A 56708-nucleotide genomic window follows, 5' to 3' on the forward strand; every position below is an offset into this window, starting at 1 on the left:
CGACGCGGCGTTCCCCGCCTGGCGCGCCAAAACCGCCAAGGAACGTTCTGAAATCCTGTACCGCTGGTACGGCCTGATTATGGAGAACCAGGCGTATCTGGCGCGGCTGATGACGGCGGAACAGGGAAAACCGGTTAAGGAAGCGCAGGGCGAAGTCGCCTATGCCGCAAGCTTTATCCAATGGTTCGCCGAGCAGGCCAAGCGCGTTAACGGCGAGATCATCCCACCGGCCAAAGCGCATTCCCGGATTTTCGCCACCCGCGAACCGGTGGGCGTGGTGGCGGCCATTACGCCGTGGAACTTTCCGCTGGCCATGCTGACGCGCAAGCTTGGGCCGGCGCTGGCGGCGGGCTGTACCGCGCTGATAAAACCGGCCAACAATACGCCGCTGTCCGCCTTCGCCCTGCTGGCGCTGGCGCAGCAGGCCGGCGTGCCGCCAGGGGTGGTTAACGGCGTGGCGGGGGACACCCACGCCATCAGCGACGCCATTATGGCGAGCGACCGCGTGCGCAAGGTGACCTTTACCGGTTCCACCGCGGTGGGCAAGACGCTGATGCGCAACGCCGCCGACACTATGAAAAAGATCTCCATGGAACTGGGCGGCAACGCGCCGTATATTGTGTTTGACGATGCGGATATCGACGCCGCGGTAAAGGGCGCCATCGCCAATAAATTCCGCAACGCCGGCCAGGTATGCGTCAGCGTGAACCGTTTTTATATCCAGTCCGGCGTCTACGACGAATTTGTTTCCCGCCTGGCGCGCGAGGTGGAGCGGTTAAAGGTGGGTAACGGCATGGAGCAGGACGTGGTGGTCGGGCCGTTGATTAACCGCGCCGGCCTGGAAAAAGCGCAGGAGCACGTCGCCGACGCGTTGGCCAAAGGCGGACGGGCGGTTACCGGCGGCAAGCCGCATCAGCTCGGGGGTAATTTTTTCCAGCCTACGGTTATCAGGGACGCCAGTGAGGAGATGAAGCTGGCGCATGAGGAAACCTTCGGTCCCGTGGCGGCGTGTTTCCGCTTTGACACCGAGGAGGAAGTGATCGAACGCGCCAATAATACGCCGTTCGGTCTGGCGGCCTATTTCTATACGCAAAACCTGCAGCGCGTATTCCGCGTGTCCGCCCGGCTGGAAAGCGGCATGGTGGGCGTAAATGAATGCGCGGTATCGACCGAGGTGGCGCCGTTTGGCGGCGTCAAGGAATCCGGACTGGGCCGGGAAGGTTCCGTGCTTGGCATGGACGATTACCTGGAAGTGAAAACGCTGCATCTTGGCGGCTTATGATTAATTTTTTGCGCCGCCACTTTTACACCATGACCGGTAATCGTTGTGTGGCATACTGACGGAGCGATGGGCAACATAAAATTAACAACCTGCAGTGCGGAGAAAGCTTGATGGGGAAAGTATCCTTTGATTTTAACCAGATACCCGATCTGCCGGCCTTTTACCGTGATTTTGGCCGTCAGTTCTCCCTGAGCGAGCCGTGCGCCGCCAATCTGGATGATTTATGGCAAACCGTTACCAGCCGGCTGCCGCTGCCGGTGGAAATAGAGTTCGTGCATCTTAATGCTTCAAAAAAACGCCGTTTCGGCGCGTTGATCCTCTTGTTTGACGAGGCGGAAGAGGAGCTGGACGGCCGGCTGCGCTTTAACCTGCGCTGACGCCGGCTTATTTATCGCCGGCGACGGTACGCAGGTATTGGAAAATCTGGCGGGAGGTCTTGGCGGGTTTGTTGGCCGCTTTCTCCTTTTGCGCATTACGCACCAGCGAACGCAACTGCTGCCTGTCCGCCTCGGGATACAGCGCCATCACTTCCTCCACCACGTCGTCGCCCTGATCTATCAGGCGGTCGCGCAGGTTTTCCAGCTTATGGAACAGGGTGATTTGCTGGTTGTGACGGTTTTTCAGCTTATCCAGCGCCTGCTGGATGGGCTCGGGATCGCGTGCGCGCAGCATCTTGCCAATCAGCTGGATCTGGCGGCGGAGCCCCTCTTTTTTGATGCGCTGCGCCAGTTCTATGGCGGCGAGCAGGTCATCGTCCAGCGGGATTTTTTCCAATGCGTTCTTGCCAAGATCGACCAGTTCGACGCCAAGTTCCTTCAGGGCTTCGGCATCGCGTTTGATTTCGCTTTTGCTGACCCAGATAATCTCGTCGTCGTCTTCTTCGGCGGGCTGCGCCGCGGGCTGTTCGTCTTGCCAGTCTTCCGGTAATTTACTCATGATACGGTTCCTCAAAAAGAGGCTAATCCTAACAGGTTGCGCGTGAGGATCCACGCCCTTATTTTACCGCACCTTCGGTGATGCCATGAATAAATCTGCGTTGAAACAGTAAAAATACCGCCACCAGGGGCAATATGGCGATGGTGGCGCCCGCCATCAGCACCGGAATATTGATGGTATTGCGATTCTGGAAAAACATCATGCCGATAGGCAAGGTGCGCAGCTCTTCTTTATTCACCAGGATCAGGGGAATGAGGAACTCGTTCCAGGTCCAGATAAACAGTAGCAGGGCCAGGGTGGACAAGGTGGGCACAATGGCCGGGACCAGCAGGCCGCACAAGATTTTCCAGCGGCTCGCCCCGTCCATTACCGCCGCTTCCAGTAACTCTTTCGGCACCTGTGAAAAGGCGCTGGCCACCATCAGGGTGGTAAAAGGAATCGACATCGCCACCTGCGGCAGTATTAACGCCAGATAATTATTATTCAGCCCGATCCAGTGGATCTCATGATACAGCGGGATAATATAGGCTTCCGACGGCAGCACCATGCCGATGGCCAGCAGGAATGCGATAAATTTTTTCGCCGGCAGCCGCAAAAATGCGAAGGCGAAACCGGAGGGAATACCCGCCAGCAGGCTGATGATAATCACCGGGAATACCACCAGCACGGAATTGGTAAAATAAATCTGGAAATGACCGTCGCGCCAGGCGGAAATGTAGTTGGCAAAACTGAGGCCGGAGGGCAGGGTAAATACCCCCTGGAACAGTTCCGTTTGTGTTTTGAACGAGGTTAACAACGCCAGGGCGAACGGCAGGATGGTAATGAGGGCAAACAGCCACAACAAGCCTCGCGTATACAATGGAATACCGCGCATTAGCGTCGCTCCCGAATAGCAAAGTGAATCAATCCGTTGATAATAAAAACCAGTCCCATACCGACAATCGCCACCGCCGAGGCATAACCGAAATGGCGTAAATCAAACCCCTGCTGGAACATATAAATATTGGTCACCAGGGTAGAGGTGCCGGGACCGCCGCGCGTCATTACATACACCAGATCGAAGGCCTTGATGCCGGCAATCACCGTCAGCAGCAGCGCGACGCGAATTTCCGGCAGTAATGACGGCAGGGTGATGCGCATGAATTTTTGCCGATGGGACGATCCTTCCAGCTCGGCGGCTTCCAGCAACGACGGGTCCATACGCTGGATGCCTGCCATAAACAGCACCAGGCAGAAACCAAAGAAATACCAGGTGGCCACCATGCCCACCGCCGCCAGCGCCCAGTCGAAATCGCCCAGCCAGGCGCGGGCCAGGCGCGGCAGCCCGATGGCGCGCAACAGCTGATCGATCGGGCCGAACGCCGGGTTATACAGCCAGCGCCAAACGACGCCGAGCACCGCCATCGGCATGATATACGGCAGGAAAAACAGGATGCGCAGCAAACTGCGCTCGGCTGGACGGGCGTCGCTTAGGAAACTGCATAATGCCAGGCCGATGATAACCGGAAATAACGTGTAAAACAGCAGCAGCAGGGCGTTATTGCCGATGGAGATCCAGAACACGGGGTCGAGCAGCATGCGGATATAATTGCCAAGGCCGATGAAGACCGGCCATGAGGTGCCGTCCCATTCGGTCAGGCTGGCCCAAAAGGTGATCAGCAGGGGTATCAATAAAAACACTGAGTAGATAAGCAGCGAGGGCAAAATGTACAGCATATTTTGCAAACTGGACTTATTAAACATTGATACGCCTCTTGATGCGAAATAAAAGGAGCCGCCGTCCCGGCCCGCGTTATGCCCGCGCACCGGAGCGGCGTCCTGGGGTTAATGCGTTAGCGTCTTGATGTATTGCTGATAGTTCTCATCGAGTTTGTCGGTTAACTGCTGCGGGCTCTCCTTGCCCGCCAGCAACAGCTGCACATGCTCTTGCAGCGCGTTGATCATGGTGGGGGTGGCCCAGTCGATATAATGGCCCAGGCCGTCATAGTCGCTGACCTTGATCCAGACTCGGTAGATCTCGGCCAATAACGGGTTATCAGCCGGAATTTTGGCGTTTTTATCGGCGCTGGCCGGCAGGAAACCCGCCTTCAGCCAGGCCTCGGCCATGTGGTCGGAGACCAGGTAATTGATGAATTTGGCCGCGATATCACGCTGCTGCTGGGTCTTGGCGGTGGAGGTAATAGAGAACGGCAAATCGGTGCCGCCCACCATCAGCGGTGATGTCACGCCGGGAAACGGCGGCAGGTCGGCGAAGTGGATATCTTTGTTTTCCTGGAGCTGCCCCATGTACCAGGTGCCGCTGATAAAAAAGGCCGCCTGGCCGTTTTGGAACAGCGTGGCGGCGTCATCGTTGCCGATGCCCTGGTAGCCGGGGAAGAAATACCCCTTGTCCGCCCAGGTTTTCATTAACGTGGCGGCCTTTAACAGTTTCGCATCATGGAACGTGCCGCCTTTGCCATAGATCAGATCGTCAAGGGGTTTTCGATCCTTGCTGTCGATTTGATCCTGCCAGAGCATCATCAGCAAATGGGGCCCGCCGTTGCTGTCAAGCAATCCCATCATCATGGGCGCGATGCCTTGCTGCTGTAGTTTTGGCAGGGCCGCCTCAAACTCGTCCATATTTTTCGGCACCGCGACGCCCGCCTGATCAAGCAATTTCTTGTTGTAATACAAGCCGACCATTTCCCCGAGGCTGGCCACCCCATACAGATGCCCTTCGCCGAAGTCATTATGATCCGACCACCGGTTGCGTTTTAGAATGGAGGCGGGGAAGCGCTGCTCCCAATGATAGGTTTTGGCGTAATCATCCAGTGAATAGAGCAGTTTTTCATGTACCAACGCGCCCATATCGCCGCCGCCCTGATTAACCTGCGCCACCTGCGGGCCTTCGCCGGAGGTCAGCGACAGCTTCAGCGGGATGCGCGTATCGGCGGAGGCATGGACGGAACGATCGAGCTTAAGACCGGGATTTTGCTGCTCAAACTGCGTAACGGTTTGTTTCATCAACGCATCCTGGGCGGGGTAGTTCCATACATCCCAGGTGGTGAGGGTTTGCGCCTGCGCGCCGCTGAGAGCGCAGAGACCGAGCAGGCTTCCCGCCAGCGCCAGCTTGATGCGATGGAGGAAAAGTCCGTCTGCGCGGTAAGAAGACCGGCGGTAAGTAGTGACTAAATAGGACATGGTGGTTTTGACCTCCATCACAGGATAATAAGCCCATTGCGCCGGGGAGAAAACGACATGGATTCACCGGCGGAAAACGGCTGACAGGTTCTCCTTTAATACTTACTTTATGGTAAAAATAAAGTCAATGTTCTTTTGTTTATCGCCGGTCCGGCGCGGATACAGGATAAAAGAACTGGCTAAAGAATGAATTCAAGGACAATCGAGAGATAAAACAATCAGGAGACAGCATAACGGATCTCTATACCGAAAAGTAAAGGGTTCATTTTTTTGTTTTGTATTTCATTAAGTTATTTATCGCTCTATCATTTTATCTTATAGTTTAGCGCCCTGATGGCGCGGTATTTTCAGCGGTAAAATCCTAAACCGATGATTATGCATCATTAAAGATATTCACCCAGCAAGCGGTCATCACTTTTCTGTCTGGTGGCGTTGATATTGCGATTGCCGTCATTTTTTTGAACCATATAATATAATTATTATAACTTGCGAACTAAGTATGTTTTCCTTAGTGTATTAATCCTTATTCCTGGGAACGCAATGGAGACCGGTTGTTATGTCCTCTTCCCCATTTTTGATCAGGCAGGCCGCGGAGCGCGATCGCGCCGCGCTGTCTGAGATCTGCCTGAAAACCGCGAATGCCGGCACGGACGCCAGTGCGCTTTACAGCGATCCGGCTTATCCCGGGCTGCGTTTCGTGATGCCGTACGCCATTTTTGAACCGGAACTGGCGTTTGTTCTGGAGGAAAACGGCCATATCCTCGGGTATGTCGTCGCCGCGCGCGATACCGCGGCGTTCGAGCAGCGGCTGCAGCGCGACTGGTGGCCGGGGCTTAGGGAAAAACTGGCCGATCGCCGGGCGCTGTTGCCGCTCGATGAAGGCGTGCTGGATTTTATTCGCCAGCCGCAGAGCAAGGAAGCCGGCCTGCTCGAGCAGTATCCGGCGCACCTGCATATCAATATCCTGCCGCAGGCCCAGGGCGGCGGCCAGGGACGGCGGATGATTGAAACGGAGCTGGAGGCGCTGCGGCGCGCCGGCGTTTCAGGCGTTCACCTCGGCGTGAGCCTGAAGAATGAACCCGTCTGCGCGTTTTATGAACGGCTCGGGTTCCGGTTGTTGCACCGGAGCCAGGCCATCTATATGGGACAAATACTGTAAACGGGGACATAGATGGCCAACGTAGAGCTTCGGGGGATAAAAAAATCCTATGACAAAATCAATGTTATCCACGGCATCGATCTGCAGATCCACAGCGGCGAATTTGTGGTATTTGTCGGTCCCTCCGGCTGCGGTAAATCGACCCTGCTGCGGATGATTGCCGGTCTGGAGGAAATATCAGGCGGAACCCTGAGCGTCGATGGCCAGGATATTACCCACAGCGCGCCGACCGATCGCGGCATCGCCATGGTATTCCAGTCTTATGCGTTGTATCCCAATATGACGGTTCGCGGTAACCTGCGCTATCCGCTGGAGGTGGCGAAATACAGTAAACGGGATATTGAACAGCAAGTGAACAGCACCGCCGCGGTGCTGCATCTTACCGAGTTCCTCGATCGTTTACCCCGCGCCCTGTCCGGCGGCCAGCGCCAGCGGGTGGCCATCGGCCGGGCGATTATCCGTAAGCCGCGCATCTTCCTGTTTGACGAGCCGCTATCGAACCTTGACGCCGAGCTGCGCCTGAAAATGCGTATCGAAATTGCCCGCCTGCATGAAAAGCTGGGCAATACAATGATTTATGTTACGCACGATCAGCTGGAAGCGATGACGCTGGCCGATCGTATCGTCGTGCTGCGCCAGGGCCGCATTGAACAGGTGGGCGCCCCCCTCGAGTTGTATCATGATCCGGATAATATCTTTGTCGCCGGATTTATCGGCTCGCCGAAAATCAATTTTCTACCGGCCACGGTGGTGGGCAGTGAACCGGGCTGGGCGCGCCTGGCGGTCCCCGAGCTAGGGTTGGATCACCTGGTGGTACGGGTGAGCGGCGCGCTGGCCCGGGATCGTCCGGTTACCTTGGGCATCAGGCCGGAGCATTTCCTGGCCGCTGAAGGGGCGGAGGTGCGGTTTAGCGGCGTGCTGGATTTTGCCGAGCGGCTGGGCCATACCAATTACCTGTATTTGCATACCGGGCGGGACGAAGCGTTGGTGATTGAACAGCGGGCGCTGACCGCTATTAGCAACGGGGAAACACTGACCCTGGGCATCGATGCGGCAAAATGTCTTCTGTTCAGCGAATCCGGTGAGCGGATCCGCTAAACAGGCTAGGCATCCTCGTCCGCGGACGAGGCTATCGCATCGATCAGCCCGTTGACCGCAAATCCCGCCGCCCCCAGCGCCCACATGCGGCTGGAGTCCGTCAGGTAGCGCAGCGGGATCACCTGCGGCGTGAGTTTGAGCCGGTATTGCTGAAAATGCGTCATGATTTGATCAAGCAGGATGCGCGAGGCCATCTGCGGCTCCATCGCCAGGTACACCACGTCCGGATCGAACGCGATCGACAGGTTGGCCAGCGAAATGCCGATGTGCCGTCCGGCGGCGGTGAGGATATCTACCACCTGGTGCGACGGCCAGCCGTCCACCTCCTGCAGGCTGCGCGGCGGGCCATTTTCCGGCAACGTGGCGGCGATACTGTTTAATATCGCTCTGGAGGATGCCACTTCCTCAAGAAGCGCCGCCGACCCGTCGCCGACCAGCGCGTTGCCAATTTCACCGGCGTTGCCGTGCCGGCCGCGATAAAGCTGGCGTTCGAGAATAATGCCGGCGCCGATCCCTTTACCATAAGTGGCGATGATGGCCGATTGCGCGTCGCCCAGCTGACCAAACACCAGGGAAGCCAGCGCCATGGCGTTGGCGTCATTTTCGATATAAACCGGTATGGCGAAACGCTCGGATAACAGGCCGGCGATGGGGACATGGTTCCAGTCCAGTACCTTGGAACGAATGCACACCCCGCTGAGGGGGTCCACTATCCCGGAGATGGCCAGGCCGATCGCGCCCACTTTGCTGGTTTCCACCGATTTAAGGAATTTCGCCAGCGCGTCGCCGAGCTGTTTCGGCGTTAGCGCGCCGGTCGGCATCTGCTGTTCGCCGATCAGCTTGCCGACTAAATCAGTCATGACGATCACATTGCGCTCGGCGTTGAGCTGTACGCCCACCACCGAGGCATAGGCGGGATCGATACCCAGCAAGATCTTGGGCCGCCCCATGGATTCCCGGCGCAGTCCGAGTTCATGGATAATCCCTTTCGATAATAACCGATTGGTCGCCTGTGAAACCGTGGACATGCTCAGGCCGCTGCGAACCTTCAGGTCGGATTGACTGATAGGCGAGTGTTCGACGATCAGGCGTAAAATGCGTGGCGATACGGTCGGCGCGCTCATAGCTGGGCTGTTTTATCCTTGTGACGACGATAACGGGTGCGCCGGCCGGGCCTGGACGTAAGGTCCGGCGCCGCCGGCCAGGCGCAGCGCGCCGTCCAGGGCGTCCGCGCAGGGTGCGACAATATGCTGGCGCCAGCGGGGGTGCAACCAGGGCAATACCGGCTGTGAAATACCGCCCATCAGGGCAATCCGCGGCGAGCCGGCGTCCACCAGACAGGCTAGCATCAGATCGATCTCCAGTGCCAGTTGGCGCACCAAATGAACGCCGTTCGGATCGCCGCACCGGGCGGAATCAAAGATGCGCGGGGCAAACGCCGCCCAGTCATGGGGGCCGGCGGACTGGGCCCAGTGCAACATGACCTCGGGCGAATGATCGAAATCCGCCATCAGGGCCTGCGTTAATGCGGACGCCGGCAGGATGCCCTCATGGGCCTGCAATGTGCGGCGCAGCGCGTGACGTCCCAGGATGGCGCCCGAGCCCTGGTCTCCCAGGCTAAAGCCCCAGCCGCCGATAGAATGGAACCGGCTGCCGTCATACGCCGTGGCCTGGCTGCCGGTGCCGGTAATCAGCACCGCGCCGGGGCGGCCCTGATGAGCGCCAAGACAGGCGATTTCCACGTCGGAGGCAATATGCCGGGCCGCGAACGGCATTGGCCAGCTTTCCGCCAGTTCCCTGACGCGCTGCACATTGGCGCCGGCAAAACCGAACCCCGCCCGCGCGCCGGCCTGTTCCGCCAACGGCAGGCCGGCAAGGCGAAAGGCCTCGGCCACCAGCGCCAGCGACGTGGCCAGGGCTTGCGCCGGAGCGCTGAAAATATTGGCCGCCCCGCCCCGGCACTCCGCCAGCAGGCGGCCCTGACTATCGATCAGGCGCACGCGGCACGCCGTGCCGCCGCCATCTACGCCCACATAAAAATTTGCTTGCAACGTTCCCCTCCTTTTGGCTCTTGATGACATGAATTGCCGCCAGGGACGCTGTGGAACTGACGTGTCGAGCGGAAAAGATAGGGTAAAAAAACATAAATCGCAATAATGAAAAAAATATCACATTCTTTTATTTTAATAAATTATTAAATTTCAATGCAATATCCATGGTCATCATTTTTACGTATTGGTTAATAATTGACATTACTTTTGTAATCGTAATAAGTTCAAGGTTCAGAAACGTGGGTTCATCATGGGCGGCAGGGGCAACCAACATGAAAGCAGGCATTGTCGGACTGGGTTTTCGCATGGCGAACGTGGCCAGGGAATTTAAACAAGCCGATGCGGATTTTACCATAACCGGATACGCCGACCCGGCGCCGGCCGGGCTGGAGACGCTCACGCAATTCGGCATCGATGCCGGACGGGGATTCGGCACGCTTGGCGAACTGCTGGCCGCGGGCGGCTTTGACCTACTGATGGTGGGTTCGCCGAATTACCTGCATCTGGAGCATATCCGCGCCGGGCTGGAAGCCGGGCTTATCGTCTTTACCGAAAAACCGGTGGTGATAAACGAAGAGCAGACCATGGCGCTGGCGGAGCTGGTGCGGCAGTACGGCAGCGATCGCATCATTGTGGGCCTGGTGCTGCGTTATTCGCCGCTGTATGTGGATTTACTCCGCGCCCAGGCGCAAAACCAATTGGGCGAAATCACCTCCATCGAGGCCTGTGAGCATATTCCGCCCTGGCATGGCGCTTTTTTCATGCGCGACTGGCGGCGCTTCGAACGCTTCGCCGGGGCGTATATGCTGGAAAAATGCTGCCACGACCTGGACCTGTACCAGGGGCTGGTCGGCGCGCGCGCCACCAGCGTGGCGAGCTTTGGCGGGCGCAAATCCTTTACCGCGGCGCATGAACCGCACGGGCCGGTGACCGCTGCGTCTGACGTGTATCACCGCAAGCCCAGCGGCTGGCATAGCACCGATAACGTGTTTACCAGCGATGCGGATATTATCGACTACCAGACCGCTATCGTTGAATACGCCACCGGCGCAACGCTTTCTTTCCATGCCAATCTGAATGTGCCGGATTATTTTCGCCGTTTTTGCGTTATCGGCAGCGACGGCATGGCGGAAGGGGATTTTGTCCGCAACTATTTTCGCGTCCATGATGCCCGCAGCGGCGATAAGCTGGAGGATAAAACCTATGAAGGCTACGGCGACGCCGGTCATTACGGCGCGGATACGCAAATGGCGCAGGGCGTGGTCGACCATTTGCTGCACGGCGAACCGTTAAAGGTCTCTATTATCGATGCCATGGAGGCCGGCCTGACCGCGATTAAAATAGACGAAGCGCGTAAAAAGAAATGCCTTATCGACCTGACGGAATGCTGGCGGCGCTTTGACCGCAAGCTTGGACGCGGTGCCTGACCCCGCCGGCGCTATCCCTGGCGCGCAGCCGTTATATTCCCAGCGCGGGGGACGGCGGCGCGCCTGTGCCGTTCATTGATTTTTGTCGCCTGCCGCCCAGCCTTTTCACCATCCCGCCCTGATACCGTGCGAAACAGCCTGTGGACTGATAGAATTGATACATCATCCTGCGGCGGATAACCCTCACAATTATGGCGGCCCAATGAAATTAGTCACTCAAGTTGCAGAACAGCGTAAGTTATTGGAAAACGCGGTAGCCCAGGCATTGGAACTGGCCGGCGCCGGCTCCGACGCGGCGGAAGTAGCGGTGACCAAAACCACCGGTATCGGCGTCAGCACCCGTTATGGCGAAGTGGAAAACGTTGAATTCAACAGCGACGGCGCGTTGGGCATCACCGTTTTTTACCAGCAGCGCAAAGGCAGCGCCTCGTCGACCGATCTCAGTCCGGACGCGATTGCCCGTACCGTGGGCGCCGCGCTGGATATCGCCCGTTATACCTCACCCGACCCGTTCGCCGGCCTGGCGGATAAAGAACTGCTGGCTTTCGACGCGCCGGAACTGGACCTGTTCCATCCGGCGGAGCTGGACGCGGAGCGCGGAGCCGATCTGGCCGCCCGTGCCGAACAGGCGGCGCTCAACGCCGATAAGCGCATCACCAATACCGAAGGCGGTAGTTTCAACAGCCATTACAGTACCAAGGTCTACGGCAACAGCCATGGCATGCTGGCAAGCTACAACAGCAGCCGCCATTCCCTCTCCAGCAGCGTTATCGCCGAAAGCGGCGGTAATATGGAACGTAACTACGCCTACACCATCGGCAGGGCATTTGACGACCTGCGCACGCCGGAATGGGTTGGCGAGGAGTGCGCAAGGCGCACGCTGGCGCACCTGAACCCGCGCAAGATTGCCACCCAGCAGGCGCCGGTGCTGTTCGCCGCCGAAGCGGCAACCGGTTTGTTCGGCCATCTGGTCGGCGCTATCAGCGGCGGCAGCGTGTATCGCAAATCCACATTCCTGCTTGATTACCTGGGCAAGGCGATTTTGCCGGACTGGCTGTCCATAGAAGAGCATCCGCACTTGCTTAAGGGCTTGGCATCGTCACCCTTTGACAGCGAAGGCGTGCGTACCCAGGATCGGGCCATCATCAAAGACGGCGTACTCCAGACCTGGCTGTTAAGCAGCTACTCGGCGCGTAAGCTGGGTCTGAAAAGCACCGGCCATGCAGGCGGCATTCATAACTGGCGCATCGCGGGCCAGGGCCTTGATTTTGCGGCATTGATCAAAAAAATGGACAGGGGACTGGTAGTCACCGAACTGATGGGGCAAGGTGTGAGTGCCATCACCGGGGATTATTCACGCGGGGCTGCGGGTTTCTGGGTGGAACACGGTGAAATTCAGTATCCGGTCAGCGAGATCACTATTGCCGGCAACCTGAAGGATATGTGGCGTAATATTGTTTCGGTCGGCGACGATATCGAAACCCGCAGCAATATCCAATGCGGATCGGTGTTATTACCGCAGATGAAAATCGCAGGTATTTAACGGGAATTTATAATAATGAGATTCAAAGCAATAGCAATGTTGTCGGCAGCCCTGTTTATCGCCGCTCCCCTGGCGACGCAGGCGCGCGATCTGGGCGAGGATATGGATATCCTTAACGCCAACTATAGTAAAGTGGTCAAAAGCGATAATCTCGATACGCTTAAACCGGCACTGGCCAATATGCATGAAGCGGCGCTGGATGCCCGTAACGGCACGCCGCCCAAGCTCAAGGGGCAACCGGCGGATAGCCCGCAGATGAAGGATTTCCGCCAGGGTATGAGTACTCTGATCGGTCAAATCGAGCAGGCCCAGGCGTTGGCTGATAAAGGCGATCTTAAACAGGCCCAGGCAATGGCAAAGCAATTTCAGCAAACCCGCAACGAAAACCACGCAAAATTCCGCTAGGATGAAGGCTGCGCCAGGCAATAAACCGGTCCCGGCAGGCCGGTTTTTTTATACCCGCGCCGGCGCGGATGTTGCTGGACCGGTCGCATGAAATGCCACGGCGAAAAGCAGGGACATCAGCCACGGATCCTGATGATGGCGAATCTGCGGATGACCATTGTTCATGCCCCGATGCAGATGCGCCAGCAGTTCGCAGAAGAGGTCGGCATTGCGGAAAATCATGGCCATCCGGACCGTGGCCTTCTTGCGAAACAGCTTTCGGGCAAGTTCTCTATCGGTCATGAGCAAATAATTTTTGACCGCGGTGACCTCCGGCAGACTGATCAGGAAATTGACCTCGCCCTCCGTCATCTCGCCTGCCCATAAGCGGTTGATAATGGACTTAAAATTTTCATGTTGATACTGGGCCGCATAATTTCTCCCGGCGTGGGTGCCGTTAATAAGGTTTACCCGGTCGAGAATGGCGATATTCTGCGCTGGGGGCAGCTCGCTGCAACCGTAACGGCAAAAGCGGGCGCGATACCATTGCGATGGACGCGCGCTCTCATTATCTCCATCTCCCGCGCTGACCCATAATCGTTTAAGCGGATCGCCATGGACGGTCATGACTATGGTCTCGGATTGATGAAAGCGCGCTAACCAGATCCGACTGAATTTATCGGCAATATGCTGCTCAATAATATCGAGCATTTTTTCCAATAATTCGTTAAATCGTATGATGTTTTTTGCGCGGAATATATCCTTATCGGGATTTTTAACTCTTATCAACGTATATATAGTATCCATCAAAAACGCTTGCCGTACGCACTCCGAAGTGTTCATCATGTCCATGATGATATGACGGCATGCGCTCATGACATTTTTTAGCCGGGAAGCCAAAACTGTTGCTTCAGGGTGTGTCACTATTTCATGTGGTAACAGACCATAACAAATAATCTCCTTAACGCCGGCATCAAGGATGATGTTGTCAGCCACCATGGCGCTAAAGTATTCTTGTTCGTTAGCACCCCGGTAGCCGCTACGGTAACTTAAAGATATATTGGTGCTTTTGAATTGGTCATTTTCATGCGCCGCCAGCTGGTTGTAGAGCGCCGACAACTTCTGCTCGGGCGTTAAGTAAAGGGTGAATTTTTTTAATTTTCCATCATAGATAATCAATAGATAACAGGCGTCACGATCGCCTAAATAATAATGATTTCTTTCGGCGTCTATTTCAATTTTTATATAATGTATGCCCACTTTTAAATAGCTGTGCCCAAGCGCGTCCTGTGCCAGACCTTGGCTATTAATGGGGGTCAGTGATTTCACCTTTGCGCAGAGGTTATCAATATTTTCCATAATCAAGTCAAACAAACGCACCGAGACAAAAGCGTAATCAGCCATAATGACTTCACTTTCCCCCACCACGTTACTACGGGTGTCCGTCACGCGGCCGAATTGCCAATGCGTTATATTATTGGTGACGAACATATAGACCGGATAACCCGCCTTGCTGATATGATCAATATCGTAAACTTCGAATAATTGTAACCTATTATTAAAGCGTATTGGTAACGCCGCTTTATACATTCGGATGGCGATAATGTCGTCCCTGCGCAGACCGTCCTTGGTCATCAGGCTTAAGGTGAAATGGTTATCCGTGGTTCCATGCTGGTGGGTCTGCAATACCCGCCGGTACCCTAGCGGGTAAACGCTCAGCCTTTTCACCAGGCGTTTCTCGCCGGAGGTGGCCTCAGGCATGGTTTTCCACAGGGCGATATCCGTATGGACGATATGAAAATATTCAGCCAGTGTAAAGTTCAGGCTTAATGCCGGCTGAATTGCGCCTTTTTCATCGTATGGCATTATTTCGCTCAGGACCGACGTGAGTATGGATAACGCTCGTTTCACGGTATCGCCCTGATCGCCGGCATACTGGGCCATGCGCAGGAAGTTTTTTGCGACGCCGTCCGTTTTATTGGTCTGCGCTGCCAGGGGGACGAAGGGGACCAGGGGCATGGCAAACAGGTTTGCGCTAATATCCAGCGCCGTTGCGGCCAGGGTCCACAGGCCCTGGTGGCTCGCGTAGCCAAGTTTTGCGGCGTCGCTTAAGGAGCGCGCCTGCTGCCGGTTGCCCAGCGCCAGATGGCAAGGTTCGCTCAGCGATTCATTCAGCGTCATGATACGGTCAGGGTATGCGCCGGCATGGGCCAGCCAACGGTCGACGCCCCACGAGTAAAAACCGAATAGCGACATGCCATCCACTCTATCCTGCAACGTGAAATGGCTGGCGATGTCAATGCGCTGCGTTTCGTTCCGGCATTGTTCTATTACCCAGTTTCTCAAATCGTTGATGCCATTGAACACCCAAAAATGCCTGACGCCGCGCGGTTGGTAAAGAATGAGCATATTTTCACCGGTCATGCTGAACACCACCATATCCGTGGCCGGATAACCGTTTATATCAAATAGCTTCACCCTCACCCGCAGTTGATCATTTTTCTCCAAACCCAGCGCATGCAGGATGATAGCTACAACGCTATCAGCCAATGATGTCTGCTCGATGCTAAGATGGGTCAATATATTAATGATATTGGCGATGACATGGTAAGGTTTATTCTCACGCCAATAAACGTCCAGTGCCGTTAAATACCGGGAAGCAATATCCATATTATTCAACAGCTCGATAATTTGTGAAGGTTTGATCGCCGCCTGTGAATGATGGCGAAGCATCGGTTCCGGCCGTTCCGTAAAATATATCCCCTGATATTTATCGACGGAATTAAAATCTTGGCATTCTTTACTAAAGAAATTGTTGATAACATATTCGGTTAACGGCATCGATTGTGTGATTACCGCAATTTGGCTGCGGCCGTAAGTGGGCTCCCGGTCGGGATAAGGACGGTCAAAATACAGAACCCAACATTCTTCCGTCTTAATATCAAGTAGATACCTGGTTTTGATCTCTTGATTTAACCAAGCCGTGACTATGCGGGTGATGGTGGGAAATGCCTGCTGCAGATGGCGGTTAATCAGGATATCGCTTTTGTGCGCGGGGGTATCGCGCTCCGGCGCCAGGGCGGTAATAATCTGCTTTGCGGGTGTCGCGTCCAGTATGGGGGCCGCCGCCGTCATCGGCAGCAGAGAGAGGCGGGGCAGTGAAAATCCGGCCAGCCCGCGGCTGAACGACGGTGTTATCGTGAGCAGATGAGGTGCGCGCGTCCCCGGCAAACAGTCCGTTACCTCGCCGGTATCCCGCGCCACGCTTAATCGTGGGCACCGAACGGGGGGAATGCGCGGCCTTGGCTGCGCGTTGATCTCGACACGCGCCCGCGACGCCGCGCTACCGGTCTTGGCGCTGATGCCATAAAACTGCTCGGCCGCCCGCTCCGCGCGCAGCTGGCTGCAATGGCTTTGCCTGGCCCATTGCCGGGCCAGGTTGCGCCCCAACGCCTGTTGTGTTTTTTCCGTTGGGTTTAATAACATCCTGCCACCTTCATCCGTCGGTTGCCGTTGATGAACCCCGGACGCCACGCATAATCCCTGCCAGTACTGGCAAGCCTTATTAAACAGGCGCGCGATGGCTACCGGCAGGTTCAGACAACGCCGCTGCGGCTGTCGTTCATTCACCCCATCGCAATAGTACTTACTGGCCAGCGCCAGGGCGCCAAAAAAAAGATAGCTGTTATGAGTGAGGATATTATCCGCACCGATATCTAATGCGCCGGTCAGCGAGGGCCCGAGCTGTTCTTCAATATAATCCCTTACATAAACGGATACAGAAACTAAAAATTGTGACTGGGATAAAATAGCATTTATGCACAACGGCAACCCGGCTTCCAGGACTGTACTGATACTTTGTCTGGCTGTTATGGCATTATAGAGGCACCAGGCGGTATTGAATACCGCCTGTGGAATATCCAATCCCATATTCATGCTGAACCGACTGGCCTCATGAGAAACCGCTATTTTAAGCAGGTTCGTCAACGCTATTTTTAAATCTTCCGCTAAGGCTGTTTGGGGTTGATTGATTATGTCATCAACGGCGGCATGTTCATCATCATTATGGCCGGGCCATAAGGTGTAAGGCTCGCAATCATAAAAAACATCTTCCGAATTATTTGTATCAATATGGTTATGTTTAATAACTTCATGGTTAATGTACATTAATTTCTCTCTATATATAATCTGTTGCTCGGCGCTAAACCATCTCTTTCAGCTGAGCCATATGAGGGATGAAACATGACCTGGGGGTGGATGCCGCCATGATAAACAGGTAGGCGGCCACTATCGCCATAATGGCGGGTTAATTAGTCTTTGCGGCTGATAAGGTTTAACCGTACCGGGTTTACGCTTCCCAGCCGGTGAACTGACTGAGGCCGGGGCCGGCACATCAGGTGGCAGGGTGCGCATGGTCCATCGTCATTGTTTATCCTTATCCCGACGGCCGCCGGATTAAGGCTTTTTCCAGCGCATAAAGACAGACGGTGGGCGCCAGCCTGCGCGGTATATGGTCTGGGGTTGCCGGGCGTTATCGCCAGGGCCAAATTCACGATAGGTTATTCTTATAGGTCTATAACGACGTAATATCCGTCCTTCCATGCCCGTCGCCGGGCAATTGGACTCTGATATCCCATATATACAGTGAAATGATGCGGTTTGTAGCCATTATGCGAATGAGATCGCTTGGCCGTGATTTATTTCCACTTCAAAGTGGAAATATAACGGCTACAAACCTGCCGCCGCACCGGCTAGGGTAAATCATCATTAAAGGCGGCAAAAGCAAGACTGCTTTACCGCGCTGAATATTTTTATTATGGATGCCGTAGGAGCACAGAGTGGTCGATAAAGCCGTATCAGCGGGCGGAGAAACGGAACGTGATGCATTGGCCGCCGCATTGACCGAAAAGGTTCTGCTGGAAATCATGCAGATGCTGACGGAGCGCAATATCCGGATCAATCACGTGCAGGATCAAATGCTGCACTCCCATGTGCGCGCCATGGTGATGCGTTCTTTAACCGGCGAGCCGTTACCGGAAGTGGATAAAGAGTTATTTGACGAAATTTCCGCGGATTCGATGGCGATGGCGGAGGCGGTGGTGAATTTGCTGGATAATTTACCGATTGAAGAAGCGTATTTATTATCGGTTCATTTTGAAGTGGCCAAAGACAATAACGCTTAATAACGTGTGGGAGAACCAAATGGCACAGGTAACGGTAGTGATAGGCGATCGGCTGGGTAAGGGGCAGAAAGTGGCCAAGGGCATCGAAGCGGCGGGCGGCAAGGCAATAGTCGTGCCCGGCATGGCGGCGGATATGAAGCTGGGCGATGTGATGAACAGCGAGCAGGCCGACTTCGGCATTTCCTTTTGCGGCAGCGGCGGCGCCGGCGCCATCACCGCGCAGAATAAATACGGTTATAAAGCCAAACACGGCATGCGCTCGATTGAAGAAGGCGTAACGGCTATCCAGGAAGGCAATAAAGTATTGGGTTTTGGTTTTATGGATAAAGAAGAATTGGGGCAAAAATTAGTAGAAACCTGGCTTAAAAAATATGGCAATGCCTGATGAAAGAGCAGTCTGTTTTAACCGTACAGGTGGCGGGAAAAGGTGAAACCAAAGCGGCCGCTTTTGCCGCCGCGTTAAGTCAGGTGCAGCCAGCGGTGATGAAATCCACCGGCTGTGTTTTGCTGCGCATTGAACCGCAGGAAGTCAAAATTATCCAGGCGGAAGAGAAGCGTATTACTGAAAAATTCCTTTTTTTCTTTTTGCCGCGTGAAAAGAAAAGCTACAGCGTCATATTGGATATTACGGTCGGCATCATCATGATCGATACCGAAAAAGTCCCTTTTACCCGCAGTTAACGATGCGGATAAATCATCAAAGGATAATCCGATGTTTCTTATCATTTTAATAAAGTCACTTATTATCGGCGGGCTGGTCGGCGTCGGGGTGGGGGCCGGGGCGGCGCGCATGTTCCATGCGCCGACCGTTCAGGGCATGGGGGCCTTTCGTACCCTGGGTGAACTCAATTCCTGCGAGGGCGATCCCGCGTCGCATTTTTCCTTCGGCCTGGGTTTCTTCTTTAACGCCTGGGCATCGTCGGTGGCCGCCGGTTCGTTTACCCAGGATGTCGACCATCGCATCATTCCCCACTGGGGGGCTGCGGCGCTGATGATTAAAAACCGCCAGCTCAGTGAAACCATGCACGATCCAAAACGCATGGCGTTTGCCTGCGGCATCATCGGCATGCTGGTGGTGGCATTTCTTAACTCCACCGCTTCCGCCGTGCCCGCCGCGCTCCAGGTGACCGCCGTGAAGGTCCTGGTGCCTGCCGCCAATATCCTGGTGAATACCGTCATGCCGGTGATCTTCTGGCTGGCGGCAATCGACGCCGGCAAACGCTCCGGTTTCTGGGCCACCATTTTCGGCGGCCTGGCGCAGCTTATCATGGGCAACGCCGTGCCGGGCCTGGTGCTGGGCATCCTGATCGGCAAGGGCGTGGAAGAGGGCGGCTGGAATAAAATCACCGGCATCATGATGGCGGCGATTATCGCCCTGTTTGTCCTCAGCGGTTTCTTCCGTGGTTTTGATATGAAAATGCTGCAGTCCTTTAGCCTGGGCGTGCCCGGTTGGCTGAACGGCATCCATAACGCCTTAAGCGGTAAATAAATTTTACAGGGGTTAAGAAAATGGAAGAAACAAAACGCGGTTTTTGGTATGCCGACTGGTCGTTCCCGATTTTTGTCGGACTGCTTTCAGCCGGGATTTTTGCCGGGACCCATATGTACTATCTGTACGGCATCGGCGCCTTTAACGAGGTCGCCTTTGTCGCCATGCTGCGCACCGGTATCGATACCGGCGTTTACGGCGCGGTGGCCGCTTTCGGCGCCAGTTTCCTGTTTGCGCGCATTATCGAAGGATCCCTGGTGGGGATCCTGGATATCGGCGGCGCGCTGCAGACCGGGGTCGGCCTGGGCGTGCCGGCGCTGCTGCTGGGCGCGGGCATCAAATTTCCCCTGGAGAATTTCCTTGCCTCGCTGGCGACCGGCATGGTGCTGGGCCTGGCCATCGGCGGCCTGATTATCCTGGCGCGCAGATTCACCATTAACCAAAGCAACGCCACCTACGGGGCGGATGTCATGATGGGCGCGGGCAACGCATCGGGCCGTTTTCTCGGGCCGCTGATTATCCTGTCGGCCATTACCGCGTCGATCCCCATCGGCCTGGGATCCCTGGCCGGGGCATTGCTGTTTTATCTGTGGAATAAACCCATTACCGGCGGCGCCATCCTCGGCGCGATGCTGCTGGGCGCGTTTTTCCCGGTGGCTATTGCGTAACCTAACGCCCGCCGCCGGGACGCCATCACTGTGTTGATTATCCGGCCGCGCCACGGGGCGGCGGGCGGATAACATAAGGAGGACCCTTGGCACCCTTATATGATCTGATTATCCGGCAGGCCAGGCAGCCGGACGGCACCCTTGCCGATATCGCCGTGCTGGACGGGCGCATCGCCGCCGTAGGCGCCGTGCCGACTTCCGCCCGGCGCGAGATTAACCTGGGCGGGCGCTATTATGCCAGCGCCGGCTGGATTGATTCCCATGTCCATTGCTATCCCGCCTCGCCGATATACCATGACGAGCCGGATAAGGTGGGTATCGCCTGCGGCGTGACCACGGTGGTCGACGCCGGCAGCACCGGCGCCGACGCGGTGGACGATTTTTATCAATTGACCCGGGCGGCCAAAACCCGGGTGTATGCCCTGCTGAATATCGCGCGCACCGGCATCGTCACCCAGGATGAACTGGCGGATATGACGCGCATCGACAAAGCGCTGGCCGGTGAGGCGATTGCCCGTCATCGCGGTTTTATTATCGGTATCAAGGCCAGGATCAGCAGCAGCGTGGTGGGCGCCAACGGCGTCAAGCCCCTGCAGCGCGCCAAGGAAATCCAGCGGGAAAACGGCAACCTGCCGTTAATGGTGCATATCGGCAATAATCCGCCGGATCTCGGGCGCATCGTCGATCTGCTCGGCGCCGGGGATATTGTCACCCATTGTTATAACGGCAAGCCCAACCGCATCCTGACGCCCGCGGGCGAACTGCGCGCCTCGGTGCGCAAGGCGCTGCAACGCGGCGTGCGCCTGGATGTCGGCCATGGCACCGCCAGCTTCAGCTTCGAGGTGGCCCGCCTGGCGATAGCCCAGGGTATCTATCCCTATACCATCAGCTCCGATATCTACTGCCGCAACCGTATTGACGGGCCTGTACATAGCCTGGCGGCGGTGATGGCTAAATTTTTCACCCTCGGCATGACGCTCGCCCAGGTGATTGACTGTGTAACCCTGCATGCGGCCGATGCGCTGCGCCTGACCAAAAAAGGACGGCTTGTACCCGGCTGCGATGCGGATATAACCCTGTTTGACGTTCGCACCGCCCCCTGCGTGTTCACCGACGCCGAGGGACACTCCGTCACCGGGGAGCAGCAGTTGATCCCGCTGGCGGCGGTGGTGGCGGGCGTTTGTTTGTTAACGGACGAAGGAAAAACCTCCCATGTCTTCGATTTATGAAAAATATCAGCTGAAAGAAGTGATCAACGCCTCTGGCCGCATGACCCTGCTGGGCGTGTCCACACCCCGGCAGGATGTGGTCGACGCGGTCAATCTGGGCCTGAACCATTATTTTGAAATGAAGGATCTGGTGGATAAGACCGGCGCCTACCTGGCCGGTTTGCTGGGCGTTGAGAGCGCGGTTATCGTCTCCTGCGCCTCGGCGGGCATCGCCCAGTCGGTGGCGGCGTTTATCGTTAAGGACGACCTGAACCTGCTGGTGAACCTGCATGCCGCACCGCTGGCCGTGCCTCATGAAATAGTGCTGCCCAAGGGGCATAACGTGAATTTTGGCGCGCCGGTGGGCACCATGGTGGCGCTGGGCGGCGGTAAGGTGGTGGAGGCCGGTTATGCCAACGAGTGCTCCCCGGAGCAACTGGCGGCGGCCATCGGTCCGCAAACGGCGGCGGTGTTGTATATTAAATCGCACCATTGTGTGCAAAAGAGCATATTGTCCGTGGCGCAGGCCGCGGAAATCGCCCATAGCCGCCATCTGCCGCTGATTGTCGACGCCGCCGCCGAGGAAGATCTGGCGGTATATTACCGCCAGGGCGCCGACCTGGTGATCTACAGCGGCGCCAAGGCGCTCGAGGGACCGACCAGCGGGCTGGTTATCGGGAAAACGCAGGCGGTGGAGTGGGTCAAGCGGCAGGGCGGCGGTATCGGCCGGGCAATGAAAATCGGCAAGGAAGGCATACTGGGCCTGACCCAGGCCATCGAAAGTTATCTGGCGCGTGAAAAAGAGTCGGGCGGCGAGATGGTGGCCAAAATGACGCCGTTTATCGATCGGCTGAATACCCTGGCCGGCATCAGCGCGCGGGTGGTGTGGGATGGGGCGGGGCGCGACATCGCCCGCGCCGAAATCCATTTTGACGAGACGGTATTGGGCATCGCCACGGCGGATATCGTCTCGGCGTTGAAAATGGGCAATCCGGCGATTTATTTTCGCGGGTATAAGGCTAACGCGGGCATTATCGAGGTGGATGTGCGCAGCGTGACCCCGGCCCAGCTTGATATCATTTGTTCACGCATCAGTGAAATAGGAAAAGGATCCCGTTCATGAAATTAACCCCCAATTATTACCGCGACCGGGTTTGCCTGAACGTTCTGGCCGGCTCCAAAGAAAACGCGCGCGCCATCTACGAGGCGGCGGAAGGCCATGTGCTGGTTGGCGTCCTCTCGAAAAACTATCCCGACGTGCCGTCGGCCGTCGAGGATATGCGCGCCTACGCCGCCCTGATTGACAACGCGCTGTCGGTTGGCCTGGGAGCGGGCGATCCGAACCAGTCGGCGATGGTCGCCGCCATTGCCGGCGTCCTGCAGCCGCAGCACGTCAACCAGGTGTTTACCGGCGTCGGCGCCAGCCGCGCGCTGCTCGGCCAGACCGATACCCTGGTCAATGGCCTGGTGTCGCCCACCGGCCGGCCGGGGCTGGTGAAAATCTCCACCGGTCCGCTCAGCGCCAGGTCGCCCGACGGCATCGTGCCCATTGAAACGGCCATCGCCCTGCTAAAGGACATGGGCGGCAGCTCCATTAAGTTTTTCCCCATGGGCGGGCTGGATCACCTGGATGAATACCGGGCGGTTGCGCTGGCCTGCGCGCGTCATGATTTTTATCTGGAACCGACCGGCGGCATCGATCTGGACAACTTCGCCCCGATCCTGCAGATCGCGCTGGACGCCGGGGTCAAACGCATCATTCCGCATATCTACAGCTCGATTATCGACAAAGAGACCGGCAATACCCGCCCCCAGGACGTGGCGACATTGCTGGCGCTGGTAAAAAAGCAGGTTGCATAAGCCATGGTGAGATTTCCTAACCAGCGACTGGCCAATATGTTCGACGCATTACAGGCGGAATCGCTGCCGCAGGAAGAGCTGGCCAGACGTTTTTCGGTATCGACCCGCACCGTGCGGGCCGATATCCAGGCACTGAACGCCATCCTGTCCGGCCATGGCGCGCAGTTTGTTCTCAACCGCGGCAGCGGCTATCAGTTGAAAATCGACGACGAGCCGCTTTTTGCCTCGCTCTCCCGGCAGACGCCGCGCCAAAATCGCACGCCTCATTCCAGCGCCGAGCGTATCCCGGCGCTGATGGTACGCTTTTTAAGCTCGGCCTATGCCTTTAAGATGGAGGATGTGGCCGACGAATGGTATGTCAGCCGCGGCACGCTGCAAAGCGATATGGGCGAAGTGCGCGAACGGCTGTCGCGCTACGATCTGACCATCGAGACCAAACCCCGCCACGGCATGAAGCTGTTCGGCAAGGAAGCGTCCATCCGGGTGTGCCTGACCGATCTGATGTATTCCCTGTCGCTGGACGAGCATGACAGCTATCTGCTGGCCAGCGGCGAGCTGCCGTTCGATATTCTGCCGCGGCTGAAGCCGGCCTGGCACCAAAGCCTGGTGGCCAGCGGCATCAAGCTTACCGATGAGGGCGAACAATATCTGGCCCTGTACAGCGCGGTGGCGGTCAAACGCATCCGGCAAGGCTACCCCCTGCCGGATTTCCCGATGGAGGAGGTGGACGAGGGGATTAAAACGGCGTCCGCGCAGCTGGTGCGCCTGATCGAACCGTTAACCGGCAAGGGCTTTTCGGCGGCGGAGGAAAATTACCTGCGCATCCATATTGCCGCGCGGCGGATACAGGACATCAATCCCTCGTCCATTAACGCCGACGACGACGAAACGCTGGTGGACTATATCCTCAGCTATATCAACAGCCACTATAACTATAACCTGCAAAACGACAGCCAGCTGCGCGCCGACCTGCTGACCCATATCAAGACCATGATCACCCGGGTGCGCTATCAAATCACCATTCCCAATCCGCTGCTGGCCAACATCAAGCAGCACTATCCCATGGCCTATGACGTGACGCTGGCGGCGGTAACCAGCTGGGGCAAATATACCCCGTATGTCATCAGTGAAAACGAGATAGGCTATCTGGTCCTGCATATCGGCGTCGGCCTGGAACGGCACTACAATATCGGCTACCAGCGCCATCCGCAGGCGCTGCTGGTCTGCGACAGCGGCAACTCGACGGTGCGCATGATCCAGGCGATGCTCAAGCGCAAATATCCGCAGATTGCCGTGACGCAGGTGATTTCATTACGGGAATATGACAAGCTGCCGGCGCTGGAGGAGGATTTTGTCATTTCCACCGTCAGGATCGGTGAAAAAAACAAACCGGTGATGGTGCTGGCGCCGTTCCCCAGCGACTATCAGCTCGAACAGCTGGGCAAACTGGTGCTGGTGGATCGCACCCGCCCTTATATGCTGGAAAAGTTCTTTTCTGAACAGCATTTTATGATTGTCGACCGGCCGCTGACCCAGCAGGCGCTGTTTAAGCAGGTATGCGGCCAGCTGAAGCGGGAAGGGGTTGTGGATAAGGATTTTTATCCCTCGGTGGTGGAGCGCGAGGCTATCGTCAGTACCCTGTTGGGCGACGGCATTGCGCTGCCGCATTCCCTGGGGCTGCTGGCCAGGCAGACGGTGATTTACACCATTCTGGCGCCGCAGGGCATAGCCTGGGGCGATAATGAAACCGCCTACGTGATTTTCCTGCTGGCGATCAATAAGACCGATTATGAAGAGGCGATGGCGATCTATGAGCTGTTCGTGACCTTCGTGCGCGAGCGCTCCATGCCCAGGCTGCGCGACAGTCGCGATTTCGCCGGCTTCAAGGCGGTGGCCATCGATAGCCTGAGCCGCGCGTGATCAGTCTTCGTCGAAACCGGCGTTAAACAGCTCGATCACCGCCGCCAGCGCTTGTATCTCATCCGGGCCGGTGGCCTCCACCTCGATCACCCGGCCTTTGGCCGAGTCCAGCATCAGCAGGGCGATAACGCTGCTGGCTTCCGCTTCGGTGCCGCTATCGTTGCGCAGCAACACCTCCGCGTCAAAGCTTTGCACCAGATCGAATAGCTTCATTGCCGGCCGGGCGTGCATGCCCAGGCGGTTCTTGATTTCCACCGTTTGTTTAACCGTCATGGTTTGCGCTTTTCCAGGGTGCGGTGCCGGGACTGGACGTTTTTACCGCGTGAACGGAAATAGTCCGCCAGCTGCTCGGCCACGTAGACCGAGCGGTGTTTGCCGCCGGTGCAGCCAATGGCCACGGTCAGGTAGCTGCGGTTATTGGTTTCCAGCATCGGCAACCATAACTCCAGGTAACTGCGGGTTTGATAGATAAAATTATGCACTTCGGTATGGCGGTCGAGAAAGGCCGCCACCGGCTTATCCAGCCCGGTCATCGGCCGCAGTTTGGGATCCCAGTGCGGGTTGGGCAGGAAACGCACGTCGAAAACATAATCGGCGTCGATGGGCAGGCCGTGCTTATAGCCGAAAGACTCGAACACGATGGTCAGCTCGCGCTCGCGTTTGCCCAGCAGCCGGGCGCGCAGCATTTCCGCCAGCTCATGCACCGACATTTCCGTGGTATCGATAATCAGATCCGCGCGGGAGCGCAGCGGTTCCAGCAGTTCATTCTCTTCATCAATGGCGCTTTCCAGCGACAGATTCTTGCTGGATAACGGATGCAGGCGCCGGGTATCGCTATACCGCCTGATTAGGGTGCTGCGATCGGCGTCGAGGAACAACAGCTGCGGCGAAAAGCTTTGCGGCAGGTTGTCCATGGCGTGCTCGAAAATCTCCGGCGTCTCGGGCATATTGCGCACATCAATGCTCACCGCGGCGGAGATATTCCGGTCGGCCAGCGTATTGGCCAATTGCGGCAGCAGCACCACCGGCAGGTTATCGACGCAATAAAACCCCATATCTTCCAGCGCGCGCAGCGCGACTGATTTCCCTGAACCGGATCGACCGCTGACAATCATCAGCACCATGACGACTCCCCTCTGGTATTTTTATTGACCCATTGGCCACGCTTGCCGTAATCGCGCCAATGACTCCCCGCTGGTCGGTACAGCGCCGGGCAGGCAATCCGACCCGGCGCGTTAAGACCCGGCTTCCGTTTCCGTCATTATGGCATACAGCTCTTCATCGCTTTGCGCGGCGCGCAGGCGACGGCAGACCGTTTTATCGGCCAGGCGCTTGGCCACCAGGGCCAGGGTGTGCAAATGGGTTTTACACTGCTCGGCCGGCACCAATAGCGCAAACAGCAAATCCACCGGTTGGTTATCTATCGCATCAAAGGCAATGGGCTGCTCCAGGCGGATAAACACACCGACCGCGCGCAGGGTGTCTTCTTCCAGCTTGCCGTGCGGGATGGCGATACCGTTGCCGATACCGGTACTGCCCATGCGTTCACGGGTCAATACGGCCTCGAACACCACCTGCGGCGCCAGGTTGAGCTGCTTGGCCGCCAGCTCGCTGATAATTTCCAGCGCGCGCTTTTTGCTCTGGCAGTGGATGGAGCCGCGGGTGCACTCAAGGCTTAACACCGTGTTTATTTGCAAAGCTGTATCGTTAGTCATTTCATTTCACTTAAGGCGCTTGTTTCACCTTTAAGACTCATCGGCCCGTTATCGTACGGATAACGAGCCGATGTGAGGTTAGGTAGCGATAATGGCTACAGTGAATTCAGTACTGTTTCAGTTTCTCTTTATGTTTGTTCAACTGGCGCGTCAGCTTGTCGATCAGCAAATCGACGGCGGCATACATATCGTCCGCCTCTGACGTCGCGTGCAGCTCACCGCCGTTGACATGGATCGTCGCTTCGGCAATCTGCTGGACTTTTTCGATCTTCAGAACAATATATACCTGATTGATCCGGTCGAAGTATTGTTCCAGCTTGGAAAATTTCGTCGTCACGAAATCGCGCAAAGCATCGGTGATTTCAACGCGCTGTCCGGTAATATTCAGCTGCATAGTGTCTTCCTTCTCTGTAGAGGTCAAACCATTTGCTTACGCTGGTTTGACGGCGGGATGGACAAAGACTCTCGGTATTTTGCCACGGTTCGCCGCGCCACCATAATGCCCTGATCGGAAAGCAGGGTGGTCAGCTTGCTATCGCTTAGCGGCTTCGCCGGGTTTTCCGCGGCGATTAATTTTCTCACCAGCGCACGAATGGCCGTAGAAGACGCTTCGCCTCCCCCCTCGGTATTGACGTGGCTGGAGAAAAAATATTTCAGTTCAAAAATGCCGCGCGGGCTGTGCAGATATTTTTGCGTCGTGACGCGGGATATCGTCGATTCGTGCATCTCCACCGCCTGGGCGATATCCGCCAGCACCATGGGCCGCATATACTCCTCTCCCTGATCGAAAAACGCCTGTTGCTGCTCCACGATGCAGCGGGTCACTTTTAACAGCGTGTCATTACGACTTTCCAGGCTTTTGATTAACCAGCGCGCTTCCTGCAAATGGCTGCGGATAAATTGTCCGTCCGAGTCATTGCGGGTGGTATTGCCGAGCGCGGCGTATTGCTGGTTGATTTTAAGATTGGGAATGCTGTCGGTATTGAGCTCCACCGTCCAGCGATTATGCACCTTGCGCACCAGGACGTCCGGGATGACATATTGCGATTCGGTGGTATTGATTGACTGGCCGGGCCGGGGATCGAGGGATTGGATCAGCGCCATGGCGGATTTCAGCACGTCTTCCTTTAGGCGGGTGGATCGCAGCAGGCTGCGGAAATCATGGCTGGCCAGCAGATCGAGATAGTCGCTGACGATAAGCCTGGCTTCGTTCAGGTAAGGAAAATCCTTCGACAGCTGCGATAGCTGGATCAGCAGGCAATCCCGCAGATCCCGCGCCGCCACGCCCACCGGATCAAAGCGCTGCACGCGTTTTAATACCGCTTCTACTTCGTCCATGGTGACGCTGTCGTCGCCGATGCACTCGAGGATATCTTCCAGCGGCACCGTCAGGTAACCGGTTTCATCCACCGCGTCGACGATGGAGGTGGCAATGGCGATATCGGTATCGGAAAACGGCGTCAGCTCCACCTGCCACATCAGGTAATCCTGCAGGGTCTGGATGGTTTCGCCCTGGTAAATCGGCAGTTCTTCGTCGCGGTAGTCGGTGCCGGTGCCCGAGGGCGTGCCCGCCGAGTACATTTCGTCCCAGGTGGCGTCAAGCGGCAGTTCTTCCGGCATGTCCTTCTGCTCCATCGCCTCGCGGGTATCAAGCGATTCGCTGTCGGGTACGTCGTGTGAGTCTATTTCTTCATGGACATCGGTTTGCTCAAGTAAGGGGTTGCTTTCCAGCGCGGTTTGAATCTCCTGCTGAAGTTCAAGCGTAGACAGTTGCAGCAGGCGTATTGCTTGCTGTAACTGCGGAGTCATGGCGAGTTGCTGACTAAACCTGAGTTGCAAACCTTGCTTCATATAATGCGTTAATTAACCTCTTGGGGCTTTCACTTCAGGACACCTTATCAGAGGCGGAACTCTTCGCCCAGATAAACACGCTTCACCTGCTCGTCCTGAAGGATTTCGGCGGGTGTGCCATGGGCGATAAGATGTCCCTGGCTTACGATATAGGCGCGCTCGCAGACGTCCAATGTTTCGCGTACGTTATGATCGGTAATCAGCACGCCCAGGCCGCTATCGCGCAGATGTTCAATGATTTTCTTGATATCGATGACGGAAATCGGGTCGACGCCGGCAAAGGGCTCGTCAAGCAGGATGAATTTAGGGTTGGCCGCCAGGGCGCGGGCAATTTCCACCCGCCGCCGCTCGCCGCCGGATAATGATTGCCCCAGGTTATCGCGCAGATGGGCGATATGGAATTCTTCCATCAGCGCATTGGCGCGGTCGTCGCGCTGCGAAGCGCTGAGATCGTTTCTGATCTGCAATACCGCCATCAGGTTATCAAACACGCTCAGGCGGCGGAAAATCGACGCTTCCTGCGGCAGGTAGCCGATGCCGCGCCGGGCGCGGGTATGCAACGGTAGCAGGCTGATATCGTCGTCATCGATAATAATGCGCCCGGCGTCGCGCTGGATGATGCCGACCACCATGTAGAACGTGGTGGTCTTGCCGGCCCCGTTCGGCCCCAGCAACCCGACGATTTCCCCTGAGCTGACCTTGAGGCTGACGTCTTCCACCACATGTCGGCCCTTGTAGGCTTTAGCCAGGTTTTCTGCGATTAATGTTGCCATGGGTTCAATTACTCTTATTTATTGCCGGATTTGGGCGCCTTGGGCGCTGAGGACGCTTTGGGTGCCGCGCCCGCCGGGTTCTTATCCTGCAGCTGGGACGGCACCAATACGGTGGTGACCCGTTTGCCCTTGTCGCTGAAGGCTTCCATTTGCTGTTGTTTCACCAGGTAAGTGATGCGATCGCCCTTGACGTTGCTGTCGAGCTGTTCGAGATAAGCGTCGCCGGTCAGCACCACAAAATCGTTGGCCAGCTCATAGCGGACCTTTTGCGCATGGCCCTTCACCGGCTTGCCGTTGTCCTGCATCTGGTAAAACGTCACCGGATTGCCGTAACCCTCGACCACTTCCTTGCCCTGTTCGCCGTTGGGGCGGGTGATGACCACTTTATCCGCCCGGATGTCGATGGAGCCTTGTTTGACCACCACCGTACCGGTAAGGGTGACGACATTGGTCTGCATATCGACGGCCTGCTGCTCGGAATCAATATTGATCGGCTGGTCGGTATCGCCGGTCAGCGCCAGGGCATTGGCGCTCGCCAGCAGCAGCGCGCCGGCCGCAAAAACGTAACAGATGTTATTTTGGATTTTGGATTTCATAAGAGGTCTTAACCTTTTCAATCAGCTCGGCAGTCTTGTTCCGCAGGTTTCCGCGCATTTTCATGCCTTTAGAGTTAAATCCGATGCCATATAGGGTCACCTCGTCATCGGAGGAAACATCCTGCGTAACAAGATTCACCACCGCGTTATCGGTTCTGATACGCTGCAGTTGCGAGGTTTCGGTCAGACTGTCAACCTGAACATGGCCGTATAAATAAAGCATTTTATCATTGGTCAGCTTGGCCCGATCGGACCGGACTGTCCAGGTGGCGACTTTATTCTCATCGTACATCGTCGCCACCGGCTGGGTAAACCAGCTAATCTGCTCGACGGCGAAGTGCTCGACGTGCTCGGAGATCAAGCGATAATTCATGGCGCCCAACGGATTGTATACCAGGGTAATGGTATGTTCGCTCTGGTAGGTGGGTTCGCCGGCATCGGGCGCCACCGCGTTCTGGCTGCCGTCGTTATCGGTCAGGTTCAGGCCGATTAGCACCAGGACCACCAATACCAGCAGTAGGGTGACCCACCATCTTGTTTTACTCATACCGACTGCCCTTTGGCATCATCAAGCTTCCCTTGCGCCAGCAGAATTAAATCGCAGATTTCGCGAACCGCGCCGCGACCGCCGGCAATATGCGTCACATAATCGGCCAACGGCAGCAGCAAAGGATGCGCGTCCGCCACGGCGACGCTTAATCCCACCCGCGACATCACCGGCCAATCAATAAGATCATCGCCGATATACGCGGCCTGATCCGCTGTTAAAGATAGTTTAACCAATAGATCCTCAAAGGCCAAAAGCTTATCCGACCGGCCCTGGTAGAGATGGGAGATCCCCAGGGTACGCGCGCGATCTTCCACCAGTTGGGCGGACCGGCCGGTAATAATAGCGACCTCGATGCCGGATGTCAGTAAGCATCGGATGCCGTAGCCGTCGCGGACGTTAAACGCCTTGAGCTCCTCGCCCTGGTTGCCTTGGTAGATAAAGCCGTCCGACAGGACGCCGTCCACGTCGCACACCAGCAGCCGGATATCCCGGGCGCATTGCAGTATCCGCTGGTCGACCGGGCCGTAACAGGTCGCGATAAGGGTGGTCTCTTGCATGGCGGGTTTCCTTGTTAAATAACGCCGGCTCGCAGCATATCATGCATATGCACCACGCCCATAAGCCGGTTCTGGTCGGCCACCAGCACCGAGGTGATATGGCGCGACTGCATCAGGTTAAGGGCGTCGACCGCCAGGGTATTGGGCGTCACCCGGATACCGCCGGCGGTCATCAGGTCGGCGATGCGCGCCTGGTTTAAATCCACGCCCATATCGAACACCCGGCGCAAGTCGCCGTCGGTAAAAATGCCGGCGATATTCAGCTTATCGTCGCATATCACCGTCATGCCGAGATTTTTACGCGTGATTTCCAGCAGGGCGTCGCGTAATGACGCATCCCGCGGCGTCACCGGGATTTCTTCGCCGCTGTGCATGATATCGGTCACCCGCAGCAATAGTTTACGGCCCAGCGCGCCGCCGGGGTGGGACAGGGCGAAGTCTTCGGGGGTAAAGCCGCGGGCCTGCAGCAGCGCCACCGCCAGCGCGTCGCCCATCACCAGGGCGGCGGTGGTGCTGGTGGTGGGAGCCAGGCCCAGCGGGCACGCTTCCAGGGGCACGTGGACGCAGATATGGATATCCGCCGCCTTGCCCATGGCGCTGGCCGGATTGCCGGTCATGCAGATAAGCGGGATCTGCAGGCGCTTGAGCACCGGAATCAGCGCCAGGATTTCATTGGATTCGCCTGAGTTGGACAAGGCGATGACGATGTCCTGGGCCGATACCATGCCCAGATCGCCATGGCTGGCCTCGCCGGGATGGACAAAAAAGGAGGGCGTGCCGGTGCTGGCGAAGGTCGCCGCCATCTTGCGGCCGATATGGCCGGATTTGCCCATCCCCATCACCACGACTTTGCCGCTGCAATAAAATATTTTTTCGCACGCGCGGCGAAAATCGTCGTTGATATATTGATCAAGCTGCGCCAGGCCTTCACGCTCGGCGGCGAGGACCTGTTTACCTGCTGCCGGGAAATCAAAATCCGGCGCTAACGACAAATGTGACATAACGTAACGTATCCTGATGCGCCCGGCAGCGTCCGCGGGCTAAATAAACAACACCGTAACATAGGCGGCAAAACCACATAATAACAGAGCGCCCATGCCAGAGTTGATCCTACGGCGCTTTCCCAGGCAAAAGGCGGTTAATATAATGCTTGCCGCCAGCATAACCCAATAATCGCGGGTAAACGCCAGCGGATTGAACCGGCCGGGCGAAAGCAGGGCCGGCACGCCCAGCACCAGCAGGCTATTGACGATATTGGAACCGATGAGATTGCCCAGGGCAATATCGTTTTCCCCTTTCAGGGCGCCGGCGATAACGGTTGCCAGTTCGGGCAGGCTGGTGCCGAAGGCCACCACCGTCAGGCCGATCACCAACTCGCTTACCCCCAGATGCCGGGCCACCACGCCCGCGTTATCAATCACCATATGCGCCGATATGGGCATGATGATAAAGGCCAGCGCCAGCCACAGCACCGCCACGGTTGTGCCGCTATCCGGCGTGTCCTGCGGCAGCTCAGCCAGCCGTTCGCGGGTCAGGCTGTCGTTGCCGGCGCTCTGCGCCCGGCGGGTCAGGGCGATCATGGCGGCAATATACCCTATCGCCGCCAGCAACAGTATTATACCATCCAGGCGGCCCAGGGCGCGATCCGCCAGCGCCAGGCCGCACAGCGCGGTGGCGAGCAGCAGCAGCGGCAGCTCGCGCCGCACGATGTCCGAATGGAAGGCCATGGGACGGATCAGCGCCGCGCCGCCGACGATCAATAAACTATTGATCACATTGGAACCAAGGATATTGCCCACGGTCATATCGAGTTGATGATTCAGCGCGGCGGTGACCGCGATCAGCAGTTCGGGCAGGGACGTGCCCAATGCGACGATGGTGCAGCCCACCAGCCAGGGCGCCATACCCAGCGACCGGCCGATCACGGCAGCACTGTAAACCAATCTATCCGCGCCATAAACCAGTAGAATAAGACCAATAACTAATAATGACGTGGCAAAAAACATATGAAGTCCTTGATGTGAAAGAATCCTGGGCCGCCGTCGCCACCGCCGCTTCCCGGGCGGAAGGGTAAGGATGCCGGCAACCGGCGCGCGTCTTAATTTTGACTGCCCGCGGGCCAAAAGTAAAACATCGGCTATTGATCCTATCTTACCGCCGCCAGGGTAATTTTATGTAAAAGTTCGATGAATCGGTCCTATTGCTTTAATATCTAGGGCAATGGGCTTTAAGTGGGCAAGATATGGGCAGTAATGACATGAACCAGACGGAGCATTTGGTCGATATCCGCGGATTGAGCTTCCGGCGCGGCAATCGGCCGATATTCGACAACATCACCCTGCAGGTGCCGCGGGGAAAGATCACCGCGATCATGGGGCCGTCGGGTATCGGTAAAACCACCCTGTTACGCCTGATTGGCGGCCAGCTGCCGCCCGACAGCGGCGAAATTTGGTTTGACGGCGACAATATTCCCTCCTTATCGCGCGGGCGGCTATACGAGGTGCGCAAAAAAATCAGCATGCTGTTCCAGTCCGGCGCCCTGTTTACCGATATCAACGTGTTTGAAAACGTGGCGTTCCCCCTGCGGCAGCACACGCGGCTGCCGGAAGAAGTGCTGCGCACCACCGTGATGATGAAACTCGAGGCGGTGGGGCTGCGCGGGGCCGCGTCGCTGATGCCTTCCGAACTCTCGGGCGGCATGGCCAGGCGCGCCGCGCTGGCCCGCGCCATCGCCCTCGACCCGGAACTGATTATGTTTGACGAGCCTTTCGTCGGGCAGGACCCCATTACCATGGGCGTGCTGGTCAAACTTATTGATGAATTGAACCACGCGCTGGGCGTCACCTGCATCGTGGTCTCCCATGACGTGCCGGAGGTATTGAGCATCGCCGATTACGCTTACATCGTGGCCGAGCAGCATGTTATCGCGGAAGGAACGCCGGCCGAGCTGCGCGCCAACCAGGATCCGCGGGTGCGGCAGTTCCTGGACGGCATCGCCGATGGTCCGGTGCCGTTTCATTTCCCCGCCAGAGATTATAAAACACAGCTTTTAGGTTCAGGGAGTTGACCGAGCCATGCTACTACAACAAGCATTAGCGTCCTTTGGACGCCGGGGCATCAGCGTCTGCCATACTTTCGGGCGGTCAGGCGTGATGTTATTTAACGCGCTGGTGGGCAAACCCGCCTTCCGGCAGCAGTGGCCGCTGTTGATAAAGCAGCTCTACAGCGTCGGGGTACAATCGTTAATCATTATTATTGTGTCGGGGTTGTTTATCGGCATGGTGCTGGGGCTGCAGGGCTATATTATCCTGACCACCTACAGCGCCGAGGCCAGCCTGGGCATGATGGTGGCGTTGTCGCTGCTGCGCGAGCTGGGCCCGGTGGTGACCGCGCTGCTGTTCGCCGGGCGCGCCGGGTCGGCGCTGACCGCCGAAATCGGGTTGATGAAGGCCACCGAGCAATTGTCCAGCCTGGAGATGATGGCGGTCGATCCGCTGCGGCGCATCGTGGCGCCCCGTTTTTGGGCCGGCGTCATCAGCATGCCGCTGCTGACGGCCATTTTTGTCGCGGTGGGCATTTGGGGCGGCGGCATAGTGGGGGTGGACTGGAAGGGGATCGACAACGGTTATTTCTGGTCCGCCATGCAAGGCGCGGTGGATTGGCACCAGGATTTGGTGAATTGCCTGATCAAGAGCGTGGTTTTCGCCATTACGGTCACCTGGATCGCGCTGTTTAACGGTTATGATGCGATCCCGACGTCGGAGGGGATTAGCCGCGCGACCACCAGAACGGTCGTCCATGCGTCCCTGGCGGTGTTGGGACTGGATTTTGTGCTGACAGCACTGATGTTTGGGAAGTGAGTTAATGCAAACGAAAAAGAGTGAAATCTGGGTCGGCGTTTTTATGATCATCGCCCTGTGCGCCGTTATTTTCCTGTGCCTGAAAGTGGCGGATATCCGCTCGATGGGCAGCGTGTCCACCTACCGTATTTCGGCCACTTTCGATAATATCGGCGGGCTGAAGGTGCGTTCGCCGGTCAAAGTGGGCGGCGTGGTGGTAGGCCGGGTGGCGGAGATTACCCTCGACCCGAAAACCTATGCGCCCAGGGTATCGATGGACATCGAGGACACCTACAATCATATCCCCGATACCAGCTCCCTGGCGATCCGCACCTCGGGCCTGCTGGGCGAACAATACCTGGCGCTGAACATCGGCTTCGAGGACCCGGATATGGGAACGTCTATCCTTAAGGATGGCGGTATTATTCAGGATACCAAATCAGCCTTGGTGCTGGAGGACCTGATCGGCCAGTTCCTGTACAAAAGCGGCGACAAACCCGCGCCTGTTTCCGGCGACAACGGGCCCGCCCCGACCAGCGGCGCGGCCCACGCACCTGCATCCGCCGACGGCAACGCCCCCGCGGCGGCGGCAAAATAAGAGGATAATGTTTTATGTTTACACGATTTTTACTGCTGGCCCTGCTTGCGGTCGCGCCGCTGGCCCAGGCCGTCGACCAGACCAATCCCTATGCGCTGATGAACGCGGCGGCGGATAAAACCTTTACCCGCCTCAAGAACGAACAAAGCCAGATTCGCGCCAATCCCAACGTGCTGCGCGATGTGGTGCGTGAAGAACTGCTGCCCTATGTGCAGGTCAAATACGCCGGCGCGCTGGTGCTCGGCACCTATTACCGCCAGGCCACCCCGGCGCAGCGCGATGCCTACTTCAAGGCTTTCCAGGCTTATCTGGAGCAGGCCTACGGCCAGGCGCTGGCGATGTACAGCAACCAGACCTACCAGGTTGCCCCGCCGCAGCCCGTGGGCGATGCCACGATCGTCGCCATTCGCGTCACCATCGTCGATCAGGGTGGGCGCCCGCCGGTACGGCTGGATTTTCAATGGCGCAAGAACAGCCAGACCGGTAACTGGCAGGCCTACGATATGATCGCCGAAGGGGTGAGCATGATCACCACCAAGCAGAATGAATGGGCCTCGACGCTGCGCCAGCAGGGGATCGAGGGGCTGACCAGGCAGTTACAGGCCGCCGCCGCGCAACCTATCTCGCTGGATAAGAAAAGCAATGGCTGAAACCCTGAGCTGGCAAGCCGAGGAAGACACGCTTGTCCTGCGGGGCGAGCTTGATCGCGTCACGCTGTTGCCGTTTTGGGAACAGCGCGAACAGGCCCTGCAGGGCATCCGCTTCCTGGACGTCTCGCGGCTGGATCGGGTGGACTCCGCCGGCGTGGCCCTGATGCTGCACCTGTGCGCGCTGCAGGCCAGGCGCGGCGGTACGCTCATGCTTACCGGCGTCACCGATAAACTGCGCACCCTTATCACCTTGTACAACCTGCATAATATCCTGCCCTGCGCGGACGATACGCCCGGCTGACAGAATGAACATATTATTGCCTGTTTCCGATGACGACGTATTCATCTAAGATATCGGCTTGTTTCCCGACCCATGACAGTGATTTGACCCTTATGGAAAACCACGAAATCAAAGAAGTGCTGATGAACGCCGAGGCGTTGGCATTGGAAGAAGCGCATGTAACGGGCGATGGCAGCCATTTCCAGGTCATCGTCGTGAGCGAGCGGTTTGCCGCCATGAGCCGCATTAAAAAGCAACAGGCGGTATACGGCCCGTTGATGGAATATATTTCGGACAATCGTATCCATGCACTCTCTATCAAGGCGTATACCCCGGAAGAGTGGCGGCGCGATCGTAAGCTGAATGGTTTTTAAGTTGTAGGCGATGCCGCGCTATGGCGTTGTATATCTAAGCCCGTTAAATACAGAGAGCAGTGTTGATGGATAAATTCCGTGTCCAGGGTCCGACCCGCCTGAATGGCGAAGTGACCATTTCCGGCGCTAAAAATGCGGCGTTGCCGATATTGTTCGCCGCGCTGCTGGCGGAAAAGCCGGTAGAAATACAAAATGTACCAAAATTAAAAGATATCGACACCACGATGCAACTGCTGCGCCAGCTGGGCGCCAAAGTCGAGCGTAATGGGTCGGTGCATGTGGATGCGGGCGGGGTGGACGTGTTCTGCGCGCCGTATGAACTGGTCAAGACCATGCGCGCGTCCATCTGGGCGCTCGGGCCGCTGGTAGCCCGTTTCGGCCAGGGACAGGTTTCCCTGCCCGGCGGCTGCGCCATCGGCGCACGGCCGGTGGATCTGCATATTACCGGTCTTGAGCAGCTCGGCGCCACCATCAAGCTGGAAGAGGGTTATGTCAAGGCGTCGGTGGACGGGCGGCTGCGCGGCGCGCATATCGTCATGGATAAAGTCAGCGTCGGCGCCACGGTAACCATTATGAGCGCCGCCACCCTGGCGGAAGGCACCACCATTATTGAAAACGCCGCCCGCGAGCCGGAAATTGTCGATACCGCCAACTTCCTGATTACGCTTGGGGCGAAGATCGCCGGCGCCGGAACCGATAAAATCACCATCGAGGGCGTGGAACGCCTTGGCGGCGGCGTTTATCGCGTGCTGCCCGATCGCATCGAGACCGGTACCTTCCTGGTGGCGGCGGCGGTCTCCCGCGGGCGCGTAGTCTGCCGGGCAACCCGTCCCGATACGCTGGACGCGGTGCTGGCCAAGCTGCGCGAAGCCGGCGCGGATATCGAAACCGGCGACGACTGGATAAGCCTGGACATGCATGGCCAGCGGCCTAAAGCCGTCACCGTGCGCACCGCGCCCCATCCCGGCTTCCCCACCGATATGCAGGCGCAGTTCAGCCTGCTGAACCTGGTGGCCGAAGGCACCGGCGTGATTACCGAGACCATTTTTGAAAATCGCTTTATGCATGTGCCGGAGCTGATCCGCATGGGCGCGCGGGCGGAGATCGAAAGCAATACGGTCATCTGCCACGGGGTGGAAACCTTGTCCGGCGCGCAGGTGATGGCCACCGATTTACGCGCGTCCGCCAGCCTGGTGCTGGCCGGATGCATTGCCGAAGGCGTTACGCTGGTGGATCGCATCTACCATATCGATCGCGGCTATGACTGCATCGAGGCCAAGCTGCGCAAGCTGGGCGCCAATATCGAACGCGTCACCGGCGAATAACCGCTTATCGCCCTGCCGGTGTTTTCAGGCAGGGCGTTATTCCCCCGCTCCATCCCCGCTTAAGCGTCGGCCGCTGGCGTATTCATCCGCACCGTCAACACCCCTGTTAATCCGAAGCCGGATATTCCTGGATGGTCACATTCAGCGTCAGCTTGGCGCCGTTGCGTAAAATCACCACCGGGATCACCGAGCCTGGCCTGATTTCCGCCACCTGGTCCATGGTTTCAATCGCCGATATCGCCGGCTTATTGTTGACGCTAAGGATAACGTCGGTGACTTTGATGCCGGCCTGCGCCGCCGGGCCGCCGGGGGTGACTTCATTGACGATAATGCCCTGGATGCGATCCATATTGGCGCCGGTGGTATGAAGGGGCGCCACCTCGCGCCCGCCGATGCCGATATATCCGCGGATCACCCGGCCGTCGCGAATCAACTTGTTCATCACCTTGGTGGCCAGGGCGGTGGGAATGGCGAAACCGATGCCTTCCGGCGTTTCGCCGTTATTGCTTTTATCGAACGACAGGGTATTGATCCCCACCAGTTCGCCCAGGCTGTTGATAAGCGCCCCACCGGAGTTGCCGCGGTTGATGGAGGCGTCGGTCTGGAGAAAATTCTGGCGCCCTGAAGGGCTGAGGCCGATGCGGCCGGTGGCGCTGATAATGCCCTGGGTCACGGTCTGGCCCAGGTTATAGGGATTGCCGATGGCCATGACCACATCGCCGATATGCGGCGCGCGGCGGGGATTGATGGGGATAACCGGCAGGTTGGTGGCGTCGATTTTCAGCACCGCCAGATCGGTCAGGCTATCGGAGCCGACCAGCAGCGCCTCATAGACCCGGCCGTCCTGCAACGCCACGATAATCTGCTCGGCATCGTTGATAACATGCTTATTGGTGAGCAGGTAACCCTTCTGGTTCATGATGACGCCGGAACCCAGAGTATGGATTTCCAGTTCGTTTTGGGAACCGGTATTCATGCTGCGGTTGTAAACGTTGACCACGGCCGGCGCGGCCCGGCGCACCGCCTGGTTATAGCTGACCGGGGTCTCGTCGTCGCTGTCGGCATGGCCGGCAATCAGCGTGCCGGTGGTGGAACGCAGCCCAGGCAACGCCAGCAGCATGACGCCCGCGATGATAAGTCCAAAAATAACCGCACGTAGAAGCTTAACCAGCATGATGTCCGAACAAGAGAAAGGAAATAGCGGCAGGATAACATGAGTTTATCGAACGCTGCATGGTCAGTGTCCGATTTTTTATGTTTTGACCTATACCCGTCATCTTTCACGCGACAGGTGCGTTGGCCACGCTCACTCACCCGAATCACTTACACGAGTAAGCTCATCGGGATTCACTCGCTTGCCGCCTGCCTGTCACCCGAAAGCTATAGGGTACACCCGTCATCTTTCACGCGACAGGTGCGTTGGCTACGCTTATTCACCCGAATCACTTACACGAGTAAGCTCATCGGGATTCACTCGCTTGCCGCCTGCCTGTCACCCGAAAGCTATAGGGTATACCCGTCATCTTTCACGCGACAGGTGCGTTGGCCACGCTCACTCACCCGAATCACTTACACGAGTAAGCTCATCGGGATTCACTCGCTTGCCGCCTGCCTGTCACCCGAAAGCTATAGGGTGCATCAGCGCAGTAACAGGAAAATACTCTCGTCGCCGCGCATGATATTCATGGCCATGACCGCGGGCTTGGCCTCCAGCACTTTACGCAACTGAGTGATGTTTTCCACCCGTTCGCGGTTGATGCCGATGATCACATCGCCTTTATGCAGGCCGATCTGGGCCGCCGGGGTGTCTTTGGCCACGTCATCCACCGCCACGCCCTTGGTGCCGTCCTTCAACTGCCCGTTGCTGAGCGAGGCGCCCTGCAGGGCCGGGGTCAGGATTTCCGCGCTGCTGGTGGTGGCGGCGCTGTCGTCAAGCGTGACCGTCACTTCCACGGGTTTGCCTTCGCGCAGCAGGCCCAGCTTAACGGCCTTGCCCGGCGCGGTGGTGCCGATTTTCACCCGCAGCTCGGCAAAGCTGGTAATAGGCTTGCCTTCGATAGACACGATAATATCGCCGGCCTTCACCCCCGCCTTGGCGGCGGCGCCGCCCGGCAGGACTTCGCTGACAAAGGCGCCGCGCTGGGTATCGATCTTGAAGGCCTTGGCCATATCGGCGGTCATTTCGCTGCCCTTGATGCCGAGCAGGCCGCGTTTGACCGCGCCGAATTCAATCAACTGCTGACTCAGGTTTTGCACCATATTGCTCGGGATGGCGAAGCCGATGCCGATATTGCCGCCGCCGGGTGCCAGGATGGCGGTATTGATGCCGATAAGCTCGCCGTTGAGGTTAATCAGCGCCCCGCCGGAGTTGCCGCGGTTAATGGAGGCGTCGGTCTGGATAAAGTTTTCCAGCCCTTCCAGGTTCAGGCCGCTGCGCCCCAGCGCCGAGATAATACCGGAAGTGGCGGTCTGCCCCAGGCCGAAGGGGTTGCCCACCGCCACGGCAAAATCGCCGACCCGCAGGCTGTCCGAATCGGCCATCTTGATTTCACTGAGGCCTTTCGGGTCCGGCAGCTGCAGCAGCGCGAGATCGGTCTGTTCGTCGCGTCCGACCAGCTTGGCGTCGAACTCGCGGCCGTCGTTAAGCTGCACCTTGATTTTATCCGCGCCGTTCACCACATGGTTGTTGGTGATGACATACCCCTTGGCGGCGTTGATGATAACGCCGGAGCCCAGGCCTTCAAACGGACGGGAATCGCCGGGCTGCTGATCGCCCTGCGGGGTGCCCGGGCCGAAAAAGTATTTGAATTCCTTCGGCAGGGTCGGGCGCTGCACCTGCTGGGTACCTTCCACATGTACGCTGACCACCGCCGGCAGCACTTTTTCCAGCATGGGAGCCAGGCTGGGCATGGTCTGCCCGGGTACCGCGGCCGGCAGCGCCGCCTGGGCAGGCAGGGAAGAGGTTAAGCCGAATGAGATGCAAAGTGCCAATGCGCTGAATAAAGGTGTGGTTTTCATTAAACTTATTACTCGCTTGCTGTCCGTGAACGACGCCATTAATCATTAACCATGTTAAAACGCCACTTTTTGTTCTTCTATGACCCTGTTGGGACGGCTAAAGTTCAGCGGTGGCGCAGTAAGGTTATGTCAGCGGGGGCTGGCGATATCCCGCCTTATTGTAAAGTTATTTACGTGGTTCCCGCGTGCCACGCAGCAGGCCGGTGGCGCTGGCGGGGTAATCCCGCGGCTGCATGCCCGCCGGGATTTGATCGTTGTCCGATTCCGCCTCGGTCAGGCGGTAACGGAACGGATTATCTTCGCCGGTCTGGTTGGGCAACAGGCTATTGGAGCCTTTGGCCATATGTTGGTAAAGCTGGCGGTAATCGTCGGCCATGTTATCGAGCAGTTCGGCGCTGCGGGCGAAATGGCCGGTCAGCTCCTCGCGGTATTCTTCCAGCTCCGCCTTGCTCTTTTCCAGCTCATGCTGCAGCGTTTGCTGCTGACGTAGTTTGCGGTTGCCGAACCGCATTGCGACCGCACCGATGATGATACCGACCACTAATCCAATCAGCGCATATTCCCAGGTCATAATGACTCCTATATTTGACTTCGTTGTCCCGTAGGGTTTTCACACTCTATACTTCCCACTATAACCGTTTACCCGGTCGGTGGGGAATCCCGATAGCGTCACCGCGGGCAAAGCATTGTTATTTGTTGCCCTTGTGTTCCGCGGCGCGGCTGTTTAAGCTGGCCGCAACAAAAGTGTTACAAATAATCGTATCAGGGATCGTTTGCCGCCATGCATGTCACATCGCCATTATCCCTCTACCAGCAGATGCTGGCAGGAGGCGAATACCAGGCCGACGCCGTCCAGGCAGCGGCCGTCGATAAGCTTGAACACCTTCACCGCCAGCTGCTGGCGAAGGCCGCCGCCGCGCCTGCCGCCGGCGGGCTGTTGGGGCTCCTGGGCCAGCGCCTGCGCGGCAAAAAAAACGCCGAAGCCGCCGAACCCGTACAGGGATTATATATGTGGGGCGGGGTAGGGCGCGGAAAAACCTGGTTAATGGATCTTTTTTTTCAAAGCCTGCCGGGAGAACGTAAGCTGCGCCTGCACTTTCACCGCTTTATGCTGCGGGTGCACGAGGAGATGAACCGTCTGCAGGGGCATGAAGACCCGCTGGAACTGATTGCCGATGATTTCAAGGCGCAAACCGACGTGCTTTGTTTTGACGAGTTTTTTGTCGCGGACATTACCGACGCCATGCTGTTGGGTACGCTGATGCAGGCGTTGTTCGCCCGCGGCATCACCCTGGTCGCCACGTCCAATATCCCGCCGGACGACCTGTACCGCAACGGCCTGCAGCGCGCCCGCTTTCTGCCGGCCATCGCGCTGATCAAACGCCATTGCGCGGTGATGAACGTAGACGCCGGCATTGATTACCGGCTGCGCACCCTGACCCAGGCGAGCCTCTACCTGACGCCGCTGGATCAGCAGACCGCCGCCGATATGGCGCGCATTTTCACCCGCCTGGCCGGCGCACGGCCGGACGGCGCGCCGGTGCTGACGGTCAATCATCGTCCGTTGCCGACGCTCGGCGCCCGGGACGGCGTGGTGGCCCTGGATTTCGCCACGCTGTGCGCCGGCGCCCGCAGCCAGAATGATTATATTGTCCTGTCCCGCCTTTATCACAGCGTGCTGCTGCACAATGTGCATGCGATGGGCCCGCAGGATGAAAATACCGCCCGGCGGTTTGTGGCCCTGGTGGATGAGTTCTACGAACGGCAGGTTAAGCTGGTGATTGCCGCCGACGCGCCGCTGGCGTCTTTGTACCAGGGCCAGTTGCTGCGTTTTGAATTCCAGCGCTGCCTGTCGCGCCTGCAGGAGATGCAAAGCGAAGAGTACCTGGCCCTGCCGCACTTGCCGTGAGCGGCGCGCCCGCCGACTGATTGGGCTGGAATCGTAAATAACAGTCGACCTTTGGCCTCGTCTTCTCTATAATCTTGCGACCCCACGTTACAAGAAGTTTTTTTCCCGAAAACTTCGATCGCGCCAGCAACGGCTATTCGAAGGGGTAGGTTTGCTGGACTAGATAGCCGTGTGAGCCTCATAACTATTCATTGAAGCGTTTGGGTGTTCACCAACGTGTAACTTTAATTGGGTAAGCTTTTAATGAAAACATTTACAGCAAAACCAGAAACCGTCAAACGCGACTGGTATGTTGTCGACGCCAGCGGTAAAACCCTGGGTCGTCTTGCTACTGAACTGGCCAGTCGCCTGCGCGGGAAGCATAAACCGGAATTTACGCCGCATGTTGATACCGGTGATTATATCATCGTGTTGAACGCCGAAAAAGTTGCCGTCACCGGCAAAAAGCGTACCGACAAAATCTATTATCATCATACCGGTTTCATCGGCGGTATTAAAGAAACGACCTTTGAAGAGATGATTGCCCGCCACCCTGAGCGTGTGATTGAAATCGCGGTTAAAGGCATGCTGCCAAAAGGCCCGCTGGGTCGTGCAATGTATCGTAAACTGAAAGTTTACAAGGGTACCGAGCACAACCACGCGGCTCAGCAACCGCAAGTTCTGGACATTTAATCGGGATTATAGGCAATGGCTGAAAATCAATACTACGGCACTGGTCGCCGCAAAAGCTCCTCCGCACGCGTCTTCATGAAGCCGGGTAGCGGTAACATCGTTATCAACCAGCGTAGTCTGGATCAATACTTCGGTCGCGAAACTGCCCGCATGGTAGTTCGTCAGCCGCTGGAACTGGTCGACATGGTTGAAAAGCTGGATTTGTACATCACCGTTACCGGCGGTGGCATTTCCGGTCAGGCAGGCGCAATCCGTCACGGTATCACCCGTGCACTGATGGAATATGACGAATCGCTGCGCGCAGAACTGCGCAAAGCCGGCTTCGTTACCCGCGATGCCCGTAAGGTTGAACGTAAGAAAGTCGGTCTGCGTAAAGCACGTCGTCGTCCGCAGTTCTCCAAACGTTAATTCCCGGCTGTTATTATTACAGCTGACAAAGCCCGGCACGGTCCGGGCTTTTTTATTTCCCGAGCGTTGATTTAACGCCAAATATCTGATTGCGTCGATGTATTCAACGCGATTTGCCACACGCCATCCCCCTAAACATGCAAAAATCTGGTAAACTGTTAAACACTTTTATGTCTGTTGGTGTCGCCGGCGTTTTGTCATGATGCCGCAAGCAGCGCTTGCCGCGGTTGCGATGGGCAGCGTGGCGCCAGGTGAATTAACAGTCAAACAATTTCAGGATAGTAGCCGGGTTAGTTGGCTATTCGCGGTATTTTCTAGATAAACTTGGAGGTTTTCATGGCTGTCGCTGCCAACAAACGTTCGGTGATGACGCTGTTTTCTGGCCCGACCGACATTTTTAGCCATCAAGTACGCATCGTACTGGCGGAAAAAGGTGTCAGTGTCGAAATTGAGCAGGTAGAACTTGATAATCTACCGCAGGACCTGATTGACCTCAACCCTTACCGCACCGTGCCGACCCTGGTCGATCGCGAACTGACCCTGTATGAATCGCGCATCATCATGGAATATCTTGACGAGCGTTTTCCCCATCCGCCGTTGATGCCGGTTTATCCGGTCGCGCGCGGCACCAGCCGTTTGATGATGCATCGCATCGAAAACGATTGGTACTCCCTGATGCGCAAGGTCGAGCAGGGCAGCGCCCAGGAAGCGGAAGGCGCCCGCCGCCAGCTGCGTGAAGAGCTGCTGGCCGTAGCGCCGGTATTTAACGAAGCGCCGTACTTCATGAGCGAAGAGTTCAGCCTGGTGGATTGCTACCTGGCCCCGCTGCTGTGGCGTTTGCCGCAGATGGGGATCGAGTTGGCCGGCGCCGGCGCCAAGGAGCTCAAGGGCTATATGACGCGCGTATTCGAGCGTGACGCCTTCCTGGCCTCCTTAACCGAAGCTGAGCGCGAAATGCGCCTGCAAACCCGGGGCTAAGGTATGGAAGTCTCTCAACTCTCCCCACGCCGCCCCTACCTGCTCCGGGCGTTCTATGAGTGGCTGCTGGACAACCACCTGACGCCGCACCTGGTGGTGGATGTCACGGTGGACGGCGTCTCGGTGCCGATGGAATTTGCCCGTGACGGACAAATCGTCCTCAATATCGCCCCCCGGGCGGTGGCAAGCCTCGAGCTCACCAACGCCGAAGTGAGTTTTAACGCGCGCTTCGGCGGTATCCCGCGTCAGGTCAATGTGCCCATTGCCGCCGTGCTGGCCATTTATGCCCGCGAAAACGGCGCCGGCACCATGTTTGAGCCGGAAGTCGGCTATGAGCAAAATGGCGTGGCGGAAGATGCGTCGACCCTGGGTAACGCGCCGGAAACGGTCATGTCCATTATTGACGGCGACCGTCCTGATAGCGATGATGACTATCATCCCGATGACGAGCCGCCAACGCCGCCGCGTGGCGGGCGTCCGTCGCTGCGGGTCGTGAAATAAGCCAAAGGCCCCCTCTGCGCCCATCACGGCGGGAACGATTTCATCCGTACCCGTAACGGCAAGGCCCTCCCGCCCCTGGCGGAGCGGGAGGGCCTTAGCGGCAATCACACTTCCAGGTAGTTCATGATGCCATCTGCGGCCTTGCGGCCTTCGGCAATGGCGGTCACCACCAGATCGGAACCCCGCACCGCGTCGCCGCCGGCGAAAATCTTCGGATTACTGGTTTGGAACGCGGTTTCGGTGCCTTCCGGCGCGATAATCCGTCCCTGGCTGTCCAGCTCGACGCTGAAATCCGCCAGCCACTGCATACTGTGCGGACGGAAACCAAACGCCATGACCACCGTATCCGCCGCCAGCACGTGCTCCGACCCGGCGATAATCTCGGCGCGCCGACGGCCGTGCGCGTCCGGTTCGCCCATGGCGGTGCGTACCATCTTCACACCGCACACTTTACCGGCGGCATCGATTTCGATGCTGACCGGTTGCAGGTTGAACATAAATTCCACCCCTTCCTCGCGCGAGTTTTTCACCTCGCGTTTCGAGCCGGGCATGTTTTCCTCATCGCGGCGATAGGCGCAGATCACATGGGTTGCGCCCTGGCGTATCGAGGTGCGCACGCAGTCCATCGCCGTATCGCCGCCGCCCAGCACCACCACGCGTTTGCCTTCCATGCTGACGTAAGGCGCCGACTCGGGGTTTTCAAAGCCCATCAGCTGCTTGGTATTGGCTATCAGGAACGGCAGCGCGTCCACAACACCGGGCGCGTCCTCGTTTTCCAGGCCGCCGCGCATGGACTGATAGGTGCCGACGCCCAGGAACACCGCGTCAAACTCGCCCAGCAGATCGCTCATCATGATGTCTTTGCCGACTTCGGTATTCAGCCGAAATTCAATGCCCATCTCGCTGAAGATCTCGCGGCGTTTGATCATCACGTCTTTTTCCAGCTTGAACGACGGGATGCCGAAGGTCAACAGGCCGCCGATTTCCGGGTGGCGGTCGAACACCACCGCCTGTACGCCGTTGCGCGTGAGCACGTCGGCGCAGGCCAGCCCCGCGGGACCGGCGCCGATCACCGCAACCCGCTTGCCGGTGGACACAATGCCCGACACGTTGGGCTTCCAGCCCATTTCAATCGCCTTATCGTTAATATAGCGTTCGATATTACCGATGGTGACCGCGCCGAATTCGTCATTCAGCGTACAGGAGCCTTCGCACAGGCGATCCTGCGGGCATACGCGTCCGCACACTTCCGGCAGGCTGTTGGTCTGGTGCGACAGCTCGGCCGCTTCGATAATCCGGCCTTCGTTGGCGAGCTTCAGCCAGTTGGGAATGTAGTTATGTACCGGGCATTTCCACTCACAGTAAGGGTTGCCACAGGAAATACAGCGGTCCGCCTGCGCCTTGGACTGCGATTCCGAGAACGGCTCGTAGATTTCCACAAACTCAATTTTCCGGATCTTGAGCGGTTTTTTAGGCGGATCCACACGCTGCAAGTCGATAAATTGATAAACATTTTGACTCATCATTAACCTCTTACTGCGCTTGCACGCGAAGCTCTGCCGCAGAACGGCTGCGGTGACCCAGCAACGCTTTCACATCACTCGATTTTGGTTTAACCAGGGTAAATTTCGATGCCCAGGCCGGCCAGTCGGCCAGGATTTCTTCCCCGCGATGGGAGCCGGTCAACTGGACATGTTCGGTAATCAGGCCGCGCAGGTGTTCTTCATGGATGGCCAATTGCTCCACGTCCAGCACTTCCACCAGTTCGTGATTCACCCGCTTGCGGAAATCGCCTTCTTCGTCAAGGACATACGCGAAGCCGCCGGTCATGCCCGCGCCGAAATTGACGCCGGTACGACCCAGCACGCAGACGATGCCGCCGGTCATATATTCACATCCGTTGTCGCCGATGCCCTCCACCACGGTGATGGCGCCGGAGTTACGCACCGCAAAGCGCTCGCCGGCGCGGCCGGCGGCAAACAGCTTGCCGCCGGTGGCGCCGTACAGGCAGGTATTGCCGATAATAGTGGCTTCATGGCTGCGAAACGCCGAGCCCACCGGCGGACGGATAACGATACTGCCGCCGGCCATGCCTTTGCCGACATAATCGTTGGCGTCGCCGGTCAGGGTCAGCTCCACGCCGCCCGCGTTCCACACGCCGAAACTCTGGCCCGCGGTGCCGGTGAAAAAGGCCTTAATCGGATCGGCGGATAAGCCCTGGTCGCCGTGCTGCGCGGCAATGGCGCCGGACAACGAGGCGCCCACCGAGCGATCGGTGTTATGGATATCGTAATAAAACGTCTTGCTCTGGCGCAGCTCCACATGGGGCATGGCCTGTTCGACCAGGGTTTTGTTCATCAGTCCCTTGTCGAACGGCGGATTGCTGCTTTCCGTGCAATACAGCGCCTTGCCCGGATGCGGGGTGGCGGTTTTCAGCAGCGGCGACAGGTCCAGCTTATGCTGCTTGGCGGAAATGCCGTCCAGCTCCAGCAGTAAATCGGTGCGGCCGATAAGATCCACCAGCCGGGTCACGCCCAGCTCCGCCATGATTTCGCGGGTCTCCCGGGCGATAAAACGGAAGTAGTTGGTCACCAGTTCCGGCAGGCCGTGATAATGATCGCGGCGAAGCTTTTCATCCTGGGTGGCCACGCCGGTGGCGCAGTTGTTCAAATGGCAGATGCGCAGGTATTTACAGCCCAGCGCCACCATCGGACCGGTGCCGAAGCCGAAGCTCTCCGCGCCGAGGATCGCCGCCTTGATGATGTCCTGGCCGGTTTTCAGGCCGCCGTCCACCTGCAGGCGTATCTTATGGCGCAGGCCATTGGCCACCAGCGCCTGCTGGGTTTCCACCAGGCCCAGTTCCCACGGGCAACCGGCATATTTTACCGACGACAGCGGGCTGGCGCCGGTGCCGCCGTCGTAGCCGGCGATGGTGATCAAATCCGCATAGGCCTTCGCCACGCCGGTGGCAATGGTGCCCACGCCGGGCTCGGAAACCAGTTTGACCGAAATCAGCGCCTTTGGATTGACCTGTTTTAAATCGAAAATCAGCTGCGCCAGATCCTCGATGGAGTAAATATCATGATGCGGCGGCGGGGAAATCAGCGTCACGCCGGGCACCGAATAACGCAGCTTGGCGATATACGGGGTCACCTTATCGCCCGGCAGCTGGCCGCCTTCGCCCGGCTTGGCGCCCTGCGCCACCTTGATTTGGATAACATCGGCGTTGACCAGGTAGGCCGGCGTGACGCCGAAGCGCCCGGAGGCGACCTGTTTGATGCGCGAGACCTTATTGGTGCCGTAGCGGACTGGGTCTTCGCCGCCTTCGCCGGAATTGGAGAAGCCGCCCAGGCTGTTCATGGCCTGCGCCAGCGATTCATGGGCTTCCGGGCTGAGGGCGCCGATGGACATGGCGGCGGTGTCAAAACGTTTGAACAGGTTTTCCGCCGGCTCCACCTGGTCCAGGGACACGGCGTTGCCGTCGGGCTTGATGGCCAGCAGGTCGCGCAGCATGGCGATGGGACGTTCGTTGACCAGCTTGGCGTACTGCTGGTATTCGCCGTACTCGCCGCTTTGCACCGCCCGCTGCAGGGTCTTGACCACGTCCGGGTTGTAGGCGTGGTATTCGCCGCCGTGGACATACTTCAGCAGGCCGCCCTGATCCAGCGGTTTGCGTTTCAGCCAGGCGCGTTTGGAGAGATTCAGCAAATCTTGTTCAAATTCACTGAAGCTGGCGCCGCCGATACGGCTGACCACGCCCTGGAAACACAGATCCGTCAGTTCGCGATGCAGGCCGACGGCCTCAAACAGCTTGGAACAGCGGTACGACGCCACGGTGGAGATGCCCATCTTGGACATGATCTTGTACAGGCCCTTGTTGATGCCGTTACGGTAGTTCAGCATCACGGTACGGTAATCTTTTTCGATGGTGCCGCTGTCGATCATGGCCGCCAGGGTTTCATAGGCCAGGTACGGATAGATGGCCGTGGCGCCGAAGCCGATCAGCACCGCAAAATGATGCGGGTCGCGGGTGCTGGCGGTTTCCACGATCAGGTTGGCGTCGCAGCGCAGGTTTTTTTCCACCAGGCGGGTATGGATGGCGCCCACCGCCATCGGCGCGGGCACCGGCAGCCGGGTGGGGGAAATGGCCCGATCGGTCAGCACCAGCAGCACCGTGCCCTGGCGCACTTTCTCTTCCGCGTCGTCGCACAGCTTGAGCAGCGTCTCGTGCATATTGCGCTCGCTGGGATCGTAGGTGATATCCAGCTTGTCGGCGCGGTAATGATGCTCTTCCTGGGTGGTCAACTGGGTAAAATCGGAGTAGAGCAGGATCGGCGATTTAAACGCCAGCCGGAACGCCTGGCCTTCCGCTTCGCAGAACACGTTCATTTCCCGGCCGATACAGGTGGCCAGCGACATGACGTGGGCTTCGCGCAGCGAGTCGATGGGGGGGTTGGTCACCTGGGCGAACTGCTGGCGGAAATAATCGTAAATTACGCGCGGGCGGCTCGACAGCACGGCAAAGGGGGTATCGTCGCCCATGGAGCCGGTGGCTTCCTGGCCGTTTTCGCCCAGTACGCGCAGAATGGCGTCCAGCTCCTCATTGGAATAGCCGAACTGCTTCTGGTAGGTTTCCAGCAGGGTATTGTCCAGCTCGCGGTGACCGACCTGATCGTCGGACAACTCCTCAAACGGCGTCAGGCGGCGCACGTTCTTTTCCATCCATTCTTTATAGGGATGGCGGCTTTTCAGGTCGTTATCGGTTTCCGCCGAGTGCAGGATACGCCCGTTGCGGGTATCGATCACCATCAGCTCGCCCGGTCCGACGCGGCCTTTTTCCACCACTTCGTCGGGCTGGTAATCCCAGATGCCCACTTCGGAGGCGCAGGTGATAAGCTTATCGGTGGTGATGACATAACGCGCCGGGCGCAGGCCGTTGCGGTCCAGGTTACAGGCGGCGAAACGGCCGTCGGACATCACCAGCCCCGCCGGTCCGTCCCAGGGTTCCATGTGCATGGAGTTAAAATCGAAAAAGGCGCGCAGCTCCGGGTCCATATTGGGATTGTTCTGCCAGGCAGGCGGCACCAGCAGGCGCATGGCGCGGATCAGGTCCATGCCGCCGCTCAGGAACAGCTCGAGCATATTATCCAGCGAACTGGAGTCGGAACCGGTTTCGTTAACGAACGGCGCGGCGTCCTGCAAATCCGGGATCAGCGGCGTCTTCAGCTTATAGGCGCGCGCCCGCGCCCACTGCCGGTTGCCGGTGATGGTATTGATTTCGCCGTTGTGCGCCAGGTAGCGAAACGGCTGCGCCAGCGGCCAGCGCGGCACGGTATTGGTGGAGAAGCGCTGGTGGAACAGGCAAATGGCCGATTCCAGCCGCAGGTCCGCCAGATCCAGGTAAAAGCGCGGCAGGTCCGCCGGCATGCACAGGCCTTTATAAATGGTCACCAGATTGGAGAGGCTGCAGACGTAAAAACTGTCGTCGGCCACGCGCTTTTCGATACGGCGGCGCGCCACGTACAGGCGGCGTTCCATATCACGGGGACGCCAGCCCGCCGGGGCGTTGACAAAAATCTGCTCGATACGGGGCAGCGAGGAGAGCGCGATTTCACCCAACACATCGGGATTGATGGGAACCTCGCGCCAGCCGACTATCGACAGCGTTTCGTTTTGCAGTTCCTCTTCGACAATCCGGCGGCTGGCGCGGGCCTCGTCTTCATCGCGGCTCAGGAATATCATGCCGACGGCGTAGTTTTTAGCCAGCCGCCAGCCGCGCTCCAGCGCCACCATCTGATAGAAGCGATCGGGTTTTTGCAACAGCAGGCCGCAGCCGTCGCCGGTCTTGCCGTCGGCCAGGATGGCGCCACGATGCTGCATACGGGCCAGCGCATGAATAGCGGTTCGGACCACCTTGTGGCTGGGCTCGCCTTCTATATGGGCAATCAGGCCGAAGCCGCAGTTGTCCTTCTCTTGGGATTCATCGTACAACATATCGTGGACCTCCCCAGGCTCCAGGTGACTCTCACAACCTACTGCGAGGAGGCGTATCCGTATTGAGCGGCAGCGGATTAAACGTCCAGCTGTTCCACTCTCTCCAGGTAACCTCATCGTGGCGGTCTTTGCTCGTGATAAACGACTTGCTTTAAGAAGGAGTCTTCATAACTGCATAACTATGACGAGTCGTTAACCCGTCCAGAATTCTTCCAGCGGCCTTCCAAATTAACGATAAACACCACGCAGGTCAAATCCCGCTAGAAAGGGGCTTAAATCGCCTGAAAACACTATTAACCAGTTGATAATAATCTAATTAAAGCCGGTTTGACCGTCGTCTGGGCGGCGGGAGCGGCCGGCGCCGATATGCGCTGTCTCACTGTAGTGCAGCGCTAGTATCTCTGCACCATGCTAGTGCTAGGTCCCATAACAGCAGGATCTGCTGGCTAGCGTGTTTTCTGGCGTGTATGGCTCTGTTTTGTCGCGATAGTGACATTATGAATGATTCGCCGGGAGAAAATAAGAAATTTTAATCGATGAGAATTGATTTTATTCTCACCTTCTTTGCATAAATATGCGATACGGCCGGCGACGGCGACGGGTATTGATCGATATCATCGCGGCCGGCGGGCAAACCGGCTAGTCTGGACGACCTCAACCGGCCGGGATAACCAGAATATGCAGTTGCTGCAGGTAGTCAATATGTTTGGCGGCGATCTTCTGCGCCGCTACGGCCAGAAAGTGTATAAACTCTCGCTGCACGGGGGGTTTAGCTGTCCCAACCGCGACGGCACCCTCGGGCGCGGGGGCTGCACGTTTTGCAATGTCGCCTCTTTTGCCGACGAACAAAGCCAGTTCCGCAGCGTCGGCGAGCAGGTAGCCGGCCAGGCGCGCAACGCCGACCGGGCCAAACGCTACCTGGCCTATTTTCAGGCCTATACCAGTACTTATGCAGAAGTGAGGGTTTTAGACCGTCTCTACCGCGAGGCGCTGGCGCAGGCCGATATCGTCGGCATCTGCGTCGGCACCCGTCCGGATTGCGCGCCGCCCGAGGTACTGGACTTGCTGGCCGGCTACCAGCGCCAGGGGTATGAGGTCTGGCTGGAACTGGGGCTGCAAAGCGCGCAGGATAAAACCCTGCGCCGTATCAACCGCGGTCATGATTTTGCCTGTTATCGCCATACCGTGGCGGCGGCGCGGGCGCGGGGCCTGCGCGTGTGCACGCACCTGATCGTCGGCTTGCCGGGCGAGGGGGCGGCGGAATGCCTGTCCACCCTCGATCGGGTGTTGGCGGCGGGCGTCGACGGCCTGAAGCTGCATCCGCTGCTGCTGGTCGAGGGCAGCGTGATGGCCAGGGCCTGGCGGGCGGGGCGTCTTGCCGCGCTAAGCCTGGAGGACTATACCGCCATTGCCGGCGAGATGATCCGCCATACCCCCGCGCAGGTTATTTTCCACCGTATTAGCGCCAGCGCCCGTCCGCCGACCCTGCTTGCACCTTTGTGGTGCGCCAATCACTGGAACGGGATGAATGCGCTGTATAATGACCTCAAAGCGCGGGGCGGCCAGGGCAGCGCCCTGGGCATGCCGTTCTTGCCCGGGGCCTGACCGCCTTCTCCCCCCGCGACGTCACCTACGGCATCGTTTTTTACGGTATGATTGACGGCATCGTCACCCAAGGAAACCGCTATGAAGCAAATCCGCCTGCTGGCGCAATATTACGTCGACCTGATGGTCAAGTTGGGGCTGGTCCGTTTTTCGCTGCTGCTGGCGTCGGCGCTGGTGGTGCTGGCCATGATTGTGCAGATGGCCGTGACCATGCTGCTGCGCGGCGAGGTTGAAAGCATCGACGTGGTGCGCTCGATCTTTTTCGGCCTGCTGATCACGCCCTGGGCGGTGTATTTTCTCTCGGTGGTGGTTGAGCAACTGGAGGAATCCCGCCAGCGGCTGGCGCGGCTGGTGGATAAACTGGAGGAAATGCGCAACCGCGACCTGCAGCTCAACCAGCAGTTGCAGGACAATATCGCGCATTTGAACCAGGAGATTGCCGATCGCGAGAAGGCGGAGGACGCCCGCCAGCGCGCCATGGATAAACTGACCGAGGAAATGGCCCGGCGCGAACAGGCGCAAATCGAGCTGGAACAGCAGTCGTCGCTGCTGCGCTCTTTCCTGGACGCCTCGCCCGACCTGGTGTACTACCGCAATGAAAACAAGGAATTTTCCGGCTGCAACCGCGCGACGGAACTGTTGGTGGGGAAAAGCGAGAAGCAGCTGGTAGGCTTGACCCCACGCGATGTGTATGCGCCGGATATCGCGGAAAAAGTGATCGAAACCGATGAGAAGGTGTTCCGCCATAATGTCTCGCTGACCTACGAGCAGTGGCTGGTCTATCCCGACGGACGCAAAGCCTGTTTTGAACTGCGCAAGGTGCCTTTTTACGACCGGGTGGGCAAACGACACGGCCTGATGGGTTTCGGCCGCGATATAACCGAGCGTAAGCGCTACCAGGACGCGCTGGAGAACGCCAGCAGGGAGAAGACCACCTTTATCTCAACGATCAGCCACGAGCTGCGTACGCCGCTTAACGGCATCGTCGGCTTAAGCCGCATCCTGCTCGATACCCAATTGGATCAGGAGCAGCTCAATTACCTGAAGACCATTCACGTCAGCGCCATCACCCTCGGCAATATCTTCAACGATATTATCGAAATGGATAAACTGGAGCGGCGTAAGGTGCAGTTGGATAACCAGCCGATGGATTTCAACGCCTTCCTGACCGATTTGGAGAACCTGTCCGGCCTTTTGGTGCAGCCCAAGGGGCTGACGCTGGTGATGCAGCCCTGCGCGCCGCTGCCGGCCGCCATTCTTGCCGACGGCACCCGCCTGCGCCAGATCCTGTGGAATCTGATTGGCAACGCGGTGAAATTTACCCGCAGCGGTGAAATTATTATTCGCGTCCGGCGCGAAAAAGACGATCTGCTGTGCTTTGACGTGGAGGATTCCGGTATCGGCATTCCCGAGGACGAGCAGGACAAGATTTTCGCCATGTATTACCAGGTCAAGGATCAGAACGGCGGCAAGCCCGCCACCGGCACCGGCATCGGCCTTGCGGTGTCAAAACGCCTGGCGCAGGCCATGGGCGGCGATATCCAGGTAAAAAGCCAGCCGGGCAAAGGCTCGTGTTTCAGCTTGTCCATCACGGCGCCGGAAGTGCGGCCTGAGCCGAAGGACGACGAAGATGACCTGCCGCTGCCGGCGCTCAACGTGCTGCTGGTGGAGGACATTGAGCTGAATGTGGTGGTGGCGCGTTCGGTGCTGGAAAAACTGGGCAGCAGCGTGGATGTGGCGATGACCGGCCGCGACGCGCTGGAGATGTTTGATCCCGATGAATATGACCTGGTGCTGCTGGATATCCAGTTGCCGGATATGACCGGGCTGGATATCTCCCGCGAGCTGCGCCGGCGCTACGCCGGGCGGGATTTGCCGCCGCTGATCGCCCTGACCGCCAACGTACTGAAAAACAAACAGGAGTACCTCGATGCCGGCATGGATGATGTGCTGAGCAAGCCGCTGGCGGTATCGGCCCTGACCGAGGTCATCCAGCGCTTCTGGGATCATCCCGGCGATCGGCCCGCCGACGCGGAGGATGCCGCCGGAGCGCCGGCGGCGCAGGCCATACTGGACACCGCGATGCTGGAGCAGTATCTGGACCTGGTGGGACCGTCCCTGATATACCAGGGCCTGGAGATGTTCGAGAAGATGATGCCGGGGTATATGACCCTGCTGTCGACCAATATGACCGCGCGCGATCGGCACGGCATCGCCGAGGAAGGCCATAAGATCAAAGGCGCCGCCGGCTCCATCGGCCTGCTGCACCTGCAGCAGTTGGCCCAGCAGATCCAATCGCCGGAACTGCCGGCCTGGTGGGATAACGTGCAGGAGTGGGTGGACGAACTGGGGCAGGAGTGGCGTAACGATGTGCAGACGCTGCGGGAGTGGGTACGTAAGGCTGAAAAAAAATGACCCCGACCTAGGCCGGGGTGCGCGAAGATTGCGCCAACACCAGGGAAACTGTTACCCGCCCATTCTCAGGTGTTGTTGGTTGGCGGGGTGGTAAAATTCGTTAAGCGTTAATTATCAACATAGCAAAAGAACGCTGTAATGTTACAAGAACCATTAAAATTTGGGATGTAGAATAGACTTTGTCAATAGAAATAATATTTTCACCGGCCTGATGGAAGCGAGGATATTTATGAAACGCGTTGGCGTCGTTTTAAGCGGATGTGGCGTGAATGACGGTAGTGAAATTCACGAAGCGGTACTGACGTTACTGGCCCTGGACCGCGCTGGGGCGCAGGCGGTGTGTTTTGCGCCGGATAAACTCCAGGCCCATGTTATTAATCATTTTTCCGGCGAAGAAATGACCGAAAAACGCAATGTCCTGGTTGAATCCGCGCGTATCGCGCGCGGCCAGATACGTCCGTTGGCGGAGGCGCGCGCCGATGAGCTGGACGCGCTGATCGTGCCGGGTGGATTCGGCGCCGTGCTGAACCTGAGCGATATCGCCGGCAAAGGAAACGAGGGCGACGTGGATGCCGATTTGCGTCGTCTGACGCAGGAAATACATAAACAACGTAAAGCAATCGGTTTTATTTGCATCGCCCCGGCGCTGTTGCCGAAACTGATTGATACGCCGCTGCGGTTAACCATCGGCACGGATAACGATACCGCGGAA

Annotated in this window: 54 protein-coding genes (2 of these 54 cut by a window edge); 31 read left to right on the forward strand and 23 right to left on the reverse strand. The window is 57.8% G+C overall.

Translation table 11 applies throughout. The annotated features are described in order from the left end of the window. Positions 1-1282 carry the 3' portion of an NAD-dependent succinate-semialdehyde dehydrogenase gene (locus ACL2XM_RS24995; protein WP_413727613.1) on the forward strand. It extends 176 nt beyond the left edge of the window, so only the last 1282 of its 1458 coding nucleotides appear in the window; its start codon lies off the left edge, out of view; its stop codon occupies positions 1280-1282. Between the two features lie 110 nt (positions 1283-1392). Beyond that, on the forward strand, positions 1393-1659 hold the full coding sequence (locus tag ACL2XM_RS25000) for a hypothetical protein (RefSeq protein ID WP_410013330.1): 267 nt from the start codon (positions 1393-1395) through the stop codon (positions 1657-1659). A 7-nt stretch (positions 1660-1666) separates the two neighbouring features. Here ACL2XM_RS25000 and yjgA read toward each other — a convergent pair whose 3' ends face one another. From yjgA to ACL2XM_RS25020, 4 genes are all read right to left on the reverse strand, one after another. After that, on the reverse strand, positions 1667-2218 hold the full coding sequence (gene yjgA, locus ACL2XM_RS25005) for a ribosome biogenesis factor YjgA (RefSeq protein WP_413731868.1): 552 nt from the start codon (positions 2216-2218) through the stop codon (positions 1667-1669). A gap of 58 nt (positions 2219-2276) precedes the next feature. Further along, positions 2277-3092: a carbohydrate ABC transporter permease gene (locus ACL2XM_RS25010; RefSeq protein ID WP_410013332.1), complete on the reverse strand. Its 816-nt coding sequence runs from the start codon at positions 3090-3092 to the stop codon at positions 2277-2279. Continuing rightward, positions 3092-3961 carry a carbohydrate ABC transporter permease gene (locus ACL2XM_RS25015; protein WP_413731870.1) on the reverse strand — a complete coding sequence of 290 codons (870 nt, stop codon included), beginning with the start codon at positions 3959-3961 and terminating at the stop codon, positions 3092-3094. Before ACL2XM_RS25015 ends, ACL2XM_RS25010 begins: the two co-directional genes overlap by 1 nt. 81 nt (positions 3962-4042) lie before the next feature. Next, the gene (locus ACL2XM_RS25020) at positions 4043-5398 is read right to left on the reverse strand and encodes an extracellular solute-binding protein (protein WP_413731871.1); all 1356 of its coding nucleotides are present in this window, start codon (positions 5396-5398) and stop codon (positions 4043-4045) included. 556 nt (positions 5399-5954) lie between these two features. Between ACL2XM_RS25020 and ACL2XM_RS25025 the strand changes: the two genes are divergently transcribed. Continuing rightward, a complete protein-coding gene (locus ACL2XM_RS25025) occupies positions 5955-6557 on the forward strand; it encodes a GNAT family N-acetyltransferase (protein ID WP_410013335.1) in 603 nt (200 codons plus the stop codon). A 12-nt stretch (positions 6558-6569) separates the two neighbouring features. After that, the gene (locus tag ACL2XM_RS25030) at positions 6570-7655 is read left to right on the forward strand and encodes an ABC transporter ATP-binding protein (RefSeq protein ID WP_413721535.1); all 1086 of its coding nucleotides are present in this window, start codon (positions 6570-6572) and stop codon (positions 7653-7655) included. A gap of 5 nt (positions 7656-7660) precedes the next feature. On the opposite strand, the gene ACL2XM_RS25035 is transcribed toward ACL2XM_RS25030, so the two are convergent. Further along, complete coding sequence (locus tag ACL2XM_RS25035) at positions 7661-8779, reverse strand: ROK family protein (protein WP_413721534.1); 1119 nt, start codon at positions 8777-8779, stop codon at positions 7661-7663. A 12-nt stretch (positions 8780-8791) separates the two neighbouring features. Then, positions 8792-9706 (reverse strand): BadF/BadG/BcrA/BcrD ATPase family protein, encoded by a 915-nt coding sequence (locus ACL2XM_RS25040; protein ID WP_410013338.1) that lies wholly within the window; start codon positions 9704-9706, stop codon positions 8792-8794. A 272-nt stretch (positions 9707-9978) separates the two neighbouring features. Here ACL2XM_RS25040 and ACL2XM_RS25045 point away from each other — a divergent pair, with 272 nt between their 5' ends. The 3 genes from ACL2XM_RS25045 (at position 9979) to cybC (ending at position 13081) form a co-directional block, all read left to right on the forward strand. Continuing rightward, a complete protein-coding gene (locus ACL2XM_RS25045; protein WP_410013339.1) occupies positions 9979-11133 on the forward strand; it encodes a Gfo/Idh/MocA family protein in 1155 nt (384 codons plus the stop codon). Between the two features lie 202 nt (positions 11134-11335). After that, a complete protein-coding gene (pmbA, locus tag ACL2XM_RS25050; RefSeq protein ID WP_410013340.1) occupies positions 11336-12676 on the forward strand; it encodes a metalloprotease PmbA in 1341 nt (446 codons plus the stop codon). 36 nt (positions 12677-12712) lie between these two features. Next, the gene (gene cybC / locus ACL2XM_RS25055; protein ID WP_410013341.1) at positions 12713-13081 is read left to right on the forward strand and encodes a cytochrome b562; all 369 of its coding nucleotides are present in this window, start codon (positions 12713-12715) and stop codon (positions 13079-13081) included. 48 nt (positions 13082-13129) lie between these two features. Here cybC and ACL2XM_RS25060 read toward each other — a convergent pair whose 3' ends face one another. Beyond that, the gene (locus tag ACL2XM_RS25060) at positions 13130-16324 is read right to left on the reverse strand and encodes a dermonecrotic toxin domain-containing protein (RefSeq protein ID WP_413731872.1); all 3195 of its coding nucleotides are present in this window, start codon (positions 16322-16324) and stop codon (positions 13130-13132) included. Positions 16325-17898: 1574 nt separating this feature from the next. Here ACL2XM_RS25060 and ACL2XM_RS25065 point away from each other — a divergent pair. The 9 genes from ACL2XM_RS25065 (at position 17899) to ACL2XM_RS25105 (ending at position 25388) form a co-directional block, all read left to right on the forward strand. Continuing rightward, complete coding sequence (locus ACL2XM_RS25065) at positions 17899-18243, forward strand: glycine dehydrogenase (protein ID WP_410013343.1); 345 nt, start codon at positions 17899-17901, stop codon at positions 18241-18243. Positions 18244-18262: 19 nt separating this feature from the next. Next, positions 18263-18628 carry a glycine-rich SFCGS family protein gene (locus ACL2XM_RS25070; protein ID WP_410013344.1) on the forward strand — a complete coding sequence of 122 codons (366 nt, stop codon included), beginning with the start codon at positions 18263-18265 and terminating at the stop codon, positions 18626-18628. After that, positions 18628-18924, forward strand: coding sequence for a DUF4312 family protein (locus tag ACL2XM_RS25075; protein ID WP_410013345.1), 297 nt, complete (start codon positions 18628-18630; stop codon positions 18922-18924). The genes ACL2XM_RS25070 and ACL2XM_RS25075 overlap by 1 nt, the downstream gene beginning before the upstream one ends. Before the next feature lie 31 nt (positions 18925-18955). Beyond that, entirely contained in the window at positions 18956-19732 is a 777-nt protein-coding gene (locus ACL2XM_RS25080; protein WP_410013346.1) for a DUF4311 domain-containing protein, read from the forward strand. Positions 19733-19752: 20 nt separating this feature from the next. Then, positions 19753-20400 carry a DUF4310 family protein gene (locus tag ACL2XM_RS25085; RefSeq protein WP_410013347.1) on the forward strand — a complete coding sequence of 216 codons (648 nt, stop codon included), beginning with the start codon at positions 19753-19755 and terminating at the stop codon, positions 20398-20400. 86 nt (positions 20401-20486) lie between these two features. Then, entirely contained in the window at positions 20487-21629 is a 1143-nt protein-coding gene (locus tag ACL2XM_RS25090) for an amidohydrolase/deacetylase family metallohydrolase (protein ID WP_410013348.1), read from the forward strand. Then, the gene (locus ACL2XM_RS25095) at positions 21613-22731 is read left to right on the forward strand and encodes a DgaE family pyridoxal phosphate-dependent ammonia lyase (RefSeq protein WP_413729361.1); all 1119 of its coding nucleotides are present in this window, start codon (positions 21613-21615) and stop codon (positions 22729-22731) included. The genes ACL2XM_RS25090 and ACL2XM_RS25095 overlap by 17 nt, the downstream gene beginning before the upstream one ends. After that, positions 22728-23468: a 2-dehydro-3-deoxy-phosphogluconate aldolase gene (gene dagF / locus ACL2XM_RS25100; protein ID WP_413727617.1), complete on the forward strand. Its 741-nt coding sequence runs from the start codon at positions 22728-22730 to the stop codon at positions 23466-23468. The genes ACL2XM_RS25095 and dagF overlap by 4 nt, the downstream gene beginning before the upstream one ends. A 6-nt stretch (positions 23469-23474) precedes the next feature. Next, complete coding sequence (locus tag ACL2XM_RS25105; protein ID WP_413733268.1) at positions 23475-25388, forward strand: BglG family transcription antiterminator; 1914 nt, start codon at positions 23475-23477, stop codon at positions 25386-25388. Here the strand turns inward: ACL2XM_RS25105 and npr are convergent, their stop codons facing one another. The 11 genes from npr to ACL2XM_RS25160 form a co-directional block, all read right to left on the reverse strand. Continuing rightward, positions 25389-25661, reverse strand: coding sequence for a PTS phosphocarrier protein NPr (gene npr / locus ACL2XM_RS25110; RefSeq protein ID WP_410013351.1), 273 nt, complete (start codon positions 25659-25661; stop codon positions 25389-25391). It abuts the gene before it with no gap. Beyond that, positions 25658-26512, reverse strand: coding sequence for an RNase adapter RapZ (gene rapZ / locus ACL2XM_RS25115; protein ID WP_410013352.1), 855 nt, complete (start codon positions 26510-26512; stop codon positions 25658-25660). The genes npr and rapZ overlap by 4 nt, the downstream gene beginning before the upstream one ends. Positions 26513-26623: 111 nt before the next feature. Beyond that, on the reverse strand, positions 26624-27103 hold the full coding sequence (gene ptsN / locus ACL2XM_RS25120) for a PTS IIA-like nitrogen regulatory protein PtsN (protein ID WP_410013353.1): 480 nt from the start codon (positions 27101-27103) through the stop codon (positions 26624-26626). A gap of 106 nt (positions 27104-27209) precedes the next feature. After that, entirely contained in the window at positions 27210-27497 is a 288-nt protein-coding gene (gene hpf / locus ACL2XM_RS25125; protein WP_162366255.1) for a ribosome hibernation promoting factor, read from the reverse strand. Between the two features lie 23 nt (positions 27498-27520). Next, complete coding sequence (rpoN, locus tag ACL2XM_RS25130) at positions 27521-28954, reverse strand: RNA polymerase factor sigma-54 (RefSeq protein WP_410013354.1); 1434 nt, start codon at positions 28952-28954, stop codon at positions 27521-27523. A gap of 47 nt (positions 28955-29001) precedes the next feature. Then, a complete protein-coding gene (lptB, locus tag ACL2XM_RS25135) occupies positions 29002-29727 on the reverse strand; it encodes an LPS export ABC transporter ATP-binding protein (RefSeq protein WP_410013355.1) in 726 nt (241 codons plus the stop codon). Between the two features lie 14 nt (positions 29728-29741). Further along, positions 29742-30323 carry a lipopolysaccharide ABC transporter substrate-binding protein LptA gene (gene lptA, locus ACL2XM_RS25140; RefSeq protein WP_413729362.1) on the reverse strand — a complete coding sequence of 194 codons (582 nt, stop codon included), beginning with the start codon at positions 30321-30323 and terminating at the stop codon, positions 29742-29744. Continuing rightward, positions 30301-30870: an LPS export ABC transporter periplasmic protein LptC gene (lptC, locus tag ACL2XM_RS25145; protein ID WP_413721527.1), complete on the reverse strand. Its 570-nt coding sequence runs from the start codon at positions 30868-30870 to the stop codon at positions 30301-30303. Before lptC ends, lptA begins: the two co-directional genes overlap by 23 nt. Continuing rightward, positions 30867-31430: a 3-deoxy-manno-octulosonate-8-phosphatase KdsC gene (gene kdsC / locus ACL2XM_RS25150; protein WP_413721526.1), complete on the reverse strand. Its 564-nt coding sequence runs from the start codon at positions 31428-31430 to the stop codon at positions 30867-30869. Before kdsC ends, lptC begins: the two co-directional genes overlap by 4 nt. A 14-nt stretch (positions 31431-31444) precedes the next feature. Then, entirely contained in the window at positions 31445-32431 is a 987-nt protein-coding gene (gene kdsD / locus ACL2XM_RS25155; RefSeq protein WP_410013359.1) for an arabinose-5-phosphate isomerase KdsD, read from the reverse strand. Positions 32432-32470: 39 nt separating this feature from the next. Continuing rightward, complete coding sequence (locus ACL2XM_RS25160; protein WP_410013360.1) at positions 32471-33436, reverse strand: calcium/sodium antiporter; 966 nt, start codon at positions 33434-33436, stop codon at positions 32471-32473. 251 nt (positions 33437-33687) lie between these two features. Here ACL2XM_RS25160 and mlaF point away from each other — a divergent pair, with 251 nt between their 5' ends. The 7 genes from mlaF to murA all read left to right on the forward strand — a co-directional run bounded on the left by mlaF (position 33688) and on the right by murA (position 38496). Further along, complete coding sequence (gene mlaF / locus ACL2XM_RS25165) at positions 33688-34497, forward strand: phospholipid ABC transporter ATP-binding protein MlaF (protein ID WP_410016722.1); 810 nt, start codon at positions 33688-33690, stop codon at positions 34495-34497. Between the two features lie 7 nt (positions 34498-34504). Continuing rightward, positions 34505-35290 carry a lipid asymmetry maintenance ABC transporter permease subunit MlaE gene (gene mlaE / locus ACL2XM_RS25170; RefSeq protein WP_410013361.1) on the forward strand — a complete coding sequence of 262 codons (786 nt, stop codon included), beginning with the start codon at positions 34505-34507 and terminating at the stop codon, positions 35288-35290. A gap of 4 nt (positions 35291-35294) precedes the next feature. Continuing rightward, positions 35295-35867 (forward strand): outer membrane lipid asymmetry maintenance protein MlaD, encoded by a 573-nt coding sequence (mlaD, locus tag ACL2XM_RS25175; RefSeq protein WP_410013362.1) that lies wholly within the window; start codon positions 35295-35297, stop codon positions 35865-35867. 14 nt (positions 35868-35881) lie between these two features. After that, positions 35882-36517 (forward strand): phospholipid-binding protein MlaC, encoded by a 636-nt coding sequence (gene mlaC, locus ACL2XM_RS25180; protein WP_410013363.1) that lies wholly within the window; start codon positions 35882-35884, stop codon positions 36515-36517. Continuing rightward, on the forward strand, positions 36510-36818 hold the full coding sequence (gene mlaB / locus ACL2XM_RS25185) for a lipid asymmetry maintenance protein MlaB (protein WP_413721525.1): 309 nt from the start codon (positions 36510-36512) through the stop codon (positions 36816-36818). Before mlaC ends, mlaB begins: the two co-directional genes overlap by 8 nt. A 92-nt stretch (positions 36819-36910) precedes the next feature. Beyond that, positions 36911-37171, forward strand: coding sequence for a BolA family iron metabolism protein IbaG (gene ibaG, locus ACL2XM_RS25190; protein WP_410013365.1), 261 nt, complete (start codon positions 36911-36913; stop codon positions 37169-37171). Between the two features lie 65 nt (positions 37172-37236). Next, on the forward strand, positions 37237-38496 hold the full coding sequence (gene murA, locus ACL2XM_RS25195) for a UDP-N-acetylglucosamine 1-carboxyvinyltransferase (protein ID WP_410013366.1): 1260 nt from the start codon (positions 37237-37239) through the stop codon (positions 38494-38496). Positions 38497-38602: 106 nt separating this feature from the next. On the opposite strand, the gene degS is transcribed toward murA, so the two are convergent. From degS to zapG, 3 genes are all read right to left on the reverse strand, one after another. Next, positions 38603-39670 (reverse strand): outer membrane-stress sensor serine endopeptidase DegS, encoded by a 1068-nt coding sequence (degS, locus tag ACL2XM_RS25200; protein ID WP_410013367.1) that lies wholly within the window; start codon positions 39668-39670, stop codon positions 38603-38605. A 464-nt stretch (positions 39671-40134) separates the two neighbouring features. Beyond that, positions 40135-41514: a serine endoprotease DegQ gene (degQ, locus tag ACL2XM_RS25205; protein WP_410013368.1), complete on the reverse strand. Its 1380-nt coding sequence runs from the start codon at positions 41512-41514 to the stop codon at positions 40135-40137. Positions 41515-41680: 166 nt separating this feature from the next. Then, the gene (zapG, locus tag ACL2XM_RS25210) at positions 41681-42085 is read right to left on the reverse strand and encodes a Z-ring associated protein ZapG (protein ID WP_410013369.1); all 405 of its coding nucleotides are present in this window, start codon (positions 42083-42085) and stop codon (positions 41681-41683) included. A gap of 210 nt (positions 42086-42295) precedes the next feature. On the opposite strand from zapG, the gene zapE reads away from it, so the two are divergent. The 5 genes from zapE to sspB all read left to right on the forward strand — a co-directional run bounded on the left by zapE (position 42296) and on the right by sspB (position 45982). Continuing rightward, entirely contained in the window at positions 42296-43423 is a 1128-nt protein-coding gene (gene zapE / locus ACL2XM_RS25215; protein WP_413729367.1) for a cell division protein ZapE, read from the forward strand. Between the two features lie 243 nt (positions 43424-43666). Further along, complete coding sequence (gene rplM, locus ACL2XM_RS25220; protein WP_410013371.1) at positions 43667-44095, forward strand: 50S ribosomal protein L13; 429 nt, start codon at positions 43667-43669, stop codon at positions 44093-44095. A 15-nt stretch (positions 44096-44110) separates the two neighbouring features. Next, positions 44111-44503 carry a 30S ribosomal protein S9 gene (rpsI, locus tag ACL2XM_RS25225; protein WP_162366275.1) on the forward strand — a complete coding sequence of 131 codons (393 nt, stop codon included), beginning with the start codon at positions 44111-44113 and terminating at the stop codon, positions 44501-44503. Between the two features lie 336 nt (positions 44504-44839). After that, entirely contained in the window at positions 44840-45481 is a 642-nt protein-coding gene (sspA, locus tag ACL2XM_RS25230) for a stringent starvation protein SspA (protein ID WP_410013372.1), read from the forward strand. A gap of 3 nt (positions 45482-45484) precedes the next feature. After that, entirely contained in the window at positions 45485-45982 is a 498-nt protein-coding gene (sspB, locus tag ACL2XM_RS25235; RefSeq protein WP_410013373.1) for a ClpXP protease specificity-enhancing factor, read from the forward strand. Positions 45983-46086: 104 nt separating this feature from the next. Here the strand turns inward: sspB and ACL2XM_RS25240 are convergent, their stop codons facing one another. Together ACL2XM_RS25240 and gltB are read right to left on the reverse strand one after the other, a co-directional pair. After that, on the reverse strand, positions 46087-47505 hold the full coding sequence (locus ACL2XM_RS25240; RefSeq protein WP_410016723.1) for a glutamate synthase small subunit: 1419 nt from the start codon (positions 47503-47505) through the stop codon (positions 46087-46089). A gap of 10 nt (positions 47506-47515) precedes the next feature. Further along, positions 47516-51976, reverse strand: a complete 4461-nt coding sequence (gltB, locus tag ACL2XM_RS25245; protein WP_410013374.1) for a glutamate synthase large subunit — start codon at positions 51974-51976, stop codon at positions 47516-47518. A 678-nt stretch (positions 51977-52654) separates the two neighbouring features. Here gltB and ACL2XM_RS25250 point away from each other — a divergent pair. From ACL2XM_RS25250 to elbB, 3 genes are all read left to right on the forward strand, one after another. Beyond that, positions 52655-53581 carry a TIGR01212 family radical SAM protein gene (locus tag ACL2XM_RS25250; protein ID WP_410013375.1) on the forward strand — a complete coding sequence of 309 codons (927 nt, stop codon included), beginning with the start codon at positions 52655-52657 and terminating at the stop codon, positions 53579-53581. An 81-nt stretch (positions 53582-53662) separates the two neighbouring features. After that, a complete protein-coding gene (gene arcB / locus ACL2XM_RS25255) occupies positions 53663-55996 on the forward strand; it encodes an aerobic respiration two-component sensor histidine kinase ArcB (protein WP_410013376.1) in 2334 nt (777 codons plus the stop codon). A 229-nt stretch (positions 55997-56225) separates the two neighbouring features. Continuing rightward, positions 56226-56708, forward strand: partial view of an isoprenoid biosynthesis glyoxalase ElbB gene (elbB, locus tag ACL2XM_RS25260; protein WP_410013377.1) — the 5' portion only. The gene runs 171 nt beyond the window's last position; only the first 483 of its 654 coding nucleotides appear in the window; its start codon is at positions 56226-56228; its stop codon lies off the right edge, out of view.

The organism is Sodalis sp. RH20 (genome assembly GCF_047324205.1).
Lineage (GTDB): Bacteria > Pseudomonadota > Gammaproteobacteria > Enterobacterales > Enterobacteriaceae > Acerihabitans.

Bases quoted from the DNA above. Each gene is read 5' to 3' on its own strand.
- ACL2XM_RS25000 (WP_410013330.1), top strand. From the start codon at position 1,393: ATGGGGAAAGTATCCTTTGATTTTAACCAGATACCCGATCTGCCGGCC.
- yjgA (WP_413731868.1), bottom strand. From the start codon at position 2,218: ATGAGTAAATTACCGGAAGACTGGCAAGACGAACAGCCCGCGGCGCAG.
- ACL2XM_RS25010 (WP_410013332.1), bottom strand. From the start codon at position 3,092: ATGCGCGGTATTCCATTGTATACGCGAGGCTTGTTGTGGCTGTTTGCC.
- ACL2XM_RS25015 (WP_413731870.1), bottom strand. From the start codon at position 3,961: ATGTTTAATAAGTCCAGTTTGCAAAATATGCTGTACATTTTGCCCTCG.
- ACL2XM_RS25020 (WP_413731871.1), bottom strand. From the start codon at position 5,398: ATGTCCTATTTAGTCACTACTTACCGCCGGTCTTCTTACCGCGCAGAC.
- ACL2XM_RS25025 (WP_410013335.1), top strand. From the start codon at position 5,955: ATGTCCTCTTCCCCATTTTTGATCAGGCAGGCCGCGGAGCGCGATCGC.
- ACL2XM_RS25030 (WP_413721535.1), top strand. From the start codon at position 6,570: ATGGCCAACGTAGAGCTTCGGGGGATAAAAAAATCCTATGACAAAATC.
- ACL2XM_RS25035 (WP_413721534.1), bottom strand. From the start codon at position 8,779: ATGAGCGCGCCGACCGTATCGCCACGCATTTTACGCCTGATCGTCGAA.
- ACL2XM_RS25045 (WP_410013339.1), top strand. From the start codon at position 9,979: ATGAAAGCAGGCATTGTCGGACTGGGTTTTCGCATGGCGAACGTGGCC.
- pmbA (WP_410013340.1), top strand. From the start codon at position 11,336: ATGAAATTAGTCACTCAAGTTGCAGAACAGCGTAAGTTATTGGAAAAC.
- cybC (WP_410013341.1), top strand. From the start codon at position 12,713: ATGTTGTCGGCAGCCCTGTTTATCGCCGCTCCCCTGGCGACGCAGGCG.
- ACL2XM_RS25070 (WP_410013344.1), top strand. From the start codon at position 18,263: ATGGCACAGGTAACGGTAGTGATAGGCGATCGGCTGGGTAAGGGGCAG.
- ACL2XM_RS25075 (WP_410013345.1), top strand. From the start codon at position 18,628: ATGAAAGAGCAGTCTGTTTTAACCGTACAGGTGGCGGGAAAAGGTGAA.
- ACL2XM_RS25080 (WP_410013346.1), top strand. From the start codon at position 18,956: ATGTTTCTTATCATTTTAATAAAGTCACTTATTATCGGCGGGCTGGTC.
- ACL2XM_RS25085 (WP_410013347.1), top strand. From the start codon at position 19,753: ATGGAAGAAACAAAACGCGGTTTTTGGTATGCCGACTGGTCGTTCCCG.
- ACL2XM_RS25095 (WP_413729361.1), top strand. From the start codon at position 21,613: ATGTCTTCGATTTATGAAAAATATCAGCTGAAAGAAGTGATCAACGCC.
- dagF (WP_413727617.1), top strand. From the start codon at position 22,728: ATGAAATTAACCCCCAATTATTACCGCGACCGGGTTTGCCTGAACGTT.
- npr (WP_410013351.1), bottom strand. From the start codon at position 25,661: ATGACGGTTAAACAAACGGTGGAAATCAAGAACCGCCTGGGCATGCAC.
- rapZ (WP_410013352.1), bottom strand. From the start codon at position 26,512: ATGGTGCTGATGATTGTCAGCGGTCGATCCGGTTCAGGGAAATCAGTC.
- ptsN (WP_410013353.1), bottom strand. From the start codon at position 27,103: ATGACTAACGATACAGCTTTGCAAATAAACACGGTGTTAAGCCTTGAG.
- hpf (WP_162366255.1), bottom strand. From the start codon at position 27,497: ATGCAGCTGAATATTACCGGACAGCGCGTTGAAATCACCGATGCTTTG.
- rpoN (WP_410013354.1), bottom strand. From the start codon at position 28,954: ATGAAGCAAGGTTTGCAACTCAGGTTTAGTCAGCAACTCGCCATGACT.
- lptB (WP_410013355.1), bottom strand. From the start codon at position 29,727: ATGGCAACATTAATCGCAGAAAACCTGGCTAAAGCCTACAAGGGCCGA.
- lptA (WP_413729362.1), bottom strand. From the start codon at position 30,323: ATGAAATCCAAAATCCAAAATAACATCTGTTACGTTTTTGCGGCCGGC.
- lptC (WP_413721527.1), bottom strand. From the start codon at position 30,870: ATGAGTAAAACAAGATGGTGGGTCACCCTACTGCTGGTATTGGTGGTC.
- kdsC (WP_413721526.1), bottom strand. From the start codon at position 31,430: ATGCAAGAGACCACCCTTATCGCGACCTGTTACGGCCCGGTCGACCAG.
- kdsD (WP_410013359.1), bottom strand. From the start codon at position 32,431: ATGTCACATTTGTCGTTAGCGCCGGATTTTGATTTCCCGGCAGCAGGT.
- ACL2XM_RS25160 (WP_410013360.1), bottom strand. From the start codon at position 33,436: ATGTTTTTTGCCACGTCATTATTAGTTATTGGTCTTATTCTACTGGTT.
- mlaF (WP_410016722.1), top strand. From the start codon at position 33,688: ATGAACCAGACGGAGCATTTGGTCGATATCCGCGGATTGAGCTTCCGG.
- mlaE (WP_410013361.1), top strand. From the start codon at position 34,505: ATGCTACTACAACAAGCATTAGCGTCCTTTGGACGCCGGGGCATCAGC.
- mlaD (WP_410013362.1), top strand. From the start codon at position 35,295: ATGCAAACGAAAAAGAGTGAAATCTGGGTCGGCGTTTTTATGATCATC.
- mlaC (WP_410013363.1), top strand. From the start codon at position 35,882: ATGTTTACACGATTTTTACTGCTGGCCCTGCTTGCGGTCGCGCCGCTG.
- mlaB (WP_413721525.1), top strand. From the start codon at position 36,510: ATGGCTGAAACCCTGAGCTGGCAAGCCGAGGAAGACACGCTTGTCCTG.
- ibaG (WP_410013365.1), top strand. From the start codon at position 36,911: ATGGAAAACCACGAAATCAAAGAAGTGCTGATGAACGCCGAGGCGTTG.
- murA (WP_410013366.1), top strand. From the start codon at position 37,237: ATGGATAAATTCCGTGTCCAGGGTCCGACCCGCCTGAATGGCGAAGTG.
- degS (WP_410013367.1), bottom strand. From the start codon at position 39,670: ATGCTGGTTAAGCTTCTACGTGCGGTTATTTTTGGACTTATCATCGCG.
- degQ (WP_410013368.1), bottom strand. From the start codon at position 41,514: ATGAAAACCACACCTTTATTCAGCGCATTGGCACTTTGCATCTCATTC.
- zapG (WP_410013369.1), bottom strand. From the start codon at position 42,085: ATGACCTGGGAATATGCGCTGATTGGATTAGTGGTCGGTATCATCATC.
- zapE (WP_413729367.1), top strand. From the start codon at position 42,296: ATGCATGTCACATCGCCATTATCCCTCTACCAGCAGATGCTGGCAGGA.
- rplM (WP_410013371.1), top strand. From the start codon at position 43,667: ATGAAAACATTTACAGCAAAACCAGAAACCGTCAAACGCGACTGGTAT.
- rpsI (WP_162366275.1), top strand. From the start codon at position 44,111: ATGGCTGAAAATCAATACTACGGCACTGGTCGCCGCAAAAGCTCCTCC.
- sspA (WP_410013372.1), top strand. From the start codon at position 44,840: ATGGCTGTCGCTGCCAACAAACGTTCGGTGATGACGCTGTTTTCTGGC.
- sspB (WP_410013373.1), top strand. From the start codon at position 45,485: ATGGAAGTCTCTCAACTCTCCCCACGCCGCCCCTACCTGCTCCGGGCG.
- ACL2XM_RS25240 (WP_410016723.1), bottom strand. From the start codon at position 47,505: ATGAGTCAAAATGTTTATCAATTTATCGACTTGCAGCGTGTGGATCCG.
- gltB (WP_410013374.1), bottom strand. From the start codon at position 51,976: ATGTTGTACGATGAATCCCAAGAGAAGGACAACTGCGGCTTCGGCCTG.
- ACL2XM_RS25250 (WP_410013375.1), top strand. From the start codon at position 52,655: ATGCAGTTGCTGCAGGTAGTCAATATGTTTGGCGGCGATCTTCTGCGC.
- arcB (WP_410013376.1), top strand. From the start codon at position 53,663: ATGAAGCAAATCCGCCTGCTGGCGCAATATTACGTCGACCTGATGGTC.